Here is a 44,963-nt window from a genome sequence, read left to right on the forward strand (position 1 = left end):
GTTTCATATCTGCAACAAAGTCACCAGGAAGCACCCGTCCGATCGAAGATGTTGATCTTCGCTCCGATGCGAGGGGACGAGCTGAGCTCTTACATCGAAAACCCGCAGCTAATTCAATACGCAGGTCACCTCAGCGCCGACGGAGCGATCCTAGGAGATCTGGCCAATGTAGAGTTTACGCGGATTGTTAAGAGCCTTGGCTGGTCGGCGCCGAATCCCGTCGGCGCATTCGATGTTCTCCCCCTTGTGATCCGGGACCCATTGGGCCGCCGCCATCTCTTCGAGTTGCCCCCTGACTGCTTCCGGGAAGTTCCACTCACTCATCCCGATAGGCTTCAATTCAATAGCCTGGGGCTGAAATGGTACGCGATCCCATTTGTCAGCGACATGATTCTGACCATTGGCGGGATGGATTACCCCTGCTCGCCGTTCAACGGCTTTTACATGGCTACAGAAATCGCCTGCAGAAACCTCGTGGACGAGTTTCGTTACAACCTGCTGGAGCGAGTAGCAGAAGCTCTTGAAATCCAGCGCCACAGGCCTCTCTGGCAGGACGAAACCCTCACTGAGCTGAGCCGGGCAGTACTCTCTTCATTCCGGACCGCAGGCATCAGCGTCTGTGATCACCATGAAGCCAGTGAGTGGTTCGTGACCTTTGCGCAGTCGGAGCAGGCAGCCGGCCGGTCGCTGTCCGCAGAATGGACTTGGATTGTCCCACCCCACGGTGGCGCAGCCTGCCCAACGTTCCATATGCCGATGATCAACCGCAACACAGTTCCCAATTTCTACCGGTCCCGCGTGACGGATGGCGCCTCGCTGCGGGTTGACCGCTCGGTCGAGCTCGAAACCCCAATTCAAAGGCGGTGGCGAAGCGTCCGGCGGCGTGTGCGCAAGTGGCGGCTGGAGCATTCACGATGACGAGGTGCGACTAATGACCCAATCCACGCGAGTTTCCAGAACATCGCCGCCCGATCTCGACATTGTCATTCCGGCGCGCGGCGAAGTTGAAACGCTTCGAAAGTGCCTAAGTTCGGTCATAGAGGATGCCCAGGGCTGCAACATCCAGGTCATCGTCGTCGCGAACGGTCCGGAGCGTGCGCGCAGTCTAGAAATTGTCGCCGAGCTTACAGCGCTGGCGACTGCTCGCGGGGTCCAGCTGTTGGCACTCGCCGAAGAAAGGCCCGGTAAGGCGAATGCACTTAACAGGGGTGACGCCTACCGGCGCGGTGGTCCGGTCCTCTATCTCGACGCTGACATTCGGTTCCTGCCGGACAGCTTGCCCAGTCTGTGTGAATATCTCAACGCACACGACACCCCCCGCTTGGTGGCGCCCCCCCGCAAGATTGCGCGAAGCCCGAGCTTCGTAACCCGGCACTTCGCGAGAGTTTGGGCCACCTTGCCGGCCGTGGCACAGGAGGTGGTAGCCGTCGGGTGCTACGCCGTGAACAGCCAGGGTCGAATGCGATGGGCAGAATTTCCTAACCTACTCAATGACGACGCTTTTGTGAGGTCACGCTTCGCTCCGACGGAACGCCAGCTCCTCTCCAGGGGAGGAGCCTTGCAGGAACTGCCGCAGGGCCCCGCGCTGTTAAGCACCCTGCGCCGTTGGCGTGAGGGAAACTTGCAGCTAAGGGACATCGCAGCCCCCGACGCACTGCCCGAAGGGGATCGCTACGGTAGTGCGCCAGACGCTGGCATGAAACGCAATATGCTCCATGTGTTGCGTCACCCAAGCCTCTGGGTTTCGATGCCGATTTTTCTTTGGGCGACCTTCGCTTCTCGGCGTGCAGGTCGGACACTCTCACCCCAGACCGACTGGCTGCCTGCCCGATCGTTAGATTAGGCCAAAGGCAACCTAGTGTCGAAGGCGGTGAGGACCGCTAGACGTCGATGATCACCTTCCGTACCCGGCCGATCACAGACCACTTGTCGGTCGGCTTGATGAAGTGCGGCTCGTGGGCGGGGTTCAGCGACTCGGGATCAAGGCGGATCGGATCCTCGCCATACCGTTTGAAGGTCGTCTTGCCGCGAAGGCTGAAGATGTAGCGCCGACCACGAACAAGATCGATCTCCTGCCGGTTTACGATCAGCAGCGCGTTTTCTGGAGCAAGGCGGTCCATTGAGTCGCCGCGCACGCGGGTAGCAAAGAACTCTCCTGCCCCCAGATCGCTGATGTCGAGCGTCTCGGTCCCGGCCGGGATCTGGCTGCCCGGTTCGTCAAGCGCGCCTGCTGACACCCACGAGATGACCGGCACGGACTGGATGTCCTCAGGTGATCGCGGTGACTGCTGCCGGGCCGCGACCATGGCGCCCGCTCCGTCGTAGAGCCACTCCGCCCTGACACCGAACGCCTTCGCGTATGTCTTTGCCTGATCGAACGAGAAGGGCGCATTGCCGTTCTCGTTGCTCTTGTACGTGTTGCGGTTCCAGCTCGGAAACCGCTCGTACACGTCACGTTGGCGCTCCAGCCCGGCGTGCAGCCGTGCCTCGCGCAAGCGATTGTGTCGTTCCCCCGTAGTCATGTGGTGGAGGCTATCGACCCGTCGGGTATAAAACCTGCCAAAGTGCTTGACGGGAGATGGGTATATTAAATACCCTTTGTCATCATGCGAAGCCATCAGCAGATCATCACAGACGCAAACGGCCCTTCGGCGGTGGCGCGCATCGTCGGCGCCGAAGCCGGGACCGCGAAGCAGTGGCGTCGCAATGACAGCATCCCCGCCGCGTATTGGGCGGCAATGGCGGATGCTGGCTTGGCGACGCTGGAAGAGCTTGCTGTGGCTGCCGCCTCCAAGCGCGAGGCTGCCTGAGCCATGGGGCAGGGGGCTTTCACTATTCAGACCCACGCGCGGGGCGCTCTCCCCCCGACGTTGCCCGCGCGTGCGACGGGAGGTCGCTTCACGGCGGCCTCCCGTCATTCCCATATCCTGACTGTCGCGACACGAGCCCAATCGGGGCGCGACGGAATGCCGGGACTCCAGCCCTGGCATCTGCGGGGCGGCGTCCTCTCTCGCCGTCCCGCTCCCCGTTCAGTTTCACCGCGTGTCCGAGCCGCTGCGGTGAAGTGGAGAGGCGGCAGTCGCCGGGCTAGGGCGCGCCGCCTCTCCAACCATTTCGCGAGCCAGGGTTCCAGCCCTGTCCGCATGTCGTCGGGCGAGCTTTCTAAAGCCGCCCGCTGCCGCTGGCTCCGCACGAGCCATGGCGGCGTTCGCACCAGCCCAGAAGGCCGCTGCGAGCATCTCCAAAACCAACTTCTGACGTCCGTTGTCCTCCATGTCTGTGGCTCCTCGCTGCCGGCCGTTCCCTCGCCAGATCCCCATCAATGACCGGGCGAGGGCTGCACGTCTTGGAACGCAAATACCAACTTGTGCGCGGCGGTCGCCGCGTAGCGCCTCGGCTCATTGCCGAGATGGAAGAGCGCGGCGTGTCAGCCAAGGAGTTGGCCCAGCAGGTCAACATGTGGGCGGCCCAGGACCCAGAGAACCGTCAGCCGCTCGACTACCGCACCATCCAAAACGCGACCTCCGGCTCCTGCGGCCTGGAGACGTACTTCACCCTGTCCGGCTTCTTCGGATGGGACTTCATCGAAGAGGTCCAGACGCCCGTAGTCGGCGCGGACCCGATCTCTGCCAGGGAGGCAGCCCTTGTCCGACATCAGGCGCAAGTCGCCGCCATCCACGCGCGTCTCCAGCGCGAGCGAGCCGCTCGATCTGCGGCTGCTGACCTGGGCCGAGGGCCTTCTCTTCGGTCTCTACAAGGTCGTCGCAGCGCGGGAGCTGTTGCGCCGCAAGGCCTGGGCAGCCCGCCCGATGGCTAAATCCCATGCGGGAACAAAAGCACAACGCTGATCGCCGTTGAGGCGACCGGACCGCACCCAAACCCCATCGGCCGCGGGGATAGAGCGGCTCTCTAAGGAGCGCCCGATGCGCCCATTCACAGACGTCCTCCGCGATATCCGAAAGGGGCGAGTGGTCGACACCTTGAGCGAGGAACTGGCCGAAGTGGTCAGGGCCGTGCTCGACACCAATAAGCCCGGCGAGCTGACGCTGACGCTCAAGATCAGCCCCCAGGGCAAGGGCGACAACGCCCTGATCGTGTCGGCCGCCTCCAAGCAGAAAGTGCCCAGGGCGAAGCTGCCCGACGCCCTGTTCTTCGCTGATCTCGACGGCGACCTGCTGCGCGACGACCCCACCCAAAACCGCATGTTCGCCGACGCCAAGGAGCGGGTTGATCCGCTGACGGGCGAGGTGACGCAACTTGGAGCCTGAGCCCATGACCGAAGCCGAAACCATCGCCGATCTCGCCGTGAAGGCACGTGGCGAACCGCTCATCATCAAGACGACCGCCGGCAGGGAGTTCCTGGTCCTGCCCGATCGTGCCCCTCAGGACGTGACGGAGGCTCATGCGCTCGACGTCTATCTGCCGGACTTCATCAGCCAGAGCGTGACGCTCCAGACCGTCGACTCCCTGGTCGACTACGTGAACCGCTTCAAGACCGGGACCACCATCCTGTTCGCTGACATCATGACCAACAGCATCAAGGCGCAGCTCGACTACCACGCCGCCGAAGACGCCGGTCACGTAGCCCACACAGCCAACATGGCGCTTCCTCATTCGGAGGAATGGAAGACGTGGAGCACGATCAGCGGGCGGCTCATGCCTCAGTTGGAGTTTGCGCGCTTCCTGGAAGAGAACGCCGCCGATGTCGCCGCTCCCTCTGGCGCCGATTTGCTTGAGGCCTGCCGCGACCTGCAGGCGGTTCGGAAGGTCAACTTCAAGAAGGCCGTCCGCACCGCCACCGACAACGAGAACTTCGAATACAGCGACGAAACCGAGGCGCGGACGAGCGGCGGCATTGAACTGCCCACCAAGTTCCTTTTGCGGATCCCGGTGTACTTCGGCGGCGAGACGACTGAGCTTTATGCCTTCCTTCGCTGGAGGCTGGATGAAGGCGCGCTGACACTGGGCTTCGTTCTGCACCGCGCGGAGCACGTCCGACAGGCAGTATTCAAGCAGATCGTCCACGACGCGGCGGGTCGCACAGAGCGGCCGGCCGTCTTCGGCAAGGCGGTCTAGGCTATGCCGCAGCAGCTCGACATCTTCACCTATCCGGAGAGCCCTGGCTTCAAGGCGCGTGAGACGTCTCGCGCTGCTGCGGCTGCCATGGCTCCCCAGGCCAAAAGCCTCCGCGCCCGCGTCTTCGATGAGATCAAGAAAGCGCCGGGCACTCCGGAGCAGATCGCCCATCGGCTGAAAGAGCCTCTGATGAACGTCCGGCCCCGCTGCAGCGAGTTGGCTGCGAAAGGGCTGATCATGGACAGCGAAGCCCGCGGCACAGCCATGGGCGGCCGACGCGCGATCATCTGGAGGGCGGCATGAGCCTCCCTCCCTGGAACGACAACGACGTCGCCACCATCCGCAAAGCCGTGGTGACGATGAATGACGCAGCGATCGCCAAGCAACTCGGCTGGCCGGCCTGGCGCGTGCTGCATGTCCGCAAGCTGTTCGACATTCCTCCCCACCATGCGGAGTTCTGGCCAAAGGAAGCGCTGGACCTGATCCACGTCCGCTACGTCGTGGAGGGCAAGCCCGCCAGCCTTGTGGCCGAAGAGCTGAAGGCTCTCGGCATGGAGATCCTCGAAGCCACCATCCGCCGAAAGGCGTTGCGCATGAACTGGCAGCGCGCGCCCGACGCCGAGCGCCGCAACAGCAACTTGGCCAACGCGAGGATCGGCGAGGCCAAGCGCGCGAAGCGGAAGCCGAAGGCCGCCCCGGCGCGCACGCAAGCACGGCCGCTCCCAGGCCCGATGCTCGCGCTCCACAACGCGCCGGTGAACTGGTCGAAGGCAGTCGAAGATCCGCGGCCCCTCGACGAGCGAATCCTCTCTGCACTGAAGGAGCGCCCGCTATCGGTGATGGCCCTCGCTTCGGTGATCGGAGCGAAAGAGCACGCTGTCGACGTGCAGCTTGCCGCCCTGGCCCATGCCGGTGGCGTCGAAGCTGGTCCGGCCATGGATTGTGGCCGCCGCAACCGACTGTGGTGGGCCGCGGCATGAGTTGCCCTCAGTGCAGCAAGCTGTCCCGTGAGCTTGCTGGGGCCCGCGAAATGCTCGGCCTGTTGGACGGGGACGTCGCGGCCGACGTTATCCGCCGACGCTTCAAGCTGTCGCTAATGGATGCGCGCATTCTCATGCGCCTCTACGCCGCCGCTGGTCGGCCCGTGCAGTTCTGGGCGCTGGAGCAGGAGCTTCAGGTCGAAAGCCGCGCCGGGCTGAAAGTCCACATCTCGCACATCCGCCGGTCCCTGGGCGGCGACTTTGTCGAGACCGCCCGAGACGTCGGCTACCGGCTGTCGCCGGTCGGCCGCGCGCGAATCTATCAGGCAATCAATGAACGTCGCGAGGTCGCATGCGCCTCCTAGTTGCCTGTGAGTTCAGTGGTGTCGTCCGTCGAGCATTTGCGGCCGCCGGGCATGACGCGTGGTCTTGTGACTTCCTGCCCGCCGAAGACGGGAGCAACCGCCATATCGTGGGCGACGCCCGCGACTACCTGAACGACGGGTGGGACCTTCTCATGGTCGCGCACCCGCCTTGCACCCGTCTCTGTCTGTCGGGGCTCCGCTGGCTCCACACGTCGCCGCCTGGCCGCACGCTGGAGAGCATGTGGGCTGAGCTGGATGAGGGGGCGGACCTGTTCTCGACGTTCTGGAACGCGCCAATCGACCGCGTCTGCGTCGAGAATCCCAAGATGCACCGACACGCTAAGGAGCGGATCAGCGGTTACGAGCCACCCGCGCAGTTCGTTCACCCCTGGTGGTTCGGCGAGCCCGTCTTCAAGGCGACCGGCCTGTATCTCCGGGGCCTCCCTCCGCTCGTTCCCGTCAATCCGCTCACGCCGCCCGTCCAGAAGTCAGAGGAGGGCAAGGCGTGGTCGACGATCCACCGCGCTTCCGGCTGGAACCCTGACCGCTGGCGCGAGCGCGTCCGGTTCTTCCCCGGCATCGCCGCGGCCATGGCTGAGCAGTGGGGCAATTTGGACGACATCGTCGCCCGCCGTCCTGCAATCCAACCAAACCTCTTCGGAGAAGCCGCTTAGATGGAAGCTCCAGCACTAGCCAAGCGCCTTGACGAAGCCGCCGACTGGCTGGCCGAGGACATCCCTGACGCCACGCCGTTGATCCAGCACCTGGAAGGCGACGTAAACCTGGATCAGCTCGACCTCTACGTCGTCACGTTGATGCGTGAAGCTGCGGCACAGCTGCGGGGGCGGCCATGAGCCGACTATCCTCCAATCCATATCGTCGAGGCTTCAAGGTCGAGGAGTTCATCGACCGGGGAGCCACGAAAAAGGCTCGCCGCGCGCGGGACGTAGAACTGGAGACGCGCGGTCGCGATCTGATCCGCGCGGCCCTGGACGGCTGCGACCCCGCTCTACGCGAGGATCTGGCTCTGGTCCTGATCGAGGAGGCGACGGTTGCCGCCGGCCACTTCCATGACGCTGAGACGATCCAGGCTTGGCTGGGGCGGCTGGCTCACCAGAACGGCGCAGCGATCACCGCCCCGCCTAAACCCATCGGCCAGGCCAACGCCTTGTTCCGGCGAGATGCAGCATGACGACCGAGCCAAAGCCCGACACCTGGATGCCCATCGTCATCGGCGACTACCTGAAAGACACTCAGCGCCTGACCACAGAACAGCATGGCGCATACCTGTTGCTGCTCATGGACTACTGGGTGAACGGGCCCCCAGCCGATGACGATGAGGACCTCGCCTCGATCACCCGTCTGGACGCCAAGACATGGAAGAAGCACCGGCCAAAGTTGGAGCGGTTTTTCAAGCTGGCCGATGGTCGGTGGCGCAATAAGCGCGCCGACGAGGAGCTAGCTGATGCATCGGAGCGGAAGCGTAAGAATACCGAACGCGCGAGCGCTGGCGGTCGGGCCAAGGCGGCGAAGCGGTCGGCTTCAAGCAGTGCTCAAAGCAGTGCTTCAAGCACGGATCAAGCAGCCCAAAACGGCCCTGAAAACCTGCTTAAGTCCTGCTCCCCATCCATACCCACAGAGGTAGATGCCCCTACAGGGCAATCTACCCTCTGTGGACGCGAGAGCGTCGAAGCGCGCCGAGGTGGCGCTTCGCCCCTTCGCGTCATTGAGGGTGGTCACGATGACAGCGAGCGCGGATGGCTCCTGCTGGCTGCTCAGGCTCGCCAGGACAAGCTGCGGTTCAGGGTTTCAGACCCTGGCCATTCCAGCGAGTGCGCTGAGCTCGAATGCTACGCCAACGCCGAGGCCGTGGCTCGGCGGAGGACAGCGGCATGAAGCGACGGGGTCTAATCGTTATCGGCGATCGACCGCAGGATGTCCGCCCCAGTCTTGAAAATGATCGCGAATTTTTCAAAGGAGGAGCGGTCGTCCTCGCTAACAGGTCCCTTGTAGAAGCCAGCCGCAGATCTACGCTGCATGTGATCCAGCAGCGAACGAGTGGTGGTTGCGCAGGCTACAACCTTCGAGAAGGCAGTAATTGCGAGATGATTGTCGAGCTGATGGAGGGGAAATGCCAGGAGTTGACTTTCGAATCCTTTGAAATCCGCAGCTGCCATGATCGCGCCTTCGACCAAATTTTTGCCCTCAGAGTCCTTGAAGAGCAAAAGGTTGACTTCGATCAGATCAGCACCGTGCGATGCAAGTGTGCTAGCCGCGAGGCGAGTGCTTCTCAATCTGGCTTGAAAATTCGCTTCCTCACGTTGCTGAAATTCCGCATCTCTCTTCCTCGTCTCTTCCAGCTCGGCCCGCGCACGAGTGGCTTCGCTCGCAGCGAACTTGTAGGAGGCGAAAACCGCCAGCAGCGCGCCAAGAAACTGTGCCCAGGCGGCGACGCCTTCGTTGATCACGATTTGGTCGAGCGCCTGAGTAGCGAAGCAACAGATTTCCATATGAAGTGCCCCCCTCAGAGCTTCCTCACTTCTGCACGCTTGCGCGGGTTGGCTCAACTCTTGGTCGCTGCGGCGCTCGCTGGGGCGGTGGGCAGCCCGGCCCAGGCCGATCCCTGCAATGCCATCCCTGACCGTGGCCCGATGCCTTCCTATCTGGCGAAGGGAAAGACCTTCAGTGGTCCGGTGACCTACGTCGGTGACGCCGACAGCCTGTGCGTCGCCGTGGGTGGTCGGGCGCCGGAGAACCTCGTCGAGGTGCGCGTCGCCGACTTCTACGGGCCGGAGCTGAACGCGCCTGGCGGCCGGGCAGGGAAGGCCACGCTCGAACGCATCGTGAAGTGGCGACACGTCGTCTGCACCGCTGGCCGCCGCTCCTATGACCGCGTCGTCGCGACTTGCCGACTAGGCGGCGTCACCGTCGGAGATCTGATGCGTGGCGCTGGCGTCGAAGAAGGAGGGAATGGCCGATGACCATCCAAGCCAACGAGGACCGAAATGCCTAGACCAACCCCCTCGACCGCCGATCCGATCGACCACTTCATCGGCGATGCCGTCCGTGCGCGCCGCTTGGCAATCGGCGTGAGCCAGAACGCGCTGGCCAAGGCGCTCGGGGTCAGCTTCCAGCAAGTTCAGAAGTACGAGCTCGGCCAGAACCGGATCGCGACCTCGCGGCTGATCCACATCGCTCGCGCCCTCGACTGCAAGATCACTGATTTCATTCCTGAGGATGACCGATGACCGCTCAGCAAACCGCTGCCCGGACGATCCGCCCGACTGCGAGTATGGTGGCGGCCGTCACCGCCAAGCAGCTTTCCGAAGTGCTGATCGCCCTGCGCAACACCATCGAGGGCAACCCGCAGCTCTACGGTCGGCAGACGCGGAAGCTCGACCGGGCCGAGCGCGCCATCTTCGACCGCCGCTTCAACGACGCCCGTGAGCTGATGGCCGACATGCAGCAGGGGATCGAGGCCCGCGACCAAGCCGCATCCATGCAGGCTGCCGCCCAGGAGCAGGAGGCGCTATCAGAAGCCCGCGGCGCGCCAACGTCGAAGACCGAGACGGGCGTCGCCACTCGCGATGGCTGGCTGTGGTTGGTGAACAAGGGACGCTATTCGGCTGGCCGAGTTGAGGCTGGCCGACGCTTCCGGGAGAAGTTCAGCAAGGCGACCGACGACAGCATGAAGTCCTGCCTTGCTGATGGCGCGGCCGGCGCCGTCTCCGAGGATGCGCCATGCTCCCATGCCGCCCGATCTCATGCTCGGTTCGAGATCGAAGGCGTTCAGCGCCACATGCAGTCGTCAGCAGGCTTGGCGTCGGGGTCGCTGCTTTTCGAGCGGCTCGTCGCTGTGGTCGGGCGAGGGGAGACGGTTCGACAACTAGCTGGCGGAAAGGATCGTGAAGCGGAGGGTTTGGCGATCGAGCTTGGCTTTGCGCTCGACCTAGCCGGGGTTTACCTCGGAGCGGTTCGATCATGATAATTGCCAACGAGATGAAATAGCCGCAGCCGACCGCCGCAACATGCGTTCATCAATCTGGCCCATTACCCTTGTCGCATGCCCTTACATTTCCATTCTTGTCGACGATTTGACAGAAGAACCACTTCTTGACTTGTTTGTTGGGATTTTCCCAGCAAATGCTGCCCGAATAAACCAAAACATGCGTTTCGGCTTGGATTAGATCGTTGTCAGTTGCGGTCAGGGCGTTAGTCCTTGAACTTGTCACCGTCTCTTGGTTGCTGATCGCGAAGCGTTGTTTCTCGAAACTGTCGCATATCTGCAAACTTAAATTGAACGATTGTGGTAGAACGTCAAAGTTGGAGACTATCCAATAATTGGTCGCGCGGCCGGCGTTTTCTACTGTAAGCGTTATTGAGGGCTTAGTGCCCTGTTGCGGCTTGTTGTTCGCCCTGAATGCGGTGGTTGAAAGGGCGGCGCTACGACTCTCTGCGTAGCGCGTAGCGTTCGCCGTGCTCTCGCTCCTTACTGCCCCTACCAAGTCGGACGCTGCGGCGGAGGAACGATCAAGGGCGCGCCGTTGGGAGCTGGCTTCGGTAGTCTGTGCTGCGAGTTCGGCCGTCCCTCGCTCGGTTGCGGCGGCCAACGCCTCAGCGGCACCAGCGGCACGATTTGCGGCGGCGAACTGTCGCTCGGCCGCCTCGGCCATTCGGGTGAGTTCTGCAGACGTAATCTGGACGCTGTGCGCAGCTTTGGTCGCAGTCGCGGCTTGGCCCCAGGCTACAATTGCTCCAACCAAACTCGCGGCAGATCCCAGGCCAAGCAGGGCAAGCTCGACTTGCTTAAAGGAAGGTTTTTTCATTTTGCATCCCCCGCCACAAGCGTGCGCGATGCGTTGCTTCAGTGCAACTGCGCGATGGCGCAGGGCGTCCGGCGCTAACCCTTGCGTTTCCGCGCAAATCACCCATAGATGTGGTCAAGGTCGCTTAGCGCGCCCCGAAAAAGCCCTGGCCGCGGTCGGGGCTTTTTGCTGTTTGGAGCACTCCTGCCCAGGCGACAAGCTAGGTCTAGCTCAGCGCCGAGTCGCGGCTCACACGCCGCTAATGGTCGTCACCAGTCGGTGAATGGAGGGGCCTACTCGGTCAGCGAGCAATACAAGAAGCCATCCTGCCGCGACGATCAGTGGGGCTCCCAACCGCATAGCGTCGATCGCAACTTCAAGCGCCCTGTAATTTGAGCGGTTGCTGGGTTGGTTTGCCACCATGGTGTCATAATCCCGTTCCGAAGCGGCCGATCGCTCGCGAGCAATGTTTAGTTTTCGCTCTAGTGCTCTCCTGGTTGCATCAGACGAACTTTCTGCTGCGCTAAACTGTTCGATTGCGTGCTGGACGTTCTCTTGCGCATCGGTCACGCGCTTTTCAGCAGCGTTCAGGTTTTCGTTCCGACGGTCTGCAAATCTTTCGCTGAGCACGATGTCGTACGTAGCACGCAGCTGAAGCGCCAGTAGCAAGTACTGGGCAAGCATGTATGCAAGACCGAAAATCAAGCCCGTATGAAGCAGCCAAATCGGCACGCTGATTACGCGCAGCAATGCGTTCGCTGCAGTGGGATCATAGAGCTTGTAATGCACGAGAACTGCGCCGGCGCTTGCAATCAGTAGCCACTTCCGCGTTTTCAGAAGGCGCGCGTAGGGCCCCTCTGCAGCAGTGTGCTCGTCTTCGCCCGTAAGTACCTGCAACATTTCATCGCCCCCGCGGTGGACAGGTTAGGTGCTCCCCCATTCGTTGAAAAACAATCAGAGAAATCAAACATGGCCAGTCGTGGCGGTGCTCGCCCCGGTGCGGGCCGAAAGAAGGGCGCTGTCTCCCAGGCTAAGCTCGACATTGGCGCTATGGCGAAGGAACACGCTGAGACGGCGCTGAAGGTCCTGGTCGCGGTCGCCAACAACGCGAAGGCTCCGAGCGCGGCTCGCGTGTCAGCAGCCACCGCCATTCTCGACCGTGGCTTCGGCAAACCCCGTCAGTCGGTCGAGGTTGATGGGACGATGGCCGGGGTCATGACCGTGACCTACGTCAGCACGGCTGCTGGCCCGCCAATGGCAGCGAGCGACGAGGACTACGAGACTACCGAGTGATCTATGAGCCCATCCCGGCCTATCGGTTCCTGACCGAGAAGCCGCTGGGGTCTTATCGCTTTCGGGCGGCGCACGGTGGGCGCGGCGGGGCAAAGTCCTGGGAGTTCGTCGACGCGGCGATCTTCCACACGGTGACGACGCCCAGGCTGCGCACGATCTTCCTTCGGGAGATCATGGCGAACTTGAAGGAGTCGTCGCTGGAGCTGGTGCGCAACCGGCTTGAGCACTACGGCCTGCTTCACACGTATTTCCGCGAGGTCGATGGGACTTTCGTCGGTCTCGGCGGACAGAAGATCCTCTTCATCGGCTTGTGGAAGGGGAACAAGCCAGACGGCATCAAGTCGCTGGAAGGCGCGGGGCTGACGATCCTTGAGGAGGCGCAGGAGGTGCGCCAGGCCTCGCTCGACGTTCTGCTGCCGACCATCCTTCGAACGGCCATCTCAGAACTGTGGGCTATCTGGAACCCCCGGCTCGCCATCGACCCGATCGACGTCTTCTTCCGCGGTCCGGTGAAGCCCAAGCGGGCCATCGTTCGGAAGATCAACTACGATCAGAACCCGTTCTTCCCAGAAGCTCTGCGCGAGCTGATGGAGTTGGACTTCCTGAAGGACCGTCTTCGCGCCGCCTGGATTTGGCTCGGCGCTTACATGCCGTCGGTCCAAGGCTCGATCTGGAACCGTGAGGGTCTGGACAAGGCCTGGCAGGCCGGTCGCTTCGTCGAGGACGGCTGGGGCAGGGTGGTTGTCGGCGTTGACCCTTCAGGGGGAGGCGACGACGTCGGTATCGTGGTGGTCGCCGAGTACGGCGATGGCGCCATCGTTCTTGAGGACGCGACCTGCCCGGCGAGCAGCCCGCACGCGTGGGCGACTGAGGTAGCGAAGTGCGTGGAGCGCTGGGACGCCGACTGCGTCGTCGCTGAGAAGAACTTCGGCGGGGAAATGGTGGAGAGCACGTTGCTCGCCGCCAACGTCAACACCCGCGTCGTCCTGGTCCACGCCAGTCGAGGCAAGCACGTCCGCGCCGAGCCGGTCGCCGCGCTCTACGACCAGGGCCGAGTTCGTCACAAGGCTCAGTTCCCGCTGCTTGAAGCGGAAATGTTGATGACGACACCGGCCGGATACCAGGGCGAGGAGTCGCCGAACCGGATGGACGCCGGCGTCTGGGCGATCACGGAACTGAAGCTCGAACCCGAACAGCCCGCCTTGATGATCCTGAAGAAGAGGCTGCGCGGATGAACCCGTTGACCCTGATGGCCAACGCGGCCAGCCGCAGCCTTTCGACCATGTTCCCGGGTTTCTTCGGGACGGCCAAGCACGACCACTACAAGGACTTCGGTTTCCCGACGAACCCGCAGTTCGGCCAGTTCTACGACATGTATCGGCGCAACAGTTTGGCGCGCGCCGCGGTCAACAAGACGATCCTGAAGAGCTGGCAGGACACGCCGTTCCTTCAGGAATACCAGCGCGACGGCGCCGGGCCGCAGGGCAAGCGCAAGCAGGCCGAGACCCGCCGCGAGAAGGAGATCCGCGAGCGCTTCTCCGACTTGCGCGTCTGGCAACAGCTCGCGGAGGCCGACCGCCGCTCGATGGTCGGCAAGTACGCTGGCGTCATCCTGCGTCTGGCCGACAGCAAGCGATTCATGGACCCGGTGGACACCGTTCCCGGCGGTCTGGATGGCCTGGTGGAGGTCATTCCCGCCTGGGAAGGCCAGCTTACGGTTTCCGAGTGGGACACCGATGAGAGGTCGGACGGCTACGGCCATCCGAAGATGTTCCAATTCCAGGAAGCTTCTGTCGACGAAGGCAAGGCTCAGCCCCGCGCCTTCCAGATCCACCCCGACCGGGTGGTGATCTGGTCGGACGACGGCACGGTGAACTGCAGCTCAGCCATTGAGCCCGGCCTGAACGACCTGATGACGATCGAGAAGATTGTCGGCGCTGGCGGGGAGGGCTTCTGGAAGAACGCTAAGGCCTCGCCGGTTCTGGAGATCGACAAGGACGCCAAGGTCGAGACCATGGCGAAGGCCATGGGCGTCCCGGTCAGCGAACTCGCCGACAAGATGGACGAGCAGGTCAACGACTGGCAGCGCGGCTTTGACGCCATGCTGATGCTTCAGGGCATGAAGGCGACCGCCCTTCAGATCACCCTGCCATCGCCGGAGCACTTCTTCTCCATCGCCGTGCAGTCGTTCGCGGCGTCGTTCCTGATGCCTGTGAAGATCCTCGTCGGCATGCAGACCGGCGAACGCGCCAGCACCGAAGACGCCCAGGAGTGGGCTCAGACCAACAAGGCCCGCCGCGCCGACCGCGTGATCCCCAACATCATGGGCCTCGTCCGCCGGCTGGAGCACTTCACCATCCTGCCGGAGCGAGACTGGTTCATCTCCTGGACCGACCTCACCGAAAGCTCGATGGGCGAGAAGATCGACCGCGTCGGGAAGATGGCTGAGACCAACGCCAAGATGCAGGCCACCGGCGAGCGCGTGTTCACCGGCGATGAGATGCGTGCGGCGGTTGATTTGGAGCCGCTCACCCCGGCTCAGAAGGCGCTGCTCAAGCCTGAGGCTGAAGAGACGGACGACGGCCAGGCCGACGACAAGACCGACCCCAGCAAGGACGACGCAGAATGAAGAACCAGTTCCCCGTCCGGGGCGCGACGACCTCTGCCGTCGAGATGTTCACCATCGCTCCTCATGCTACCGACGAGCTGCCGCAGGTCCCGCGCGCGATCTACGTCGGAGGTGCGGGTAACCTCGCCGTGGTGACGCAGGGCGGCGAGACGGTCGTCTTCAAGGGGCTCGGGGCAGGGCAAACGCTGGTGATCGCACCGGCGCGTGTCCTCATCGCCGGTACGACCGCCACCGACCTCGTGGGTCTGGTCTGATGCGCCTGTTCCTGGCGAACCACGCCGAGGGCGAACAGGTTCGGGTGAACATCCGCGCCGTCGCCAACACCGCAGCGATCCGGCGCGAGAAGCGCGGCGACCGTGACGTCATCATCGTCCCCAGCGCCACGCTCCCCGACAACGTGGTGATGAACGGCATTCTCTATCCGGCTGCCGAGATCGAGAAGAGCTTCAAGGGCCTGGAGCGGACGCCTGCGCCCCTCGGACACCCGACGATCAACGGCAAGTTCGTCTCTGCACGCGATCCGGAAGGGATCAACCTCACCTACATCGGCGCCTGGAACGAGAACGTTCGGCGTGAGAATGGCCGGGTGCTCCTCGACAAGGTGATCGACGTCGAGGTCGCCAATCGCACCGAGGGCGGCAAGGCCGTACTTGCGGCGATCGACAAGGGCGGCCCAATTCACACCTCCACGGGTTTGCTGGCCCGCATGGAGCCGGTGGCCAACGCCACCACGCACACCCGCATCGCTCGGGGCTACGTGTTCGACCATGACGCGATCCTTCTGGATGAGAAGGGCGCGGCCACCCCGGAGGCGGGCGTCGGCATGATGGTCAACGCTGCCGGCGATGAAGAAGAGATCGAGGTCGTCAACTCCGTCATCGAGGATGATGCGGAACGCGATCTCGGTTGGGCGCTGGATTCAGCGCTGAAGGCTCTGGAGAAGCGCCAACGCGCGCCGCTCTTGGAGCGAGCCAAAGCCGCATTGATCGAAGTCTTCACCGGCTCCGAGCGGGAACCCTCAAACAACCAGAAGGACGACGACATGGACAAGGTCCAGTTCGACGAGCTTTCCGCGAGGGTGAACACCCTCTCGGAGGCTGTTAAGCCCGAGGCGCTGGCTGCCGCTATGGCCACTGCTGTCGGCAACGCAGTCGCCGCGGCGATGAAGCCGCTGGTGGATGCCCAGGAAGCTGTGGCCAACAGCCTGAAGGCCAAGGACGACGCCGAGCTGACTGATCTGGTCGGCAAGATCGTCAAAGCCAACATCATGGACGAGGACGCGGCGAAGGAGCTGACGCTCAACGCCGCGCGCGCCCTCGCCAAGAAGGCCGAGCCTGGCAAGGCCGCCCCGCTGACCAACGCCTTCAACGGCCCCGGCGGTGACAAGCCTGCCTACACCCTGCCCAAGGCGGAGGCGTAACCATGGCCCGGTACAACAAGATCTACGCCGGCCCGGTGACTGAGGTCACCCCGCAGGTCCGCGAGCTTCCTGCCGCCGCCGCCATCACGCCTGGCCAGTTGATTGTGGTCTCGTCCGGCAAGTTCACGCCCGCCGGCGCGACTACGGTCGGCAAGCTCTACGTCGCCCAGGAGAACTATCTCGCCCTGGAAGGCGTCGATACCGCCTATGCGATCGACGACGTGGTCATCGGGATGGAGCTGCTCGACGAGCAGTTCTTCAACGTCCGCGTCGCTACTGGCGTGAATGTGGCGCTCGATGCCGCTCTAGTTCCCGGCGCCAACGGCACCGTGGCGCTCTCGGCCGTCGGCTCCAAGCAGGTCATCGCCTTCGCCGAGGAGGCCCTCAACAACACTTCAGGTGCGACCCAGCTCGTCCGCGTCCGCGCGGCGAAGGGCTACCTGACCCCGGCCTCTTAAGGAGGGCTCAGAGCATGCGCTATTTCGACGAAACCCTCGTCGCCAACCACTCCGAGCACCGCAACTGGTGGGGTGAGTTGTCGGTCAACCGCGAGCACTTCCACCGCAGCGAGACCTCCCACGCGGCCTTGATAGCCGAAATGGGCGTCGCCAACGCCGCTTCGATCCTTCCGCGTGATGCTTGGCTCGAAATGGACGGCATCACCCGCCGCGTCATGCGTGACGACGAGGGCGAGGTCTACATGCGCGACCTGATGGCGCTGGCCAAGCCGGTGAACATCGGCAAGCTCGTCCACATGACCCGCGTGTCTTCGGACGCCGGCAAGGTGGTCCGCTCTATGTCGGGCCAAGTGCCGGTCGGCATGGACAAGGTGGTCTACGACTACCGTGGCGCGCCGGTGCCGATCTTCTCGACCGCCTATGGCCGGGAATGGCGCGAGTGGAACACGTTGCAGAGCGAGAACTTCGACGCTCTGTTGGACGACCAGGAAGCCCACACCGCCGCCCTGCGCCGTGACCAGGCCGACTATGTCCTGAACGGCGATATCAAGCTCTCGGTGAAGGGCTACAAGGGCTACGGCATCCGCAACAACCCGCTGACCAAGCTGGTCAATCTGGGTTCGGGCGCTGGGGGGGCGAACATCAACCTCACCACGGCCACCGCCGATGCCCTGGACGTGTTCTTCAGCCAAACCCTCGGCGCCATGCTTGACGCCAATCTGATCGTTGGGAAGGTGAACCTCTACATCTCGCCCGACATCGCCCGGGCCTGGGACAAGACCTATTCCGGCTCGGCCGGCTTCAAGGAGGGGACGGTCTTCGACTTCCTCAAGAAGAACCGCCGGATCAACAAGATCGAGGTCACCTACAAGCTGACCGGCAACGAGTTCTTCGGCTTCGTTCCCAGCTCGGAATACATCCGCCCGCTGGTTGGCATGGCCATGAACACGACCGCCATGGCGCGCCCGAACCCGACGGACAACTACCAATTCCTGGTGATGGGCGCCCTCGGGCTGGAAGAACGCGCCGACTACAACGGCAAGTCCGGCGTCTTCGCCTCCGTCATCGTCAACTAAGCCTGGAGGCCTCGCCTTCGGGCGGGGCCGTCCTCACGCCTGAGGAGGGCGAACATGAAGATCAAAATCACCGCCGCCGGTATCTTTGACGGGGAGGGCCGGGAGGTCCCCATCGGGACGGAAGTCACGCTGACTGAGGAGCCCACGGGCTGGGCTGGCCGGTACACGATCCTGTCAGGCGATGCGACCGACGACGAGAAGGTCGCCGTCATCAATCCGGCTGACGCTCCTCAGCCCGTCCTTCCGCTTGAAGCGAAGGACCAGGGCGGCGGCTGGTGGGCCGTGACCGACGCCACTGGCGCTACGTTCGGCAAGAAGCTCCGCAAGGACGACGCCGAAGCCTTCAACACCCTGACCGACGACGAGAAGGTCGAAATGGTCTCGGGCGAGGACTGATCCAATGGCGGGGTATGGCAGCCTGGAGGGTTGGCGAGCTTACGCGCTGGCGCGGGGCGATAGCGCTCCGACCAGCGCCCCAGACGTCGACGCTCAGGCTGCTCTGCTCCGCGCATCGGACCACGTTCGATATCGCTACGTCGCCAACCTGCTCCCCGGCCTTGATGAAACCCTCGAGGTCGTGGAGCCGGCTACCTACGTCGCCGCCTCGCTGGAGTTGGCGACGCCGGGCTTCTTCTCTCGGACCTACACGCCTGGCGAACAGAAGGTGCTGACCCAGGTCGAGGGCATCAAATGGACCGTCGTCGGGGACGCTTCGAAGTCCTTCGCCGCCGCGCCGACCTCCACTTTGATCGACGCCATGTTCGCGCCGTTCCTCATCGACCGCGACGTCCCGGGCTTCATGCTGAGGGCGGTCGGTGGCTGAGGACTGGGCGGCCATCGCCGCTGAGGTCAACGGGGGGCTAGGGGAGGTCGGCCAAGAGGTGACCATCGCCACGCCGGCCATCGACGGGGCCTATGATCCGATGACCGACACAGTGATCGGCGGCTCGGCGCCTATCGTCCAGCACGGCTCGGGTAGCCAAAAGTCATACAGCGCTCGCTCCATCGACGGGACGGTGATCCAGCAGGGCGATGTTCAGTTCATGCTCTCGCCCCTGAAGACCGATGGTTCGCCGATCTCGGCGCCCGTCGCCGACCGGGACACGCTGACCAAGCTCGATGGCCCGTGGGCGATCAAGCACGTCGACACCGTCGCGCCGGCGGGCGTGCCGGTACTGTTTAAGCTTCAGCTTCGTCGGGGGTAGGTCCGACGGTGACGCCCCGTTCTCTGAGGACTTCCTTAGCGGCGGTCATCAGGCCGCCGCGGAAGCTGCTCTTACGGACGCCATCGACGAGCTCGTCCGTGGTCATGCTTTGCATCGACTTACGGTGAAGTTCGAACTCGTGAGCCCGGACTTCGCGCTTTGTCACCATGAGCTCACCTCCAATCCAAGCTGAAGGTAGCACATGGGTCTTGCTCTCGGCATCCGCTCCCACGCGGCCAAAGCGATGGGAACGGTAGACACGGTCGTGCGCGAGACGGTCCTGGAGTTCGCCGACCGCCTGACCACCGAGTGGACGCCGTTCGGCAATCCCGAGCTCTGGAAATCTCCGCCGCCTGCCGACTACCGGCCCGGCAATCTTCAATCGTCCTGGTTCTTCTCTGTTGGCGCGCCTTCGCGGGCGACGACGGAGCGAACCGACATCCGCGCCGTGAACGATCTGGACCAACTGCCTGAGCATGCTGGTCAAAAGGTCTACCTCACCAACAACGCGCCGCACGCTGGGGCCATCGAGGACGCTCACTCGTCCCAGGCGCCCATCGGCATCATGTGGGCGGCCGGTGAGTTCTCGCCGATGGCCGCCACCATAGCTCGGAGACATTCGTCATGAGCGATCAGGTGATGCGCGGGCTGTTGCAGACGCGCCTGCTTAGCCTCGGCTGGGCGGCCCAGACGGTGTTTGAGAAGCGCAGCTTCACGCCGACCCCCGGCGTTCCATATCAGGAGGCTACGACCGTCTTCTCAGAGGCCGAGGCCATCACGCTGGCCGGCAGCGATCACGGCCGCGGCGTCTTCCAGGTCCGGCTCATGTACCCGCTGCTACCGGCCGAAGGCATCGGCGAGGCGTGGGCGCGAGCCGAAGAGATCCGCGCGCTCTTCCCCCGGAACCTCAAGATCCTGGGCGGTGGGGCGACGGTGAAGATCATGCGCAAGCCGGTCATCACCCGCGGCACGCCTCAGGGCGACCGGGACGTCACGATCATCAGGGTCAGGTTCTCCGACCGCTGAGCCCCCCGGGCCCCGCGCCCGCTTCACTGAGGACGACACCATGCACACCGTGAAAAACACGGGCGACACCACGCGCCGGTTCAACGCCCGGCGGCCTGACGGCAACCTGTTCATCGCGCGGCTTGCGCCTGGCGAAAGCGGCGAGTTCGACGCCGACGTGAAACAGGCTGTCTTTGTGCGGGGCCACCTGAAGGTCACCGAGGTCAACGGCAAGCCCAAGGCCGCGCCAAAGGCAGCCGCGAAGAAGCGCGCCGCCCCCAAGACTGTCCCTGCCGGGAAGGCGACCCCGGCCGCCGCCGACCCCGAAGCCTGATCCAACCAACGCCACCGGCCACGGTGCGTCCCAACGTCGGGCTTCACCCGACGTGATCCCCACCCCGCACAAGGAGCGACACCATGCCGGGAGCTACTGAAGCCTTCACGTCTGCTGGTTCTGAGCTGGCGATTTCTGCCGCCCTGCCGGCCACCCCCAACGCGGTCGGGTTTGCCGCGCTGACTTGGATCGATATCGAAGAAGTCACTGACCAGGGTGCCACCGGTCGCACCTACAACATCGTCAATCACCAGCCGCTCAAGAGCCGAGGCGTGGTGAAGCTCAAGGGCAGCTTCAATGACGGCGCGAAGACCGTCCAGGCAGCCTATGCCCCCGGCGATCCTGGCCAAGCCCTGGTCGCGACCGCGCTCGACGACGACGACTTCTATTCGTTCCGTGAGACGCTGCAGGACGGCACGATCAAGTACTTCCTGGCCCAGGTTACCAGCGCGCCGACCAATGTCGGCGGTGCCGACACGGTCACCGGCACGACCTTCAACCTGGAGATCAAGTCCGGGTCGTTGATCACCGTGCTGCCCACCTAAGCGCAGCCAGAACAACTACTTCCCCCGACAACTTCACGGGACGGTCGCGCCGTCCTGCTTTTTCAGAAAGCACCGCCATGACTGAGCTTTTCGACATCTCCGCGATCGAGGTCGCTGACACCTTCGACGTGGTCCTCGAGCATCCCAAGACGAAGGAGCCGATCCTCGTCGGCGGGACGGAAGTGACCAACGAGGATGGCGAGACCACCAACGTCGGCGGTGTGCCGATGAGCGTGACTGTCTACGGGCCCGGCTCGAAGCAATTTAAGGCCGCCAAATCAGCGCAGTCGAACCGCAACATGAAGCGCGCTCGCGCCAGCGGCGGCCGAGTCGAGACCACGGCGGACGAAGAAGCGGCCGATGCCGCGGCCTTCCTGTCCACGATCACGGTCTCGCTCAACAACTTCACTTACAAGGGCTTGCCGACCGACGCCCGCGACACCTTCCGCGCGCTCTATCTGGACCGGAAGATGGGTTGGATCACTGATCAGGTGAACAACCAGGCGGGGGACTGGGGACGTTTTACGAAGGCTGCGCAAAGCAGCTAGAGCTTCACGTTCGCCACCGGGCGTGGCTTCAGGCCACGCCAGAGAGGGCCGACAAGAAGGCGTCAGTTTCCCGTCTCACCACTTTTCAGAACAAGGCCAACCTGGGCGCCGACGTTCCTGACCTCGCGCTGCCGGCTATCGACGCTGGTGAACACCTCGTCGACTATCTGTTCGCGCTCGGGCCGGCTGCGGCCGGCGAGACGCTCACGTTCACCGAGATCGGCCACTGGTCGAACCTCACGGGGACGGTGCTCACCGCGTGGGAGGCCGAGACCCTTCGCAGGCTGTCATCGGCATACTTGAGCGAGTTGGATGCGGCGAGAGATCCGAAGCGGCCGTCGCCGAAGAGGGCTGCGCAAGCCAGCCCGGCCTAGGCGCCCTTAACTGGCACCCGCGCCAGATTGCGCGATGTCTGATCGAAGATCGCCCGGGCGCGTCTGATCGCCCGCGGCGCATGCGGCTCGGCTCTCTCTAGGGCGCCGGCGGCGTCGAAATAGATCTGATCCACGTCCTCAGGGCTGAGCAGCCCGCGCTCCTGAAGCGTCGTGAAAAGAGCGTGGACCAGCGCCTGGTGAGCGATCAGCGAAGCGCTGATTTCGTCCACCCCGGTCCATTCGTCATCAACGTCCATTCGTCGCTCCAAGTGGGCGGAAACCTTAGCATATCGCCAGGGAGGCGCACGCATGTCTATCGATGTCGCCTCCCTGGTTTTTGAGATTGACAGCACCCAAGCAGTCACGGCTCGAAAGAACCTGGAAGACCTCGAAAACGTCGGCGCGCAGGTCGACGCCAGCGCACGGCGTATCAAGACCGCGACCGAGCAGGCGGGGATTGGGCTGGATAAGGTCGCAGCCGGCGCGCAGCGCGCCACCAAGGCCGCCACGGAACATGCTACCTCACAGGGGGCCGTAGAGAGGGCGACCCGCCAAGCGGAACTCGCGGCCACCCGTGCCGCTGATCGCGAGGCGGCGGCTTGGGCGAAGGTCGAAGCGGCTCTCGAAAAGCGCAACGCGGCGTATCGAGGCGAACTCGCGGCGCAGTCGGCTACGCAGGCTGCGAAGGCCGCTGCTCAGGAGGCTGCGGCCTGGGGCAAAGTCGAGTCGGCTCTTGAGAAGCGCAATGCTGCATTCCGGGTCGATATGGCCGCAAAGCAGGCGTTGGAGGCGGCGAAGGCTGCCAATGACGAGGCGCTGGCCTGGGCCAAGGTTGAGGCGGCGCTGGCAGGCCGGAACGCCGAACTTCGCGCAAGCAATCTGATTGCGACCATGAAAGCCGAAGCTGCGGCAGTCGGCGCCCTGGAGAGTCGAATTGACCGTCTGATGGCCTCCATCGACCCGGCGCGGGCGGCGCAATCGCGTCTCAACGCCGAAATGCAGGAGGCTACGGCCCTCTACAAGGCTGGAGCGATCTCAGCTTCGGACTATGCGCGGGCCGTTTCCGTGCTCGACGCCAAGATGGCGGAGGCGGCGCGGCAGCAGAACACAGTGAACGGGCTGCACGGCGCCACCGCGAAGGGCGCGAAGCTCGCCGGCCACGAGATGGCTAACCTAGGCTCTCAATTTGCCGATATCGGCGTCTCTCTCGCATCTGGCCAAGCGCTCTGGCTGGTCGCCATTCAGCAAGGCGCGCAGATCGGCGGCATCTATGGCCAGGCGGCCGGCCGCGGCGTCACGCTCACCAATGTGCTCGGACAGCTCGGCGGCGCGGCGGGCGGGGTCGTGTCGAAGTTCGGCCCGCTGCTGCTGGTGACGGCGGCAATCGGCGGAGCCTTTGCCATCGCCACACAGCAGATCAACGAGGGCAACAAGGACATCGCCAAAGGCCTCGGCTTGACCGCTGAGCAGATGGAGAAGGTCAAGAACGACAGCGTCACGATGGGCGACACCATCAAGGCGACCTTCCAAGTCGCCGGCCAGGCCATCTGGGACGCCTTCGGGCCTCAGATCGAGCAGGTCGGCCGCGCGATCAAGACTTGGTACGATCAGCTGATCGACGACACTGTCAAAGAGATCAAAGCGATCGTCGGCTTCTTCGTCGGCGGCTACGAGGCGATACGCGCGACCTGGGGCATGCTGCCGGCCGCCATTGGCGATGCCGTCGTGTCGGCGGCCAACTTCGCCATCCGCGCCGTGGAGACCATGGTCAATGGCGCGATTGACGCGCTGAACCGCCTGAATCCGGTCCTGAACACGCTCGCCCAGATGGCAGGCATGCCAGGGACGCTCGCCCCACTGTCGCACATTGACCTCCCCGAGATCGCAAACGCCAACGAGGGCGCGATGCGAAATGCGGGGGAGGCGGCGGCGAAGGCCTATGCAGATGGCTTCGCCAAGGGCGGGGCCGCCGTTGACAGCACCTTCAGCAAGATCGCTGCCCAGGCTGTGAAGAACGCCAAAGAGCGCATCCTCAAGGAAGCAGGCGACGCCAAGGCGGGACCAAAGGGCGCCGCTGCGCCCCGTGACCAGTCGCAGGAGCGAACCGCCCAGATCGAGGGCATGATCCAGGCGGCGCTGGCTGACGAGCTCCAAGCCCGGCTCGGCGTTACCCGAGAGGTTGAGGCGCGAGCGGATCTGGAGCGCCAGATTGCCCGCGCTCAGGAAGCGGTGAAGGCCGCCCAACTGGACCGCCAAGCCGCGAACATCGCTGACGATAAGGGCCTGACTGACGCCAAGAAGGCCGAGCTACTTGCTCAGGTCGAGATCGTCCGGAGCATCAATGCGCGGGCTGCGGCCTACCGGGAGCAAGCGATCACTGAGGCGGCGGCGGAAGCCAAGGCGCGGGAGGCGTTCAGCATCCTTCAGGCCGACGTCGAATTGCAGATCCGGATACTGGATGGCCAGGACCGGGTCGCTAGGTTCGAATATGAGCGCCAACAGATCGCCCGCGACCGGCTGAAGCTGGAGCAGACGCTCGAACGCGAAGCGCTTGAGCAGTTGGTCGCTTCGCAGACGGCAACGGACGCCCAAAAGGAGATCGCGCAAGCCATCCTCGATCGTCTCGGCGGCATCCACGCCACCGAACAAGATGCGCTTCGATTGGAGGCGCTCGGCCGCGCGACGGACGAGGCCGCTCGAGCAATCGAGGACATTGGCGACGCCATTCGCGAGCATGACTGGGGCCGAGTCTTCACGTCGCTTATCAAGGCCGTCGATCAGGCGATTGTCGCCTTCACCAGCGCCAAGACGGGCGCTGAGCGAATGTCGGCGACTGGCTCGCTGTTCTCTGCGGCAGGCGGCGCGGTGGGCGGCAAGGCGGGATCGGTCCTCGGCGCTGTCGGGTCCGGCTTCTCCGCCGCCGGCGCGGCTGCTGGAATGGCGGGCAGCTTCGGCACCATAGGCACCGCGATTGCAGGCCTGGCCGGCCCTATCGGCATCGCCGTAGCCGGGTTTGGCCTGCTCAGCGGCATCCTTGGCGACCAGAAGGCGAAGAAGCGCGCCAAGCTGGAGCAGGAGGCACGCGACATGGAGAACGCGCGTGCCGCCGCCCTGGAAGAGGCGAACCGTCAGGCTGAGCTGCAGCTTCGCATCCTCGAACTGTCGGGGGATGAGATCGGCGCCTTGACCAAGCGCCGCGAAGCCGAACTCGCGACGCTCAAGGGCGCGAGCCGCGCGCTGGCTGAGTACGTCCACGCCCTGGAAGATTGGGTCAAGGCCGTCGATCTGGCCAAGGACGCGGTTTCAAAGGCGCAAGACGATCTCCGCGCCGCCTATGAGGCCGAGAAGGACCGATTGAACGCGGTGATCGCTAGCGTCGAGACCGCTCGTGACCGCCTGCGCGATGCCTATCAGCGCGAGCGCGGCGCCATCGAGGGCACGATCTCCAGCGTTCGCTCGCTGGTCGAGACCTTCGCCGACTTCCGCAAGGAACTCGACATGATGGCAGTGGCGAACGACCCGAGCCGTCAGTACCGCTACGCCCAGCGGCAGTTCGCCAGCGCGACCAACGACAACTTCGTGGAGCGCGGCCGGGCCTTCGCCGAGGCCTCTCAGTCGGCTAGCGCCACAGAACTCGACTTCCAGCGCGATCTGGCCGCCGTGCGCCGGCGTACGGACGAGGCCGCCAAGACCGCGCAGACCCAACTGACGGCGGCCGAGAAGCAGCTTCTGGCGCTCGACAACCTGATGAGCCCGCTGCTGGGCGCAAACGATAATCTGCTGACGATCGATGAGGCCATCCGAGGCCTCCTGACCGCCGAGCAGGAAGCCGCGCTCGCAGCCGAGGAACTGGTGCGGCTTGACGCCCAGGTCGGCGCGCTGATCGCCATCAACTCGTCGGTGCTTTCCGTCGTGCAGGCGGTGAACAACCTCCAGGGCGCGCTCGGCGCGTTGGCGGCAGCCCAGGCGTCCAAGCCGTCCGAAGGTGCGTCGGGGCAGGGCTCTCAGGCTGTTGGCCTCACGGGCTACGTCGACAAGAACGCCGACCTCGCCGCTCTGTACGCCAGCGGGTCAGGGATGGCTGCCGGCCGAACCAAGGAACAGTTCGCCCAGTATCATTGGGAGCGCTACGGCCAGGCTGAAGGGCGCACCTACACCGCCTTCGCGCGCGGCGGCGACCACACGGGCGGCCTGCGCCTCGTCGGGGAGGAGGGGCCGGAACTTGAGGCCACTGGCCCGAGCCGGATCTTCTCCGCACGCCAGACCGCCCAGATGCTCGGCGGGGATAACTCCGAGGTCGTGGCTGAGCTTCGCTCCCTCCGTGAAGAGGTCGCCGCCCTTCGCAAGGAAGCGGCCAAGACTGCGGGGAACACCAAGAGCATGGACGACCGGGGCAAGCGCCAAGAGTTCAACGGCGCGTATGTACGCGGCCAATCTCCTGACGATCCGGTCGTCGTGGCGGTTGCCTGATGTATGTGATCCAGCCCCTCGGCGAGAGCCGGACTACTGTCGCCGAAACGATGCTCACGGTGACCAGCGTTCCCGAGGTCGCGCCGGCTATCTACGTGAACGGAACGACCTACGGCTTGGACGCTGAGGTCAGCATCGCTGGCACCTTGAACCGCTTCGACGTCTATCGCTCGCTGCAGGCTCCGAACGCCGGCCACCCACCCGCGTCATCGCCTGCTTGGTGGCGCCATCTGGGAACCACCTATGGGACCTTCGTCCCCGGCAGCTATGCCCTCGGCGCTCACGTCATCGACCCGGTCGCGCACCTCGAATACGAAAGCCTTGTCGCCGCCAACACCGCCCTGCTGACCGACGATACGAAGTGGCTAGAGCTCGGCCCCACGAACCGATGGCGGGCGCTGGACCTCAACAGCAGCACCGGCACGACAGCCCCATCGCCGCTCTCCTACACGATTACTCCTGGTCGTCGGATCGACGCCGTAGGCCTGGCCAGCGTCATGGCGGACAGCTTCACGATCTCCATGAAGCAGGCGGGCGAGGAGATCTGGACCCATTCGGAGAGCCTGAGCACTCGCGTCGTTCGGTCGTGGCGCGACTGGCTTACGAAGGGCTTCACGTTCCGCGACGCCTCGATGGTGCTGGACTTGCCGCTGGTGAGCAGCGCCGAGGTCACGATCACCTTCTTCCGTGCGGGAGGGGAGGTGACGGTCGGCGCCCTCTTCATCAACCGTGCCGTCTTCATTGGTGATGTCGAGGAACAGCCGAGCGACGGAGCAGACAATTACTCGCGCTTCGGCCGAAATATCGAGGGCTCGGCGACTTCGTTCATCCCCGGTCGGGTGATCCCAATCCTGAGCGCCACCTGTTTCGCGGAAGCCGAGCGCGTCCCCGAGATTCGTGCGCTGCGGACCGACACCAAGGCCACGCCCGCCTTCTGGGGCGGCTTGCGGGACGCCAAGAACCCTTACTTCAGCAGCCTCCAGCGCGTCGGCGTGTGGAGGCGCTTTGAACTCACTCCCGGGCATCCAGACGCGCGGATTGATCTAGACGTTGAGGAGGCCTGACCTTGCCCATCGCGCCGGCGCCCATCCCCGAAATTACAACGCCAGTCCCACTGTCTACCGACCCGGATAACTTCGAAGCCCGCGCCGACCAAGCATGGACTGAGCTTCCGGAGTCCATTGAAGGCATGAACGCCGCGGGGCTCGTGACCTTCAACAATGCCACTGAGGTTTTCGAGCGCGCCGTTGAGATCGAGGCTGCGGCTCTTGTCGCAGTAGACGCCGCTGGTCTGGTGGGACGCAGCAGCGCGCCGTTGGTCGTCGGCGCTGGAGTCAAACCCGTCAGCTTGCTAGAGGCCAAGCCCAAGCTGGCGGTCCTGAATAAGCGCGTCGTCATCCTTCAGAACTCTGATCCGACGATCCGGATGTTCGGGACGATCAGCAGCGTCACCTCATCCTCAGCTTTCGCGGTCACGGTCGTCTCGTCGGGCGCCTTTGGCTCGGGAAACTTCAGCTCGTGGCAGATCATAGATGCGGCGTTCTTCGGGGCGGCGGCTACAGCGATTGAGGTCTGGACGGCGAACCAAGCGGCAAGCCTCGCACCGACAAGCCTCTATGGCGCCACGGAGTCCCAGCCTTTCATTGAGCCGGGGGCGGCTGGGACTTTCACCTTCGACGGCAACGCTGGCTGGAGCTTCCACACGACCATAGCCGGGACGGGGAAGACGGTCGGTGCGCCCACCAACTTCAAGCCTGGGCAGTCGGGGCGTATCCGTTTCGTGGTTCAGGCGGGAGCCGGGCCACTGGCGTTCTCGACGGTGTGGAAGTTCTCGTTTGGACCGCCGGTCACCGCCAGCACAAACGGGCTGGTGTTCGTCATCTCCTACTATGTCCACGACGCCTCCAATATCGAGGCCGTCTACATCCCGAACATGCAGGCCTGACCGATGTTGCACGGGTTGGCGCTGAAGGCCGGGCGGATCACCACGGCTCTCCTGATTGGAAGCGGGTCCGTAGCCTTCGGCGGGGGCGCGGTTTCGCTGGCCGGTTCGGGCGCGAAGTCGGGCGATCTCTTTGTCGCCTTTGGACACAGTCTGAGCTCGACAGTTTCCCTGAACGGCGTTGCGATCACGCCAGTGGCCGGCGCCGCTTCCCGCTTTTTCCTGAAGATCTTAACGCAGCAGGAGATCACCGCTGGGGGCACGGCAAGCACCGCGGCGTGGTGGCTTGTAGTTCGCGGTCCCAGCACGGGTTCGATTCGAACGTCTGGCACGGCGGCGGGCGTTGGCCCGACGCTCGCCGGCTTCACAAAATCCCAGTTTAGCGCCGGATTCATCTACGGCGGCGCGGCGACCGGCGCGACGGCCCAGCCGCTGATTAGTCAGCCCGGCTACACCATGCTCGGCTACCTTCAGGGGGCTGGAAACCCGGCTTCGTACCTCTCCGCTGCGCACAATCTCTCGCCCGCGACCTACACCAACGGGGCCAGCATTCCGACGCAGGGGAGCAGCAACGGCTCCACGTCCGCCAACATTCTCGAACTGACTTTCTAGGAGCGCCCCATGATGGAGGCTACGCGCTACGCCCTGCGCAGCGATGATGCATGGGCGGCCCTCGCCGATGGCGACCTGCTGCCCAAGGGCTATCGAGCGCAGAATGGCGATTGGCGTCCTGTTCAGTTCCGATCCGAGTGGGCCGATACCCTCGATCCCGCCGACTTGGCTGAACGGGATGTCGCGTTGATCACCCACATCGACGCGCCGGCGGGCGTTCGGGTGCTGGGCCCAGACATTGGGGACGACGGGGGCGTTCCAATCCGCGCTTGGCGCACTGAACCCTTGTCATCCGATGAGGTCGAGGGTCTGCGCGCGACGCGGATCGCAGACGTGAAGGCCGAAGCTGGTCGCCGTATCCTTGAGCGCTTCCCGACGTGGAAGCAGGCCAACATGAACATGCGGGCGACTGAGCTGGTCGATATCCGCTTGGACCGTGAGTTGACCGCGGACGAAACGGCGGAGCGCGAGGCCATGCTCTCGGCCGCTGCCTGGATCAAGGACGTTCGCGCCGCGTCCGACGCCATCGAGGCCGGGCTGCCTGACGACGCCGATGGGCTTTCCGCCTTCATCGCCTCCACCGCTGACGGCTGGCCCGCCTAAACCACCTCATCGCACCGGAGACTTCGCCATGACCAACACGCCTTTGCGTGCGGGAGAACACGCCTGATGAGCCTCCGGATTGGTATTGGCCTGGGCCTCATTCCCACGGCGGCCCGACCGGCCGCGACCACGGCGCCGGTGAATGTGGTCAAGCCTTTCTTCGAAGGACCGCTCACCCAGGGGCAGAGCGCCGCCGTCAACCCCGGCTCCTGGACCGGCTTGCCGAGCCCGAATTTCACTTATGCGATCAAGCGCGGGGCGACGACGGTCTCGACCAGCCCGACCTATGTGTGGACCTCCGCCGACGTTGCCGCTGGTGCTGGCGCGATGACTGTCGCCGTGACCGCAACGAACGATGTCGGCCCGACGACCGCGACCAGCGACCCGGTGACGATCGCCGCTCCTCTGCAGCTCGCGGGCTCTCCGCCGGCCGCCAATGTTGGGGCGCCGTATCTGTTCGCTCCGACCCGCACGGGTGGCAACCCGCCCTTCGCGTTCTCCCTCACCGGCACACTTCAAACGGGCCTCACTTTCGAAGGCGAGACGGGCGAGATCTCCGGCACGCCCGTCTCGTCGGGAACGGCTTCGCTGGTCATCGGCGTGACCGACTCCGACGGCCTGACCGCTTCGCTTGGTCCGTTCGATCTAGTCGTGGGAACAGCTTCGTCCGCCAACTTCCCCCGCCTGTTGAACAACACCGCGATCAACGGCTCATCGACCTCCGCCGGCGACAACGACGGCTCGGGCAAGAGCTTCGCCAGCTATCTGGCCGACGACACGCCAGGCTCCACAAAGGCGATCCTGGGGTCGCCGGTCTCGTCCGAAGCCGCGGGCGGTTCGACCGACGTCGCGGTAACGGCGCAGGTCAACGCATCCACCGACAAGAGCGCCACCCGCATCATCCAAACTGATCTGCTGATGGTCTCGGGCGGCTGGAACTCGGCCTCGAACGTCGGCAGCCCTGAGCAGCGTCGCAACTGGCTGAAGAACTCGATCTTGCCGTTGCTCAATGCTGGCGTGACGGCGCAGGGGCGGCTGCTGTCGTGGGCTGGGACCGAATACGGCTGGGGAGGCGTCTCGTTCTTCCGCGAGTATCGGATGTCGCGCCTGATGTGGGCAGATCGCCCCGGCTTCGTCGCCAATTCACTGCGCTACTGGATGGTCGCCCCGCCGCTCGACAGCACAGACACCGCCGCCATCAACAATGGCGAAATCCCGCCGAGCTATCAGGTCGCCGATCGTAGCCACCCGAACGACAAGGGCATCCGCTACCTCGAGCAAGCCTTCGTCCTTCCTTTCCAGAACAGCGTCGAGGCCGGGCTGCCGTTCTTCCCCATGCATCGGTATTTCAGCAACCGCTCGACGGCTCAGACGAACGGCGGAGCGGTCTGCCAGCTCTATTTTTCGGGCAGCCTGAGCGGCTGCTCCCTCGCCTTGGTCAACCTGGATGGCTCGCCCAACACCGACTTCGCGATCAGCTCCAGCGCGGCCGTGACCCGCTCCTCGGCCACGGTGCTGAAGAGGGGCTATTACGACCTGCTGGTGCGCGTCACCCGCGCTGGGCTGATGAAGGAGTATCGAATCGGCCTGGGGATCGGCTCGATCGACCTTTCCAACGACGACGAGATGTTCGTCGACGGAAACACCTGGGCCAGCATCGACAGCGTCGACAATGCTGGCACCTTGGATGCGCCGAGCTATGTGAACGGCACCTCGCGCAACTTCAGAGGCGTTCCAGGCGGGCAGAAGCAGTTCTCGCTCGCGGTTCGCCTGCATCCGGACGCCTCGACAGACGGCCAGATCCTCAACATCTATCACCAGGGCGGCGGTGTGCAGCTCACCCGCCAGGCCGCGGGCGGCATCCGGATCGCCGTCCGCGACGACGCCGGCGCCACGTACGGCCAGTTGACCGGGGGCAGCACGCCGCCCACCGGCCAGGTGAGCAGCGTCAACGGCCGACGCTGGGTGTTCTATAGCGCTAACGTCGAGTCCGGCGTGCTTCGCCACCGACTGATGGTCGTCGACGACGTGACCGGGGCGACCGTCTTCGACAGCGGCGCGGTCGCGGTGAACGCTGCCCGCACCAGCTTCGCTCAGAACCCGCTCGCGAGTTCGGGGCTGACGGGCATCTTCCATGCCCCGTCGCTCGGCACGAGCGGCATCTACAAGGGCAAGATCGCCCGGTTCTGGATCTCCAACAAAGAGGTGGATTGGACCGTTGCGGCCAACGTGGCGACCATGCGGGCCAGTGCTGGGGTCGTGACGGACCTAGGCGCCGCCGCCGGCAATATCGTCGGCGACGGGCGCTCGGTCACCATCACGGCCGGGGCGGCGGGTTCCTATGCCGGCGTGCTCACGCCGTACTTCCTGCTGTCGGGCAATGGCGCCGACTACATGGAAGGCATCAACCACGGCTCGGGCGCCGGGCTGGGCGGCGCTGCGCCCGCCAACGCCGCTTATGTCGGCGGGATCGGCTTCGAGACTGTCGACCGCCGTGACTGGTCGGCTGTCGTGCCGACCCAAGGTCTTGCGATCACGCAATAGAACCTTCGCTCTGAGGAAAGGCTCTGCCATGTCAGACCTGCTTGCCGAACCTGCGTCGTTTGCTTCGAAGATGCTCTCCGCTGTCGCCGGTGACGTCATACGCCTCTCGCCCGGCGTCTACCCGCTGGCCCGCGTGAAGAACGGCCTGCGGGCGGCGCGCGGCGGGGTTATCACCGTCACTGCGGCCGACCCGGCCAGCCCGCCTCGATTCACTGAGGGTTTCAACATGGACGGCTGGGTCGACGTGAACCTCGTCGGCCTCGACTTCGACATCACCAGCGCGAGCGCCAAGCATGCCCAGGCTGTCGTGGTCACTGGTGGCCGCGGCCTGTCGTTCATTGGCGGTCGGATTGTCGGCCGGCGAACGTCGGATGATCGCTGGGGTTACGGCATCGGGGCAGGGGACGTCACCGGCCTGACGATCAAAGGCATGGAGGGTCGTGACCTGCGCCGTGGGTTCATCATCGGTAACTGCAACGATGTTGAGATCCTTGAGAACGACCTGTCCAGCCTAGGAAGCGACGCCATCGACATTGGAAGCTGCGAGCGGGTGATGATCGCGCGCAACCTGTTGAGCGACTTCAACCCGACCGGCTCAGATCATCCGGACGGCATTCAGGTGATGGCGCCGACCGGATCGAAGGTCTGCCGCGACGTCTCAATCGTCGACAATTTGATACGCGCTGGGACGGGCCGACGCCCGCAGGGGATATTCATCAAGGCCGAGAACGGCGAGCGCCACCAGGGCGTGACGGTCGCGCGGAACCTTGTGATCAACGCCGCCTATCACGCTGTCTGCGTCACCGATGCCGACGGCGTGCAGGTTCGCGACAACGAGGCGCTCTTCCAGCAAGGGGCCGAGTCGAAGCCGGACAAGTCGTGGGTACAGGTCGACAACGCCGAGGGGGTCGCTACCGGCAATCGCGCGATGTTGGTCGCGGTGAATACGCCAGCCAGGGGTGAGGGGAACGTCGCGATCCCGCCGGCCACTCAGGCTGAGGTGGACGCTGCAGCGACGAAGTGGGAGGCTAAATTTCGACCTCCCCCGGGCGCGCCGCCTGAAATCCCGGCACCCACGCGTGACGAGCTGCGCGAAATTCTTGGTGGCCGCACGGAGGCGAAGCTGGAGCCGCTAAAGCGGTCGGGTCGTTTGATCGTGAACTTCGCGACACCAGCGCAAGGTGTGGCCGCATTGGCGGCGGTGCTGGCCGTCGGGCCCCTCAACTAGTCAACAAAGATCGCGCCGTAAGCGCCGACACCAGCTAGCGCCAGAGCGAACAGAGCTCGATAGAGCCACGCCATGACGAGGGCTTTGTTCGGCCATTTCACCCGTGTAGGCGCTGACGCTTTCGCGCCTGACTCTAAGCTGATGGTCATAAAGGGCAGCCCCCGCCGCAACTGAACTGATTGCCCGTTCAGTCACCGCAGGTTGCGTGGGCTGTCAAGAGACCAACCGCCGATAGGCGAGTTGGCCGCAGGAGCCTAGGCGGAGAGTTCGTCCCGGCGACGGGACGAGCGGAGCATGGCGCCGACACCGCCGAAGCCGATAATCATCATGGCCCAGGTCTGCGGTTCTGGGGTTGGGCTGAACATCGTCGTGACGTCGATATTGGTCAGATAGGCCGTACCGTATTTGAACTTTACGTTGGCTTCGTAGTTGGTCGTACCCCCCGCGGGGAGAACAATCTTTGGGCCCGGCGTTTGGAGCGTCACCCCATCGGGGGAGTAGACGTCAAAGGTCGCCGAGGCGAAGAACTTAATGAGGGCCCGAGCTTCCTCATCGTAGCTGACCCACAGCGGAAATAGCATGATGTCGATATCGCCGACGCTTGCGTCTACGCGAACGGATCGCCCCCCTTGGGGACCATCCACCACCACGCCGAAAGTCCGAAAGTCATACCCCGATCCAGGGGGATAGTTCGTGATGTCGGCATAGGTAAGCGTTTGACCCAACGCAAATCCATCTAGGTCGACCCGATGGGTAGCTGCTCCAGCGGTGCCGGCAAATAACATTGCGGCGGCGGCGAATGCTGCCGCGATCAGTTGTTTCATCGTGTGCCCCTGCAAAGATAACTCGGTTCATTAACCATCGCCGCTATCTCCGCGCGAGTCCAATCGGCTGCTGGTTGAGTGGTCGATTTCTGAGCCCCGCCCACCACAGCGAGAACCCTGACATGAGGACAGTCGTCCAAGCGCGGGGCCTCGGCTCCGCTGTGCGTGCCCGATCTCGATCAGCCCCACCCCCAGGTCCAGCCCGCCAACAACCCACTGCCAGGCGTGCATCGGCGCGTAGGAGCCACGCCATGTCGAATGATGACTTTCGGTCGGCGCTGGATCGCCGCGAGGAGCGGTGGAGCGCGCAACTCGACCGGCTGTTCGAGCGTGTCGAAGGTCGGCTCGACAAGATGGAAGCCAAGTTCGATCTCCGCATGGACGGCTCCGACAAGGACGTGCAGCGCGAGTTCGGCGAGACCCGCCGCGACCTGGGCGAGATGCGGGACCTGATCGACAAGCAGGGTCGCCGCATCGACAGCATGGAAGATCACCGCGACGCCCAAGTCTCGGCTTCGGCTGAGGGCGCGGCGCGCGGGGCAGGGGAGGCCGCCAGCCGGGCCGCCGCCAATACCGCCAAGGTCACCGCCGCTGAAGTCGCGAAGGGATTCTGGCGCACCTGGCCGGGGAGGATCGTCGCGCTGGGAACCGGCATCGCCGCCTTGGGCGCAGGCATCGATAACCTGCCCAAGGTGATCGTTTGGGTGACTGAGGCCATCCACTACCTGTCCAAGGGAGCGGCGAAATGATCGCGGGCATCTGGAAGGCGCTGATCGCCGCTGCGCCCGTGAAGGTGTGGGCGCAGATCGGCGCGGCCATGGCCTTGACCTTGGTCTTCACCGGCTACGGCGCCGTGATCTGGCTAGGGCCATGGGCCCCCGCCTACCAAGGCCAGCAGATCAACTGGCTCGGCTACGGGATGATGGCGGCGGCTGGCCTTGTGCTGGTCGCCCTAGCCGCGATCACCGGCCTTAACGTCAACGTCCACGGCGGAAAGGACGGCGTCCACGCCTCGATCGACCAGGACGAAGGCCAGCCAATGGCGGTGAAGACGACCGTGGAGACGACGGTCACGCCGGCGAGCCCTGCGGCCGCCGACGCTGGAGAGCTTCCGCCCGAAGCACGGGTGCAACGATGAGGGCCGAAGCGCTCGCAGCGATCGCGCATATCAGGGCCTCAGCCGACACGCTTGAGGCCCTTTTGCTGGTCGATGGTCCCGATGTCGCGCCGGCACCTCCGCAGCCCGTACCAGCCGAGCCCCAGGGCCTACGCGTCCCGGCCAAGTTTTTCGACCATGTCCGGAGCCGCCCACCGCTTGGGCCGACGCTCAGCGCCGAAGAAGTAGCCGGATGCGAGCGGATCCTCGACGCCTGCGTCGCCGCGGCGTTCCCGGTATCCTGGGCTGCCTACACCCTGGCGACCGCAGTTCACGAGACGGCCGGCACGCTGCGCCCGATCCGTGAGTACGGGAAAGGCGCCGGCCGCAAGTACGGCGTGCCCGGTCGGAACAACGGCCAGGTGGCCTATGGGCGCGGCGACGTCCAACTGACCTGGGACGACAACTACGAGCGTGCCGATCGCGAGCTTGGGCTGAACGGCGCATTGATCGCCAACTACGACCTCGCTCTTGATCCAGCCATCTCCGCCAAGGTCATCGTCCGCGGCATGGAGAAGGGCTGGTTCACCGGCAAGAGCCTGGCTGACTATCTGCCGGCCGTCGCCTCCCGCGCCCAATTCACTGCTGCCCGCCGCATCGTCAACGGGACCGACAAGGCCGAACTGATCGCGGGTTACGCCGAGACGTTCCAGGCCGCTCTGCGGGCGGGCGGCTGGCTGTAGGCTCAGCGCTCAGGCGCACTGCAGTAGGACGCACCCTTACCGAAGGCCTGACACTTCCAGCCATCGGGAAATTGGCTCGCGCCCGAAAGCTTTCCGTCGCTGAAGATGAGCGCCAACACGAAGCCAAACAGAATGACCGCGCCGATTCCGTAGAGGGCGCCGCGACCTGTGTTGCTTAGCAGTGGGCCAATCCGGCTCATCTCGTCTTCCATATCGCTGCGTCCAGCGCGACGCGGCGACCTTCTCACCAAACAGCAAGGAGATGTCCATGATCGAGTGGATGGGCGCGCGCACGATTGCGCGAACATGGTGGCCGGCTGTCGTCGGCGCCGTTGTCATCGCCGGCCCGGCGTTCTTGCTCGGCCACTGCTCAGGCGCCGCCCACCAGACCAACAAACAAGTCGCCGGCCAGGTCGGCGCGATCGAGCGGGCAGGGCGGGCAAACGAGACCGCCGCCGGCGAGCGAGCCGCCTCGAACACCAACATCACAGCAGCTCAACAGGAGCGATCCGATGCTATCCAATCTGCGCCTGACCAACGGCCTAGCGCTGGCCGCCTTGCTCGTGCTTGCGTGCAGTTGCGCCAGCAGGGAACCCCGGCTGACCGGCTACCCGCCAATTGCAGACCTTAAGGTTGAGGCCAAGCCGGCGCTGACCGTCGAGGCGCTGGCGAGCGACAACGCCCTGGCTTTGCACGACGACGAGGTAGAAGCCTGGGGCGAGCGGGGGTGGGAGACGGTGGCGCGGATCTGCCGCTGGTCGGTGACGAACGGGGCACCTCTTCCGTTCAGATGCCCCAAGCCCCCGCCTGATAGCTGATGGAGCCGTTCTGGTTCTGGCACTGCTGGGCTGTCGCCGTTGGAGCCGTGATCCTGGCTTGCGGGGCGTTCCTCATAAACACTCGCCAATAGGCGCTACTCGCCCCTCGCTTCGGCGGGGGGCTATTTGCTGTCCGTTGACAGGATATCGCGAGAGGCCGCACCGTTCATCTGAACAGGGAGGCGACTATGGGAGAGGGCTTTATCGAGCTCGAGTTGTCCGCGTACCTGACGGAGGCCCTTTCGGATTTGGAGGAGGGGACGGCTGCTCATGGCATCGCGCTGCAAGTGCTCAACGAAGATGGCACAGAGGGACTTTCGCCGGACCAACTCCGCGTCTGGGAGAAAGTGATCTGGCCGGCCATAGGCGCGGTCCAGCGGCGCCATCAGCGTCACCGCTTGGATGAGTAAAGAACGGCCCTGCCGGTGCTCAACGGCAAAATACTCGGCCTATAGATCGAATATAGTTCGGAAATCAGCTTCAGCTCCGCCACGATCGCGTTGTTGGAGCCTCTGCAGAGTTGGCCCGCTCCCTTCACCGGGGGCGGGCGTTTTGCGTTCGATCTAGTGTTGGCCAAGTGGCGGGAACGGGGTGGTTCCGTCTTGTTCCTGGAGGATGCGTTGAAGTGCCCAAAACTCACACGAGCCGTCGTCTTCCACGGGCACAGTGAATGGGCCGCGACCGGGCACCCGCCACCATTCGGCGGTGTTCAGAGGGGTGAGGCCGGCCAGCGGTTCGGCGCCAAGAGCTTTGAGTTTCTTCTCCCACTGGGGCCGTGGAAGAAACTTCAGTCCGATCAACTAAGCGCAGGCCGCCGCAGCGAACTCTAGGACGCCAGGTTCAACAGCGCGGATTGGCTCAGGGAGGTGGGAAGACACGCGGCGGCGCGCGTCCTGTTGGTTGAAGGCTTCCAGGCGATGAGCCTTCACGGCGCATCCGAGCATGTCGGATAGGATGGCCTCAAGAGCTGGTTGGATGTCTGCTATTACCCGCGCCGGGTCACGATGCGAGAGAACCAAACCGGGAACTTCATTGCTCCGCACCCGCAGGCCGCCGTCTTCTCGGCGCTGAATCTCGACGGTGATTTTGAAGTTTGCGCTGTCCACGTTCCACATCTGCCAACTAGCCCCCCTCGTTAGCTCGCTAATCTCTGCCATTCAGAGGTTAACAGAGTCAACGTCGCCCGAGGGTTTCGCCGCTAAATCTCGGCATTATTCATCCATGGTTCAAGGCGTCTGGTGGAACATATTTCCGCTTGCGGCCTTGGCGCCGTGGGCGAATTGTCCCTTTGGGGGAGAAACCGGGTTTAGACCCGTTAAGTTCCACGCGGTTCCATTGATGCGCTCTCTCAGACCCTGGCGGGACTTCGTGGGGTCTATAGGTCCGCCGCATCTATTAGGACCGAGCCGTTCTGCTCCACCGCACCTTTGGAGTGCTTGGCGTCGGCGAGGGCGGCGAAGTGCGCCCTGTTGTTGTGGAAGCCGCCGGCGATCTGAGCGGCGGCGCGCGACACGACGACGATCACCGGGGAGCCGTTCCCGAGCATCCGAAAGCGGTAGGCGTCGCTCTCGTTCGCCTTTTCCTTCATGTCGATCAGCGCCATTCGCAGCCCTCACTTTTCGGAGCGGCGCTTGTGCTTCGATTCTGGTGTCCGCGGGACGTCAGCTCAGGGTTTCACCTGATGGAGGGCGCGGCACTGCGCAGTAGCATAGTCGAGCTGCTTTGACTTCGGGGGGGTCGCCATGTTGCGCGTCTTGGTCATCGATCGTCATCCCATTGTGCGGCAGGGGATAAGAAGGCTCTCAGAACGTTGCCCAGAGTGGGAAATATGCGGCGAGATTGATGGCGTCGATGCATTGCAATCGAGCCCCTATGTTTCGTCCGACGTCGCCATCCTAGATCCCTCTCAAATGCAGACTGGCTCGGGTCTCGCCGAACCGCTGGGCCTACTTGGCGGCGCCCGCACGATTATTTTCACCGCGCGCGTAGATCTCCGAGGCATTCAGGGGGGGCTAGGGGCGGGCGCGCTCGGGTACATTCTGAAAACTGAAGCCGTGGAAAATCTGAATGCCGCGATCCATGCGGTCGGAATGGGGCGTCAGTATTTTTCGGCGGAGGTTTCACAGCTTCTTCCGCTCGTAGCCGGTTGGGGCGGAGAGAGACTGACGGCCGAACAACGCTACACGCCGCGAGAGCTTGAGATTACCACGCTGGTCGCGGAGGGCCTCTCTAACAAGCGGATTGCGTTGAGGTTGGAGCTAAGCCCCAAGACCGTTGAAAGCCATCGTGCCAGCGCGATGCGGAAAATTGGCGCACATACTACAGTTGAGCTGATCCGGATGGCCATCACACGGAATCTGATTCCGGGATGAGCGTTCGATTGGATGGTCCGTGCGCAGCGAAGGGAATGCGATGCGGGACCCGATGACGGCTGAACGCGAGATGGCGCGCGAGCGAGAGCTGAGAGATGTCGAGCGCACGATGATCAGCATTGTGCAGACATCGATCTCGATGATTGGCTTCGGATTCACCATTCACGCCTTTCTGGCCAACGTCGCGGTCTCGCCTAGCGGCGCGCTCGGCGTGGACCTCGACCAGGTGGCGCGCCGGATCGGCCTGGCCCTTCTGAGCCTTGGGCTGATCAATCTGTCGTGGGGGATGTTCAATCAGTTTGGGCAGCTAGGCGTCATCCGCCAACGGTATGCGGGCCTTGCTTTGTCCCGGAAGGCCTACAGCCCAACTCCGACCTTCGTCGTCGCGGGCCTGCTGTTTACGATCGGCATCTGCGCCTTTCTGGGGATGGTGTTCCAGGCCATCGGTTAGGGCGGTCAGCGGCTAGACCCCGCCAATCGAGGTTCGACGGGGCCCGCGCTGAGCCGAACTCTGGCGTTTGTCCCCCGTCCGCTGGGGGGCGGTGCGCGGCGACTTTTCCAAAACACCGAAGCGTCACTGTAGTTCCCGCTCCATGCGCAGGGTTTCGCTAGACCCGCGTTTTTGCGGTATTGCCCCGACGTTCACGGGCGCTAGTCTGCCCCTACGGCCTGAGTGATCGCGCGGTCGCCCAAGTCTAGCCCTGCTGCTTTATCCCGGACCCTGAGGCTCCGGGCGCTCATTCTTTCGATTTCCCGCTGCGTTCGGAACGGCTCCGAATTGCGCTCGTTAAGGCCTGGCTTGGGCATTCGCCCATGCAAGTCAGAACCGTCCCCCGAAGGCCCCGCTCTTGATCCCCTGGGGCGGGGCCAGGGGGCAGGTGAGGCTGATCCCAGACCATGGCATTGACCGCCCCACGCTTGATGCGGCGGCGGCTAGGCTGCAATCCTCCTAGACGCGAGAAGGGCACCGTCGTTTCCAGGATGTCCTACGGAGTCTGAATGGAACTTGATCTGGTGCTAGTTTCGGAATGGACCACGGAAAGGTCAGAAGACGCCTTGCACGTAGCGCTCGTCTTTAAGACTGCCGATGGCGAAGAGGTGGCTGTCGCGCTGCCGGCTGAGACCGCGATAGCGCTCGGCGAGGAACTGGCTGAGCAGGGTCTCCGCCAGATCGCCGGCCGCGGCGCACTAAACTAAGGAACCGACTACGATGGCCATGAAACCGCGCGAGCCGGATATTCTTGCCGTTGGCGCCCTACACAACGTGGAGTTCTGGCGGTCGCATGGGGACGTCGAGCGCGTGGAAGTCCTCCGGCGCGACGTTGACGTTGATGGCCCGACAATAGAGCTGGCGATTTGGTTGCGCCCGGGCGCCGCCGATGAGCCGTTTGACCCGCCGATCCTGGCGGACGAACCGCCCCCTCGCGAGCACGATCTCTATCTTGGCGCCGAGGAGATCTGTGAGGGAGCTTGGTTCTGGGATCGGGTCCAAGGTCTCGAGCACTACATCTTCATGCAGGACTTCGATCCGGAGTGGTGGGGCGTTCAGCTCTGGCTCCAGGATCCCGACGTGCTCAAGCCTGCGGATTGACGACGTCGCGGCGGCGCCGCAGCGTCGCCGTCATGTGCAATCTATATTCAATGACCAAGGGCCAGGCGGCCATCGTCGCACTGACCCGGGCGATGAACGACCGCACGGGCAATCTACCGCCGCTTCCGGGCATCTTCCCCGACTACGCTGCGCCGATCGTGCGCAATGGGCTGGACGGCGAGCGCGAACTGGTCATGGCGCGCTGGGGCATGCCAAGTTCAAAGAAGGCTCTGTTCGACGCCGCGTCAAAGCGGGCGGACAAGCTGCGGGCGAAGGGCAGGGACGTCGACTTCGACGAGCTGCTGCGCCTAGAGCCTGACAGCGGCACGACCAACGTCCGGAACACCAAGAGCGCCCATTGGAAGCCCTGGCTTGGCACGGATAGCCGCTGCCTCGTGCCCTTCACCAGCTTCAGCGAGTTCAATCGAGATGAGGGTGGCGACATCTGGTTCGCCGCGTCCGAAGAACGGCCGCTCGCGCTATTCGCCGGCATCTGGACGTCCTGGACCTGCGTTCGGAAGGTGAAGACCGGCGTCGAGACCTGCGATCTGTTCGCCTTCCTCACGACCGAGCCCAACACAGAGGTCGGCCGCGTCCATCCCAAGGCGATGCCGGTGATCCTGACCTCGGTCGAAGAGGCGGACGTGTGGATGCGGGCACCCTGGGAAGAGGCCCAAGAGCTGCAGCGGCCATTGTCGGATGAGAGCCTGCAGGTCGTAGCGCGCGGCGTGAAGAAGGATGAAGCCGGGATGCTGCCGGCCGGGTAGGTTCGCTCAGCGAAGCGGGGAGCGGCTATGCATCGGCGGCTATTCAGGGCCTGGCTGTTTTTTGCCCTGCCAGGCACATTGGCGATTGTCTTTTTCGGCCATCACCTGCCGATCCCGCGGCTTTGGGATGTCTGGACTGTCGTGGTTGTGGTCGTCGGCGGCTATGTGATGTTCATCCAGAAGGACAAACCACCAGAAGTCGACAGTGGTGATCACGGGCCTAGCTCGGGCTAGCCCAACGACGCGTGGTCAGCTCTTCGCCTAGGAACTTCTCGTGGGCCGATGCCCAGCCGAAGATGTCGCCCTTGTGGATGTAGTTGTTGCACACGTCTAAATTCCCGTCCGGAGGAGGCCGGCGCCGACGACGATCAGGGTCGAACCAAACAAGAATCCTAGTCCGCAAAACAGCAAAGTGAGAACTTCGAGGACGGCGGCGGTAGCGGTATGAGCTTCGTTCGCGGGGAATATCTGGATAGGTCTTCCCGCCATCCTCGACATGATCGCACTGCCAGATTTGTAGAGAAACCATCCGGTCGGAATGACCAGGAAAAGCGTGATCAACACCAGGACGAAAAGGGCCGCGCCTTCTTCAGTCATGTCCCGGGAAATGTTTGGCGCGACGGCCACGAGCGGCGCGATTCCGAAGTTCATGTGACCCTTCTGGACTAGCTTAACCTTGGCGCCGGATCTCGCTCAACTCCAGGCTTACATCTGCCTCGCCGACTTGATCAGATACGCTCCTGCCAGGGCCAATGCTGCCCCAACGCCGATGGTCGCCCAGAGTACGACTGAGACGTGAGCCGGCAGCTCGAATAAGGGGCCGTGGCTCCGGGGCACCGACATGTAGAATACCGTCGCGGCTGGCCCGGCAATGGGAATGCCGATGCCGACCAAAGCAAATCCCTGGGCCCGACGTCGTTGCGATGGCGTCAGCTTCATCCCGGGAGCTTGGCTCTAAACGTGGCGGACGGCCATACCTAGATCCAGACCTCAGCGTCATCGCTATCCGACGGGAGGCTCTTGGCGCGAAGCCGCTTTTGCCCGCTTGTTTTCGCGCAACATGATGACCGCGCCAGTTCCCATAAGCACGAGTTGAACTATCTGCCAGAACAAGCCGAGCCGGCCACCCAAGCTTACCAAGGAGAGCGCCGTAGCGGGGATGTAGAGCGCCACCATCATTAGGATGCGACTTCGGCGGAAACGCAGGCGCGGTTGTTGGCTCATGTTGCCAAGCTAGATGCGTGGTCGATTGAGGCGCAAGACCGCAGTGGCTTCCCTATATCCAGACCTCAGCCTTCCCGACCTGATGGCACTTGCTGCAGCGGAGCCGGCGGCGGACGTCGAAGGGCGTAGCGTCGGCCCCGAAGAGGGTGATGGCGTCCCGCTGGGAGAAGCGGCCCTCATGCCCGCAGGGGCATTTCGTCTTTAGGATGGTGTCGTAGGACATCATGCTCCTGAGGGTTTCGTACTTGGTCATTGGGATGCGGCCAGCAGCTCAGGCAGCCGGCAGAACCCACGGGCCAGTCGGCGCGCTTCGTCCGCCGACAGTCGATCGGGGTTGGTCCCGACGAGATCCCGCGAATAGCAAAACCAGACCATCGCGGCGCCAGTGGCGTCTTTGACGACCCAGGACGATCCGGTGTCTTCGGTCGTCCAGGGCGGCGTGAATCGGCGGCTCATGAGGGGTTTGCGGGGGCATGTTGGATCCGGGAACAGAGCCGGAACATTATCCGGGACTATTCCGGGACTTCCAGTCCGATCCGTCCCGGAGTTTTCCCGTTTGTTCCCATTTTCTCTTCACGAGGGATATTGCGCGAACCCTTGGAAATCCTCATAAGCAGCGCCGGGCCGGCTTAGCTCAGCTGGTAGAGCAGCGGTTTTGTAAACCGAAGGTCACGGGTTCGATTCCTGTAGCCGGCACCATGAAAGCCCACCCAATAGCTATCGCGCCGGCAGGGCGTAGGCGATCACGGCGTCGCCGATCGGGGTCTCCATGAAGTGGTGGCCGCCGGCCATGATCGCGACGTACTGACGGCCATTGACCTCATAGGTCATCGGCGTGGCCTGTCCGCCAGCGGGCAGCACGTCCTTCCAGACGGTCTTGCCCGTCTTCAGATCGATCGCGCGGATCAGGTTGTCGGTGGCTGCGGCGATGAAGACGAGGCCTCCGGCCGTCACCACCGCGCCGCCGTTGTTCGGCGTGCCGATCTCGATGGGCAGCATTGAGGGGATGCCGAACGGGCCATTGGTCCGCGCCGAGCCGAACGGGCGGTCCCACAGGGTCTTTCCGGTCTTCAGATCGATGGCGCGGATGCCGCCGTAGGGCGGTTCCTTGCAAAGCAGACCGGTGACCGGCAGGCGCCAACCGGCGTTGACGTCGATGGCGTAGGGCGTGCCGGCTTGGGGATCGCCGGCGCCCTCGGCCCCGCTACCCAGGCTGCCGCCTCGCGCCTCGCTGCGCGGCGCCCAGCCCTTGGCGTCGGCCTCGGCGCGCGGGACCAGGCGGTTATAGTTGGGCATGTCGTTGTAGTTGGCGACGATCACGCCGCGTCGGGCGTCGACCGCCACGCCGCCCCAATCGGACCCGCCATTGTAGCCGGGATACTCGATATAGCGGCGGTCAGCGGTAGGGGCGGTGTAGAAGCCGTCGTACTTTGCGCGCTGGAACTGGATGCGGCAGACCATCTGGTCGATCGGCGACATCCCCCACATCGAGCGTTCGGTCAGGTCGGCCTTGCGCAGGGTGTGATAGCGCGAGAACGGCTGGGTAGGAGAGCGTTCGGAGGGCTCGACGCCGCCGGTGGGAACCTTACGCTCCTCGACGCCGGTGAGCGGCCGGCCCGTTCTACGGTCCAGCACATAGATATCGCCTTGCTTGCTCGGCAGGACGATCGCAGGGACCGGGCCAGCCGCGGTCGGGAAGTCCACCAGCGTGCCTTGCGAACCGAGGTCGTAGTCCCAGACGTCATTGTGCACAGTCTGGAACTTCCAGACCGGCTGGCCGGTCGTCACGTCCAGGGCGACCAGCGAGGTGGAGTGAGCGCGCTCAAGCGGCGAACGGCTGCTGCTCCAGTAATCGGCGGCGGAATTGCCGAGCGGCAGGTAGACAAGGCCAAGAGCCTCGTCGCCCGAGGCTGTCGTCCACATGTTGGGCGTTCCGCGCGTGTAGATCTCGCCGGGCGGCGGGGCGGTGTTGCGGTCGGGTCGCGCCAGGTCCCAGGCCCAGCGCTGCTCTCCAGT

At 64.0% G+C, this 44,963-nt stretch carries 62 protein-coding genes, 1 tRNA gene and 1 pseudogene (1 of these 64 only partly in view); 49 read left to right on the forward strand and 15 right to left on the reverse strand.

Going from position 1 to position 44,963, the window contains the following annotated elements:
- Positions 1-918: the 3' portion of a nitric oxide synthase oxygenase gene (locus Q8M13_RS07455; protein ID WP_305299149.1), read on the forward strand. 342 nt of this gene lie to the left of the window's left edge; only the last 918 of its 1,260 coding nucleotides appear in the window; its start codon lies off the left edge, out of view; its stop codon occupies positions 916-918.
- A 13-nt stretch (positions 919-931) separates the two neighbouring features.
- Positions 932-1,843: a glycosyltransferase family A protein gene (locus Q8M13_RS07460; protein ID WP_305299150.1), complete on the forward strand. Its 912-nt coding sequence runs from the start codon at positions 932-934 to the stop codon at positions 1,841-1,843.
- Between the two features lie 37 nt (positions 1,844-1,880).
- Here Q8M13_RS07460 and Q8M13_RS07465 read toward each other — a convergent pair whose 3' ends face one another.
- Positions 1,881-2,495 carry an XRE family transcriptional regulator gene (locus tag Q8M13_RS07465; protein WP_305299151.1) on the reverse strand — a complete coding sequence of 205 codons (615 nt, stop codon included), beginning with the start codon at positions 2,493-2,495 and terminating at the stop codon, positions 1,881-1,883.
- 111 nt (positions 2,496-2,606) lie between these two features.
- On the opposite strand from Q8M13_RS07465, the gene Q8M13_RS07470 reads away from it, so the two are divergent.
- The 11 genes from Q8M13_RS07470 (at position 2,607) to Q8M13_RS07520 (ending at position 8,317) form a co-directional block, all read left to right on the forward strand.
- Positions 2,607-2,810, forward strand: coding sequence for a hypothetical protein (locus Q8M13_RS07470; protein WP_305299152.1), 204 nt, complete (start codon positions 2,607-2,609; stop codon positions 2,808-2,810).
- A gap of 834 nt (positions 2,811-3,644) precedes the next feature.
- The gene (locus Q8M13_RS07475; protein ID WP_305299153.1) at positions 3,645-3,848 is read left to right on the forward strand and encodes a hypothetical protein; all 204 of its coding nucleotides are present in this window, start codon (positions 3,645-3,647) and stop codon (positions 3,846-3,848) included.
- A 75-nt stretch (positions 3,849-3,923) separates the two neighbouring features.
- Positions 3,924-4,268 (forward strand): hypothetical protein, encoded by a 345-nt coding sequence (locus Q8M13_RS07480; protein ID WP_305299154.1) that lies wholly within the window; start codon positions 3,924-3,926, stop codon positions 4,266-4,268.
- A 4-nt stretch (positions 4,269-4,272) separates the two neighbouring features.
- Entirely contained in the window at positions 4,273-5,076 is an 804-nt protein-coding gene (locus tag Q8M13_RS07485; RefSeq protein ID WP_305299155.1) for a DUF2303 family protein, read from the forward strand.
- 3 nt (positions 5,077-5,079) lie between these two features.
- Positions 5,080-5,379: a hypothetical protein gene (locus Q8M13_RS07490; RefSeq protein WP_305299156.1), complete on the forward strand. Its 300-nt coding sequence runs from the start codon at positions 5,080-5,082 to the stop codon at positions 5,377-5,379.
- A complete protein-coding gene (locus Q8M13_RS07495; RefSeq protein ID WP_305299157.1) occupies positions 5,376-6,056 on the forward strand; it encodes a hypothetical protein in 681 nt (226 codons plus the stop codon). The genes Q8M13_RS07490 and Q8M13_RS07495 overlap by 4 nt, the downstream gene beginning before the upstream one ends.
- The gene (locus Q8M13_RS07500; protein ID WP_305299158.1) at positions 6,053-6,421 is read left to right on the forward strand and encodes a hypothetical protein; all 369 of its coding nucleotides are present in this window, start codon (positions 6,053-6,055) and stop codon (positions 6,419-6,421) included. The genes Q8M13_RS07495 and Q8M13_RS07500 overlap by 4 nt, the downstream gene beginning before the upstream one ends.
- Entirely contained in the window at positions 6,409-7,095 is a 687-nt protein-coding gene (locus tag Q8M13_RS07505; protein WP_305299159.1) for a hypothetical protein, read from the forward strand. The genes Q8M13_RS07500 and Q8M13_RS07505 overlap by 13 nt, the downstream gene beginning before the upstream one ends.
- Positions 7,096-7,275: a hypothetical protein gene (locus Q8M13_RS07510; RefSeq protein WP_305299160.1), complete on the forward strand. Its 180-nt coding sequence runs from the start codon at positions 7,096-7,098 to the stop codon at positions 7,273-7,275.
- Entirely contained in the window at positions 7,272-7,613 is a 342-nt protein-coding gene (locus Q8M13_RS07515) for a hypothetical protein (RefSeq protein ID WP_305299161.1), read from the forward strand. Before Q8M13_RS07510 ends, Q8M13_RS07515 begins: the two co-directional genes overlap by 4 nt.
- Positions 7,610-8,317: a DUF1376 domain-containing protein gene (locus Q8M13_RS07520; RefSeq protein WP_305299162.1), complete on the forward strand. Its 708-nt coding sequence runs from the start codon at positions 7,610-7,612 to the stop codon at positions 8,315-8,317. Before Q8M13_RS07515 ends, Q8M13_RS07520 begins: the two co-directional genes overlap by 4 nt.
- Before the next feature lie 11 nt (positions 8,318-8,328).
- Here the strand turns inward: Q8M13_RS07520 and Q8M13_RS07525 are convergent, their stop codons facing one another.
- Positions 8,329-8,931, reverse strand: a complete 603-nt coding sequence (locus tag Q8M13_RS07525; protein ID WP_305299163.1) for a hypothetical protein — start codon at positions 8,929-8,931, stop codon at positions 8,329-8,331.
- A 48-nt stretch (positions 8,932-8,979) separates the two neighbouring features.
- Here Q8M13_RS07525 and Q8M13_RS07530 point away from each other — a divergent pair, with 48 nt between their 5' ends.
- The 3 genes from Q8M13_RS07530 to Q8M13_RS07540 are packed head-to-tail and all read left to right on the forward strand — an operon-like array spanning position 8,980 to position 10,406.
- A complete protein-coding gene (locus tag Q8M13_RS07530) occupies positions 8,980-9,402 on the forward strand; it encodes a thermonuclease family protein (RefSeq protein ID WP_305299164.1) in 423 nt (140 codons plus the stop codon).
- A 24-nt stretch (positions 9,403-9,426) separates the two neighbouring features.
- Positions 9,427-9,669, forward strand: coding sequence for a helix-turn-helix domain-containing protein (locus tag Q8M13_RS07535; protein WP_305299165.1), 243 nt, complete (start codon positions 9,427-9,429; stop codon positions 9,667-9,669).
- Positions 9,666-10,406: a hypothetical protein gene (locus Q8M13_RS07540; RefSeq protein WP_305299166.1), complete on the forward strand. Its 741-nt coding sequence runs from the start codon at positions 9,666-9,668 to the stop codon at positions 10,404-10,406. Before Q8M13_RS07535 ends, Q8M13_RS07540 begins: the two co-directional genes overlap by 4 nt.
- A 52-nt stretch (positions 10,407-10,458) precedes the next feature.
- Here the strand turns inward: Q8M13_RS07540 and Q8M13_RS07545 are convergent, their stop codons facing one another.
- A complete protein-coding gene (locus Q8M13_RS07545) occupies positions 10,459-11,247 on the reverse strand; it encodes a hypothetical protein (RefSeq protein WP_305299167.1) in 789 nt (262 codons plus the stop codon).
- Between the two features lie 228 nt (positions 11,248-11,475).
- The gene (locus Q8M13_RS07550; protein WP_305299168.1) at positions 11,476-12,126 is read right to left on the reverse strand and encodes a hypothetical protein; all 651 of its coding nucleotides are present in this window, start codon (positions 12,124-12,126) and stop codon (positions 11,476-11,478) included.
- Positions 12,127-12,276: 150 nt separating this feature from the next.
- Between Q8M13_RS07550 and Q8M13_RS07555 the strand changes: the two genes are divergently transcribed.
- The 10 genes from Q8M13_RS07555 to Q8M13_RS07600 are packed head-to-tail and all read left to right on the forward strand — an operon-like array spanning position 12,277 to position 19,307.
- Positions 12,277-12,519 carry a hypothetical protein gene (locus tag Q8M13_RS07555; RefSeq protein WP_305299169.1) on the forward strand — a complete coding sequence of 81 codons (243 nt, stop codon included), beginning with the start codon at positions 12,277-12,279 and terminating at the stop codon, positions 12,517-12,519.
- On the forward strand, positions 12,516-13,754 hold the full coding sequence (locus tag Q8M13_RS07560; RefSeq protein WP_305299170.1) for a phage terminase large subunit: 1,239 nt from the start codon (positions 12,516-12,518) through the stop codon (positions 13,752-13,754). The genes Q8M13_RS07555 and Q8M13_RS07560 overlap by 4 nt, the downstream gene beginning before the upstream one ends.
- Entirely contained in the window at positions 13,751-15,148 is a 1,398-nt protein-coding gene (locus tag Q8M13_RS07565) for an anti-CBASS protein Acb1 family protein (protein ID WP_305299171.1), read from the forward strand. Before Q8M13_RS07560 ends, Q8M13_RS07565 begins: the two co-directional genes overlap by 4 nt.
- Positions 15,145-15,402: a hypothetical protein gene (locus Q8M13_RS07570; RefSeq protein ID WP_305299172.1), complete on the forward strand. Its 258-nt coding sequence runs from the start codon at positions 15,145-15,147 to the stop codon at positions 15,400-15,402. The genes Q8M13_RS07565 and Q8M13_RS07570 overlap by 4 nt, the downstream gene beginning before the upstream one ends.
- Complete coding sequence (locus Q8M13_RS07575; protein WP_305299173.1) at positions 15,402-16,568, forward strand: hypothetical protein; 1,167 nt, start codon at positions 15,402-15,404, stop codon at positions 16,566-16,568. The genes Q8M13_RS07570 and Q8M13_RS07575 overlap by 1 nt, the downstream gene beginning before the upstream one ends.
- Positions 16,569-16,570: 2 nt before the next feature.
- The gene (locus tag Q8M13_RS07580) at positions 16,571-17,026 is read left to right on the forward strand and encodes a hypothetical protein (RefSeq protein ID WP_305299174.1); all 456 of its coding nucleotides are present in this window, start codon (positions 16,571-16,573) and stop codon (positions 17,024-17,026) included.
- Between the two features lie 14 nt (positions 17,027-17,040).
- Entirely contained in the window at positions 17,041-18,102 is a 1,062-nt protein-coding gene (locus tag Q8M13_RS07585; RefSeq protein ID WP_305299175.1) for a major capsid protein, read from the forward strand.
- Positions 18,103-18,156: 54 nt separating this feature from the next.
- Positions 18,157-18,498: a hypothetical protein gene (locus tag Q8M13_RS07590; protein WP_305299176.1), complete on the forward strand. Its 342-nt coding sequence runs from the start codon at positions 18,157-18,159 to the stop codon at positions 18,496-18,498.
- A 4-nt stretch (positions 18,499-18,502) separates the two neighbouring features.
- Positions 18,503-18,925: a hypothetical protein gene (locus tag Q8M13_RS07595; RefSeq protein WP_305299177.1), complete on the forward strand. Its 423-nt coding sequence runs from the start codon at positions 18,503-18,505 to the stop codon at positions 18,923-18,925.
- On the forward strand, positions 18,918-19,307 hold the full coding sequence (locus Q8M13_RS07600; RefSeq protein WP_305299178.1) for a hypothetical protein: 390 nt from the start codon (positions 18,918-18,920) through the stop codon (positions 19,305-19,307). The genes Q8M13_RS07595 and Q8M13_RS07600 overlap by 8 nt, the downstream gene beginning before the upstream one ends.
- On the opposite strand, the gene Q8M13_RS07605 is transcribed toward Q8M13_RS07600, so the two are convergent.
- A complete protein-coding gene (locus Q8M13_RS07605; protein WP_305299179.1) occupies positions 19,282-19,476 on the reverse strand; it encodes a hypothetical protein in 195 nt (64 codons plus the stop codon). The genes Q8M13_RS07600 and Q8M13_RS07605 overlap by 26 nt on opposite strands.
- Positions 19,477-19,509: 33 nt before the next feature.
- On the opposite strand from Q8M13_RS07605, the gene Q8M13_RS07610 reads away from it, so the two are divergent.
- The 5 genes from Q8M13_RS07610 to Q8M13_RS07630 all read left to right on the forward strand — a co-directional run bounded on the left by Q8M13_RS07610 (position 19,510) and on the right by Q8M13_RS07630 (position 21,739).
- Positions 19,510-19,935 carry a hypothetical protein gene (locus tag Q8M13_RS07610; RefSeq protein ID WP_305299180.1) on the forward strand — a complete coding sequence of 142 codons (426 nt, stop codon included), beginning with the start codon at positions 19,510-19,512 and terminating at the stop codon, positions 19,933-19,935.
- Entirely contained in the window at positions 19,932-20,333 is a 402-nt protein-coding gene (locus Q8M13_RS07615) for a phage tail terminator-like protein (protein WP_305299181.1), read from the forward strand. The genes Q8M13_RS07610 and Q8M13_RS07615 overlap by 4 nt, the downstream gene beginning before the upstream one ends.
- 40 nt (positions 20,334-20,373) lie before the next feature.
- Positions 20,374-20,646, forward strand: coding sequence for a hypothetical protein (locus Q8M13_RS07620; RefSeq protein ID WP_305299182.1), 273 nt, complete (start codon positions 20,374-20,376; stop codon positions 20,644-20,646).
- A gap of 83 nt (positions 20,647-20,729) precedes the next feature.
- On the forward strand, positions 20,730-21,191 hold the full coding sequence (locus Q8M13_RS07625; protein WP_305299183.1) for a hypothetical protein: 462 nt from the start codon (positions 20,730-20,732) through the stop codon (positions 21,189-21,191).
- Positions 21,192-21,268: 77 nt separating this feature from the next.
- Positions 21,269-21,739, forward strand: coding sequence for a hypothetical protein (locus Q8M13_RS07630; protein ID WP_305299184.1), 471 nt, complete (start codon positions 21,269-21,271; stop codon positions 21,737-21,739).
- Between the two features lie 62 nt (positions 21,740-21,801).
- Here the strand turns inward: Q8M13_RS07630 and Q8M13_RS07635 are convergent, their stop codons facing one another.
- The gene (locus Q8M13_RS07635; protein WP_305299185.1) at positions 21,802-21,966 is read right to left on the reverse strand and encodes a hypothetical protein; all 165 of its coding nucleotides are present in this window, start codon (positions 21,964-21,966) and stop codon (positions 21,802-21,804) included.
- Between the two features lie 143 nt (positions 21,967-22,109).
- Entirely contained in the window at positions 22,110-22,370 is a 261-nt protein-coding gene (locus Q8M13_RS07640; protein WP_305299186.1) for a hypothetical protein, read from the reverse strand.
- Between the two features lie 52 nt (positions 22,371-22,422).
- On the opposite strand from Q8M13_RS07640, the gene Q8M13_RS07645 reads away from it, so the two are divergent.
- From Q8M13_RS07645 to Q8M13_RS07675, 7 genes are all read left to right on the forward strand, one after another.
- Positions 22,423-26,583 (forward strand): phage tail length tape measure family protein, encoded by a 4,161-nt coding sequence (locus Q8M13_RS07645; protein ID WP_305299187.1) that lies wholly within the window; start codon positions 22,423-22,425, stop codon positions 26,581-26,583.
- A complete protein-coding gene (locus Q8M13_RS07650; protein ID WP_305299188.1) occupies positions 26,583-27,647 on the forward strand; it encodes a hypothetical protein in 1,065 nt (354 codons plus the stop codon). The genes Q8M13_RS07645 and Q8M13_RS07650 overlap by 1 nt, the downstream gene beginning before the upstream one ends.
- A 2-nt stretch (positions 27,648-27,649) precedes the next feature.
- Positions 27,650-28,528 (forward strand): hypothetical protein, encoded by an 879-nt coding sequence (locus Q8M13_RS07655; RefSeq protein ID WP_305299189.1) that lies wholly within the window; start codon positions 27,650-27,652, stop codon positions 28,526-28,528.
- Between the two features lie 15 nt (positions 28,529-28,543).
- Positions 28,544-29,137, forward strand: a complete 594-nt coding sequence (locus Q8M13_RS07660; RefSeq protein ID WP_305299190.1) for a hypothetical protein — start codon at positions 28,544-28,546, stop codon at positions 29,135-29,137.
- A 9-nt stretch (positions 29,138-29,146) separates the two neighbouring features.
- On the forward strand, positions 29,147-29,740 hold the full coding sequence (locus tag Q8M13_RS07665; protein WP_305299191.1) for a hypothetical protein: 594 nt from the start codon (positions 29,147-29,149) through the stop codon (positions 29,738-29,740).
- 66 nt (positions 29,741-29,806) lie between these two features.
- Positions 29,807-32,284 carry a putative Ig domain-containing protein gene (locus Q8M13_RS07670; protein WP_305299192.1) on the forward strand — a complete coding sequence of 826 codons (2,478 nt, stop codon included), beginning with the start codon at positions 29,807-29,809 and terminating at the stop codon, positions 32,282-32,284.
- A gap of 28 nt (positions 32,285-32,312) precedes the next feature.
- Positions 32,313-33,512, forward strand: coding sequence for a right-handed parallel beta-helix repeat-containing protein (locus Q8M13_RS07675; RefSeq protein ID WP_305299193.1), 1,200 nt, complete (start codon positions 32,313-32,315; stop codon positions 33,510-33,512).
- 254 nt (positions 33,513-33,766) lie between these two features.
- Here the strand turns inward: Q8M13_RS07675 and Q8M13_RS20985 are convergent.
- Positions 33,767-33,871: pseudogene (locus Q8M13_RS20985) on the reverse strand (PEPxxWA-CTERM sorting domain-containing protein); the annotation flags it as partial.
- 716 nt (positions 33,872-34,587) lie between these two features.
- Between Q8M13_RS20985 and Q8M13_RS07685 the strand changes: the two are divergent.
- Genes Q8M13_RS07685 through Q8M13_RS07695 form a run of 3 tightly spaced genes read left to right on the forward strand, consistent with a single transcriptional unit; the run spans position 34,588 to position 36,175 of the window.
- Positions 34,588-35,085, forward strand: a complete 498-nt coding sequence (locus tag Q8M13_RS07685) for a hypothetical protein (RefSeq protein WP_305299195.1) — start codon at positions 34,588-34,590, stop codon at positions 35,083-35,085.
- Entirely contained in the window at positions 35,082-35,474 is a 393-nt protein-coding gene (locus Q8M13_RS07690) for a hypothetical protein (RefSeq protein ID WP_305299196.1), read from the forward strand. The genes Q8M13_RS07685 and Q8M13_RS07690 overlap by 4 nt, the downstream gene beginning before the upstream one ends.
- Positions 35,471-36,175, forward strand: a complete 705-nt coding sequence (locus Q8M13_RS07695; RefSeq protein ID WP_305299197.1) for a hypothetical protein — start codon at positions 35,471-35,473, stop codon at positions 36,173-36,175. Before Q8M13_RS07690 ends, Q8M13_RS07695 begins: the two co-directional genes overlap by 4 nt.
- A 2-nt stretch (positions 36,176-36,177) precedes the next feature.
- Here Q8M13_RS07695 and Q8M13_RS07700 read toward each other — a convergent pair whose 3' ends face one another.
- Complete coding sequence (locus Q8M13_RS07700) at positions 36,178-36,375, reverse strand: hypothetical protein (protein WP_305299198.1); 198 nt, start codon at positions 36,373-36,375, stop codon at positions 36,178-36,180.
- Between the two features lie 312 nt (positions 36,376-36,687).
- Here Q8M13_RS07700 and Q8M13_RS07705 point away from each other — a divergent pair, with 312 nt between their 5' ends.
- Positions 36,688-36,993 (forward strand): hypothetical protein, encoded by a 306-nt coding sequence (locus Q8M13_RS07705; protein ID WP_305299199.1) that lies wholly within the window; start codon positions 36,688-36,690, stop codon positions 36,991-36,993.
- A 188-nt stretch (positions 36,994-37,181) separates the two neighbouring features.
- Positions 37,182-37,403, forward strand: coding sequence for a hypothetical protein (locus Q8M13_RS07710; protein ID WP_305299200.1), 222 nt, complete (start codon positions 37,182-37,184; stop codon positions 37,401-37,403).
- A 965-nt stretch (positions 37,404-38,368) separates the two neighbouring features.
- Here the strand turns inward: Q8M13_RS07710 and Q8M13_RS07715 are convergent.
- Positions 38,369-38,596, reverse strand: coding sequence for a hypothetical protein (locus Q8M13_RS07715; protein ID WP_305299201.1), 228 nt, complete (start codon positions 38,594-38,596; stop codon positions 38,369-38,371).
- 139 nt (positions 38,597-38,735) lie between these two features.
- On the opposite strand from Q8M13_RS07715, the gene Q8M13_RS07720 reads away from it, so the two are divergent.
- From Q8M13_RS07720 to Q8M13_RS07740, 5 genes are all read left to right on the forward strand, one after another.
- Positions 38,736-39,365 carry a response regulator transcription factor gene (locus Q8M13_RS07720; RefSeq protein ID WP_305299202.1) on the forward strand — a complete coding sequence of 210 codons (630 nt, stop codon included), beginning with the start codon at positions 38,736-38,738 and terminating at the stop codon, positions 39,363-39,365.
- Positions 39,366-39,384: 19 nt separating this feature from the next.
- A complete protein-coding gene (locus tag Q8M13_RS07725; RefSeq protein ID WP_305299203.1) occupies positions 39,385-39,816 on the forward strand; it encodes a DUF202 domain-containing protein in 432 nt (143 codons plus the stop codon).
- Between the two features lie 548 nt (positions 39,817-40,364).
- The gene (locus tag Q8M13_RS07730) at positions 40,365-40,562 is read left to right on the forward strand and encodes a hypothetical protein (RefSeq protein WP_305299204.1); all 198 of its coding nucleotides are present in this window, start codon (positions 40,365-40,367) and stop codon (positions 40,560-40,562) included.
- A 19-nt stretch (positions 40,563-40,581) separates the two neighbouring features.
- Complete coding sequence (locus Q8M13_RS07735) at positions 40,582-40,956, forward strand: hypothetical protein (RefSeq protein ID WP_305299205.1); 375 nt, start codon at positions 40,582-40,584, stop codon at positions 40,954-40,956.
- Between the two features lie 32 nt (positions 40,957-40,988).
- Entirely contained in the window at positions 40,989-41,723 is a 735-nt protein-coding gene (locus Q8M13_RS07740; RefSeq protein WP_305299206.1) for an SOS response-associated peptidase, read from the forward strand.
- 39 nt (positions 41,724-41,762) lie between these two features.
- Here Q8M13_RS07740 and Q8M13_RS07745 read toward each other — a convergent pair whose 3' ends face one another.
- The 4 genes from Q8M13_RS07745 to Q8M13_RS07760 form a co-directional block, all read right to left on the reverse strand.
- Positions 41,763-41,939, reverse strand: a complete 177-nt coding sequence (locus tag Q8M13_RS07745) for a hypothetical protein (protein ID WP_305299207.1) — start codon at positions 41,937-41,939, stop codon at positions 41,763-41,765.
- Positions 41,940-42,053: 114 nt separating this feature from the next.
- A complete protein-coding gene (locus Q8M13_RS07750; RefSeq protein WP_305299208.1) occupies positions 42,054-42,374 on the reverse strand; it encodes a hypothetical protein in 321 nt (106 codons plus the stop codon).
- Between the two features lie 625 nt (positions 42,375-42,999).
- Positions 43,000-43,200 (reverse strand): hypothetical protein, encoded by a 201-nt coding sequence (locus tag Q8M13_RS07755; protein WP_305299209.1) that lies wholly within the window; start codon positions 43,198-43,200, stop codon positions 43,000-43,002.
- Positions 43,197-43,403, reverse strand: coding sequence for a hypothetical protein (locus tag Q8M13_RS07760; protein WP_305299210.1), 207 nt, complete (start codon positions 43,401-43,403; stop codon positions 43,197-43,199). Before Q8M13_RS07760 ends, Q8M13_RS07755 begins: the two co-directional genes overlap by 4 nt.
- A gap of 167 nt (positions 43,404-43,570) precedes the next feature.
- Between Q8M13_RS07760 and Q8M13_RS07765 the strand changes: the two genes are divergently transcribed.
- A tRNA-Thr gene (locus Q8M13_RS07765) sits at positions 43,571-43,646 on the forward strand.
- A gap of 18 nt (positions 43,647-43,664) precedes the next feature.
- On the opposite strand, the gene Q8M13_RS07770 is transcribed toward Q8M13_RS07765, so the two are convergent.
- Positions 43,665-44,963, reverse strand: a 1,299-nt coding sequence (locus Q8M13_RS07770) for a PQQ-binding-like beta-propeller repeat protein (RefSeq protein ID WP_305299211.1), incomplete at its 5' end; no start/stop codon positions are given.

This window comes from Phenylobacterium sp., assembly GCF_030681155.1.
Taxonomy (GTDB): Bacteria; Pseudomonadota; Alphaproteobacteria; order Caulobacterales; family Caulobacteraceae; genus Phenylobacterium.

Coding starts and splice junctions, on each gene's coding strand:
- Q8M13_RS07540 (WP_305299166.1), top strand. CDS start 9,666: ATGACCGCTCAGCAAACCGCTGCCCGGACGATCCGCCCGACTGCGAGT.
- Q8M13_RS07590 (WP_305299176.1), top strand. CDS start 18,157: ATGAAGATCAAAATCACCGCCGCCGGTATCTTTGACGGGGAGGGCCGG.
- Q8M13_RS07470 (WP_305299152.1), top strand. CDS start 2,607: ATGCGAAGCCATCAGCAGATCATCACAGACGCAAACGGCCCTTCGGCG.
- Q8M13_RS07485 (WP_305299155.1), top strand. CDS start 4,273: ATGACCGAAGCCGAAACCATCGCCGATCTCGCCGTGAAGGCACGTGGC.
- Q8M13_RS07715 (WP_305299201.1), bottom strand. CDS start 38,596: ATGGCGCTGATCGACATGAAGGAAAAGGCGAACGAGAGCGACGCCTAC.
- Q8M13_RS07625 (WP_305299183.1), top strand. CDS start 20,730: ATGCCGGGAGCTACTGAAGCCTTCACGTCTGCTGGTTCTGAGCTGGCG.
- Q8M13_RS07610 (WP_305299180.1), top strand. CDS start 19,510: ATGGGTCTTGCTCTCGGCATCCGCTCCCACGCGGCCAAAGCGATGGGA.
- Q8M13_RS07750 (WP_305299208.1), bottom strand. CDS start 42,374: ATGAACTTCGGAATCGCGCCGCTCGTGGCCGTCGCGCCAAACATTTCC.
- Q8M13_RS07585 (WP_305299175.1), top strand. CDS start 17,041: ATGCGCTATTTCGACGAAACCCTCGTCGCCAACCACTCCGAGCACCGC.
- Q8M13_RS07545 (WP_305299167.1), bottom strand. CDS start 11,247: ATGAAAAAACCTTCCTTTAAGCAAGTCGAGCTTGCCCTGCTTGGCCTG.
- Q8M13_RS07550 (WP_305299168.1), bottom strand. CDS start 12,126: ATGTTGCAGGTACTTACGGGCGAAGACGAGCACACTGCTGCAGAGGGG.
- Q8M13_RS07620 (WP_305299182.1), top strand. CDS start 20,374: ATGCACACCGTGAAAAACACGGGCGACACCACGCGCCGGTTCAACGCC.
- Q8M13_RS07760 (WP_305299210.1), bottom strand. CDS start 43,403: ATGAGCCGCCGATTCACGCCGCCCTGGACGACCGAAGACACCGGATCG.
- Q8M13_RS07525 (WP_305299163.1), bottom strand. CDS start 8,931: ATGGAAATCTGTTGCTTCGCTACTCAGGCGCTCGACCAAATCGTGATC.
- Q8M13_RS07670 (WP_305299192.1), top strand. CDS start 29,807: ATGAGCCTCCGGATTGGTATTGGCCTGGGCCTCATTCCCACGGCGGCC.
- Q8M13_RS07640 (WP_305299186.1), bottom strand. CDS start 22,370: ATGGACGTTGATGACGAATGGACCGGGGTGGACGAAATCAGCGCTTCG.
- Q8M13_RS07580 (WP_305299174.1), top strand. CDS start 16,571: ATGGCCCGGTACAACAAGATCTACGCCGGCCCGGTGACTGAGGTCACC.
- Q8M13_RS07675 (WP_305299193.1), top strand. CDS start 32,313: ATGTCAGACCTGCTTGCCGAACCTGCGTCGTTTGCTTCGAAGATGCTC.
- Q8M13_RS07705 (WP_305299199.1), top strand. CDS start 36,688: ATGCTATCCAATCTGCGCCTGACCAACGGCCTAGCGCTGGCCGCCTTG.
- Q8M13_RS07755 (WP_305299209.1), bottom strand. CDS start 43,200: ATGACCAAGTACGAAACCCTCAGGAGCATGATGTCCTACGACACCATC.
- Q8M13_RS07495 (WP_305299157.1), top strand. CDS start 5,376: ATGAGCCTCCCTCCCTGGAACGACAACGACGTCGCCACCATCCGCAAA.
- Q8M13_RS07570 (WP_305299172.1), top strand. CDS start 15,145: ATGAAGAACCAGTTCCCCGTCCGGGGCGCGACGACCTCTGCCGTCGAG.
- Q8M13_RS07735 (WP_305299205.1), top strand. CDS start 40,582: ATGAAACCGCGCGAGCCGGATATTCTTGCCGTTGGCGCCCTACACAAC.
- Q8M13_RS07615 (WP_305299181.1), top strand. CDS start 19,932: ATGAGCGATCAGGTGATGCGCGGGCTGTTGCAGACGCGCCTGCTTAGC.
- Q8M13_RS07645 (WP_305299187.1), top strand. CDS start 22,423: ATGTCTATCGATGTCGCCTCCCTGGTTTTTGAGATTGACAGCACCCAA.
- Q8M13_RS07515 (WP_305299161.1), top strand. CDS start 7,272: ATGAGCCGACTATCCTCCAATCCATATCGTCGAGGCTTCAAGGTCGAG.
- Q8M13_RS07700 (WP_305299198.1), bottom strand. CDS start 36,375: ATGAGCCGGATTGGCCCACTGCTAAGCAACACAGGTCGCGGCGCCCTC.
- Q8M13_RS07605 (WP_305299179.1), bottom strand. CDS start 19,476: ATGGTGACAAAGCGCGAAGTCCGGGCTCACGAGTTCGAACTTCACCGT.
- Q8M13_RS07555 (WP_305299169.1), top strand. CDS start 12,277: ATGGCGAAGGAACACGCTGAGACGGCGCTGAAGGTCCTGGTCGCGGTC.
- Q8M13_RS07575 (WP_305299173.1), top strand. CDS start 15,402: ATGCGCCTGTTCCTGGCGAACCACGCCGAGGGCGAACAGGTTCGGGTG.
- Q8M13_RS07720 (WP_305299202.1), top strand. CDS start 38,736: ATGTTGCGCGTCTTGGTCATCGATCGTCATCCCATTGTGCGGCAGGGG.
- Q8M13_RS07520 (WP_305299162.1), top strand. CDS start 7,610: ATGACGACCGAGCCAAAGCCCGACACCTGGATGCCCATCGTCATCGGC.
- Q8M13_RS07565 (WP_305299171.1), top strand. CDS start 13,751: ATGAACCCGTTGACCCTGATGGCCAACGCGGCCAGCCGCAGCCTTTCG.
- Q8M13_RS07630 (WP_305299184.1), top strand. CDS start 21,269: ATGACTGAGCTTTTCGACATCTCCGCGATCGAGGTCGCTGACACCTTC.
- Q8M13_RS07730 (WP_305299204.1), top strand. CDS start 40,365: ATGGAACTTGATCTGGTGCTAGTTTCGGAATGGACCACGGAAAGGTCA.
- Q8M13_RS07480 (WP_305299154.1), top strand. CDS start 3,924: ATGCGCCCATTCACAGACGTCCTCCGCGATATCCGAAAGGGGCGAGTG.
- Q8M13_RS07685 (WP_305299195.1), top strand. CDS start 34,588: ATGTCGAATGATGACTTTCGGTCGGCGCTGGATCGCCGCGAGGAGCGG.
- Q8M13_RS07505 (WP_305299159.1), top strand. CDS start 6,409: ATGCGCCTCCTAGTTGCCTGTGAGTTCAGTGGTGTCGTCCGTCGAGCA.
- Q8M13_RS07595 (WP_305299177.1), top strand. CDS start 18,503: ATGGCGGGGTATGGCAGCCTGGAGGGTTGGCGAGCTTACGCGCTGGCG.
- Q8M13_RS07535 (WP_305299165.1), top strand. CDS start 9,427: ATGCCTAGACCAACCCCCTCGACCGCCGATCCGATCGACCACTTCATC.
- Q8M13_RS07510 (WP_305299160.1), top strand. CDS start 7,096: ATGGAAGCTCCAGCACTAGCCAAGCGCCTTGACGAAGCCGCCGACTGG.
- Q8M13_RS07695 (WP_305299197.1), top strand. CDS start 35,471: ATGAGGGCCGAAGCGCTCGCAGCGATCGCGCATATCAGGGCCTCAGCC.
- Q8M13_RS07710 (WP_305299200.1), top strand. CDS start 37,182: ATGGGAGAGGGCTTTATCGAGCTCGAGTTGTCCGCGTACCTGACGGAG.
- Q8M13_RS07460 (WP_305299150.1), top strand. CDS start 932: ATGACCCAATCCACGCGAGTTTCCAGAACATCGCCGCCCGATCTCGAC.
- Q8M13_RS07690 (WP_305299196.1), top strand. CDS start 35,082: ATGATCGCGGGCATCTGGAAGGCGCTGATCGCCGCTGCGCCCGTGAAG.
- Q8M13_RS07665 (WP_305299191.1), top strand. CDS start 29,147: ATGATGGAGGCTACGCGCTACGCCCTGCGCAGCGATGATGCATGGGCG.
- Q8M13_RS07490 (WP_305299156.1), top strand. CDS start 5,080: ATGCCGCAGCAGCTCGACATCTTCACCTATCCGGAGAGCCCTGGCTTC.
- Q8M13_RS07650 (WP_305299188.1), top strand. CDS start 26,583: ATGTATGTGATCCAGCCCCTCGGCGAGAGCCGGACTACTGTCGCCGAA.
- Q8M13_RS07500 (WP_305299158.1), top strand. CDS start 6,053: ATGAGTTGCCCTCAGTGCAGCAAGCTGTCCCGTGAGCTTGCTGGGGCC.
- Q8M13_RS07740 (WP_305299206.1), top strand. CDS start 40,989: ATGTGCAATCTATATTCAATGACCAAGGGCCAGGCGGCCATCGTCGCA.